This is a genomic window from Pedobacter xixiisoli, assembly GCF_900215335.1.
Lineage (GTDB): Bacteria > Bacteroidota > Bacteroidia > Sphingobacteriales > Sphingobacteriaceae > Pedobacter > Pedobacter xixiisoli.
Genome location: NZ_OCMT01000004.1, coordinates 1 through 57671 on the forward strand (window position 1 = coordinate 1; position 57671 = coordinate 57671).

At 37.8% G+C, this 57671-nt stretch carries 42 protein-coding genes and 2 tRNA genes (1 of these 44 running past the window's edge); 17 read left to right on the top strand and 27 right to left on the bottom strand.

The features are described 5' to 3' along the window. The first annotated feature begins 1016 nt into the window (after positions 1-1016). The 5 genes from htpG (at position 1017) to CRO54_RS16145 (ending at position 6883) form a co-directional block, all read left to right on the top strand. Positions 1017-2900 (top strand): molecular chaperone HtpG, encoded by a 1884-nt coding sequence (gene htpG, locus CRO54_RS16125; RefSeq protein WP_097133124.1) that lies wholly within the window; start codon positions 1017-1019, stop codon positions 2898-2900. A gap of 274 nt (positions 2901-3174) precedes the next feature. Beyond that, positions 3175-4404 (top strand): metallophosphoesterase, encoded by a 1230-nt coding sequence (locus CRO54_RS16130; protein ID WP_097133125.1) that lies wholly within the window; start codon positions 3175-3177, stop codon positions 4402-4404. A gap of 115 nt (positions 4405-4519) precedes the next feature. Then, positions 4520-5236: a DUF4397 domain-containing protein gene (locus tag CRO54_RS16135; protein ID WP_097133126.1), complete on the top strand. Its 717-nt coding sequence runs from the start codon at positions 4520-4522 to the stop codon at positions 5234-5236. Positions 5237-5385: 149 nt separating this feature from the next. Then, entirely contained in the window at positions 5386-6300 is a 915-nt protein-coding gene (locus CRO54_RS16140) for a M28 family peptidase (RefSeq protein ID WP_097133127.1), read from the top strand. Position 6301: 1 nt separating this feature from the next. After that, positions 6302-6883, top strand: a complete 582-nt coding sequence (locus CRO54_RS16145; protein ID WP_097133128.1) for a TlpA family protein disulfide reductase — start codon at positions 6302-6304, stop codon at positions 6881-6883. A gap of 57 nt (positions 6884-6940) precedes the next feature. Here CRO54_RS16145 and aat read toward each other — a convergent pair whose 3' ends face one another. From aat to CRO54_RS16165, 4 genes are all read right to left on the bottom strand, one after another. Next, the gene (gene aat / locus CRO54_RS16150) at positions 6941-7576 is read right to left on the bottom strand and encodes a leucyl/phenylalanyl-tRNA--protein transferase (RefSeq protein ID WP_097133129.1); all 636 of its coding nucleotides are present in this window, start codon (positions 7574-7576) and stop codon (positions 6941-6943) included. 40 nt (positions 7577-7616) lie between these two features. Then, positions 7617-7967: a hypothetical protein gene (locus tag CRO54_RS16155; protein WP_097133130.1), complete on the bottom strand. Its 351-nt coding sequence runs from the start codon at positions 7965-7967 to the stop codon at positions 7617-7619. A gap of 87 nt (positions 7968-8054) precedes the next feature. Continuing rightward, the gene (locus CRO54_RS16160; RefSeq protein ID WP_097133131.1) at positions 8055-8453 is read right to left on the bottom strand and encodes an META domain-containing protein; all 399 of its coding nucleotides are present in this window, start codon (positions 8451-8453) and stop codon (positions 8055-8057) included. A 4-nt stretch (positions 8454-8457) separates the two neighbouring features. Further along, positions 8458-9435, bottom strand: a complete 978-nt coding sequence (locus CRO54_RS16165; RefSeq protein ID WP_097133132.1) for an App1 family protein — start codon at positions 9433-9435, stop codon at positions 8458-8460. 52 nt (positions 9436-9487) lie between these two features. Here CRO54_RS16165 and CRO54_RS16170 point away from each other — a divergent pair, with 52 nt between their 5' ends. Both CRO54_RS16170 and CRO54_RS16175 read left to right on the top strand, forming a co-directional pair. Next, a complete protein-coding gene (locus CRO54_RS16170; protein ID WP_097133133.1) occupies positions 9488-10366 on the top strand; it encodes a diacylglycerol/lipid kinase family protein in 879 nt (292 codons plus the stop codon). Between the two features lie 266 nt (positions 10367-10632). Further along, the gene (locus CRO54_RS16175; RefSeq protein ID WP_097133134.1) at positions 10633-13443 is read left to right on the top strand and encodes a polysaccharide lyase family 8 super-sandwich domain-containing protein; all 2811 of its coding nucleotides are present in this window, start codon (positions 10633-10635) and stop codon (positions 13441-13443) included. Between the two features lie 15 nt (positions 13444-13458). Here the strand turns inward: CRO54_RS16175 and CRO54_RS16180 are convergent, their stop codons facing one another. From CRO54_RS16180 to CRO54_RS16205, 6 genes are all read right to left on the bottom strand, one after another. Further along, positions 13459-13857 carry a hypothetical protein gene (locus CRO54_RS16180; RefSeq protein WP_138765868.1) on the bottom strand — a complete coding sequence of 133 codons (399 nt, stop codon included), beginning with the start codon at positions 13855-13857 and terminating at the stop codon, positions 13459-13461. 2 nt (positions 13858-13859) lie between these two features. Beyond that, positions 13860-14516: a TonB family protein gene (locus CRO54_RS16185; RefSeq protein WP_097133136.1), complete on the bottom strand. Its 657-nt coding sequence runs from the start codon at positions 14514-14516 to the stop codon at positions 13860-13862. A 322-nt stretch (positions 14517-14838) separates the two neighbouring features. Continuing rightward, entirely contained in the window at positions 14839-15474 is a 636-nt protein-coding gene (trhA, locus tag CRO54_RS16190; protein ID WP_097133137.1) for a PAQR family membrane homeostasis protein TrhA, read from the bottom strand. Beyond that, entirely contained in the window at positions 15467-15847 is a 381-nt protein-coding gene (rbfA, locus tag CRO54_RS16195; protein ID WP_097133767.1) for a 30S ribosome-binding factor RbfA, read from the bottom strand. The genes trhA and rbfA overlap by 8 nt, the downstream gene beginning before the upstream one ends. 100 nt (positions 15848-15947) lie before the next feature. After that, positions 15948-17147: a GTPase HflX gene (gene hflX, locus CRO54_RS16200; protein WP_097133138.1), complete on the bottom strand. Its 1200-nt coding sequence runs from the start codon at positions 17145-17147 to the stop codon at positions 15948-15950. Between the two features lie 179 nt (positions 17148-17326). Further along, a complete protein-coding gene (locus CRO54_RS16205) occupies positions 17327-17749 on the bottom strand; it encodes a hypothetical protein (protein ID WP_097133139.1) in 423 nt (140 codons plus the stop codon). Between the two features lie 157 nt (positions 17750-17906). On the opposite strand from CRO54_RS16205, the gene CRO54_RS16210 reads away from it, so the two are divergent. Then, positions 17907-20195, top strand: coding sequence for a Tex family protein (locus CRO54_RS16210; RefSeq protein WP_097133140.1), 2289 nt, complete (start codon positions 17907-17909; stop codon positions 20193-20195). Positions 20196-20392: 197 nt separating this feature from the next. On the opposite strand, the gene CRO54_RS16215 is transcribed toward CRO54_RS16210, so the two are convergent. From CRO54_RS16215 to CRO54_RS16225, 3 genes are read right to left on the bottom strand one after another with little or no spacing between them, the layout of a single operon-like run. Next, complete coding sequence (locus CRO54_RS16215; RefSeq protein WP_097133141.1) at positions 20393-21127, bottom strand: glycosyltransferase family 32 protein; 735 nt, start codon at positions 21125-21127, stop codon at positions 20393-20395. A 32-nt stretch (positions 21128-21159) separates the two neighbouring features. After that, positions 21160-21891 (bottom strand): glycosyltransferase family 32 protein, encoded by a 732-nt coding sequence (locus CRO54_RS16220; RefSeq protein WP_097133142.1) that lies wholly within the window; start codon positions 21889-21891, stop codon positions 21160-21162. After that, entirely contained in the window at positions 21888-23444 is a 1557-nt protein-coding gene (locus CRO54_RS16225; protein WP_097133143.1) for a lipopolysaccharide biosynthesis protein, read from the bottom strand. The genes CRO54_RS16220 and CRO54_RS16225 overlap by 4 nt, the downstream gene beginning before the upstream one ends. Before the next feature lie 39 nt (positions 23445-23483). Between CRO54_RS16225 and CRO54_RS16230 the strand changes: the two genes are divergently transcribed. The 3 genes from CRO54_RS16230 to CRO54_RS16240 all read left to right on the top strand — a co-directional run bounded on the left by CRO54_RS16230 (position 23484) and on the right by CRO54_RS16240 (position 33226). Further along, positions 23484-24290 carry a glycosyltransferase family 2 protein gene (locus tag CRO54_RS16230; RefSeq protein ID WP_097133144.1) on the top strand — a complete coding sequence of 269 codons (807 nt, stop codon included), beginning with the start codon at positions 23484-23486 and terminating at the stop codon, positions 24288-24290. Positions 24291-24406: 116 nt separating this feature from the next. Continuing rightward, positions 24407-29224, top strand: coding sequence for a type I polyketide synthase (locus CRO54_RS16235; RefSeq protein ID WP_097133145.1), 4818 nt, complete (start codon positions 24407-24409; stop codon positions 29222-29224). After that, positions 29225-33226, top strand: coding sequence for a non-ribosomal peptide synthetase (locus CRO54_RS16240; protein WP_097133146.1), 4002 nt, complete (start codon positions 29225-29227; stop codon positions 33224-33226). A 211-nt stretch (positions 33227-33437) separates the two neighbouring features. Here CRO54_RS16240 and CRO54_RS16245 read toward each other — a convergent pair whose 3' ends face one another. From CRO54_RS16245 to CRO54_RS16290, 10 genes are all read right to left on the bottom strand, one after another. Beyond that, complete coding sequence (locus CRO54_RS16245) at positions 33438-34352, bottom strand: glycosyltransferase family 2 protein (protein ID WP_097133147.1); 915 nt, start codon at positions 34350-34352, stop codon at positions 33438-33440. A gap of 14 nt (positions 34353-34366) precedes the next feature. Continuing rightward, the gene (locus CRO54_RS16250) at positions 34367-35695 is read right to left on the bottom strand and encodes a lipopolysaccharide biosynthesis protein (protein WP_097133148.1); all 1329 of its coding nucleotides are present in this window, start codon (positions 35693-35695) and stop codon (positions 34367-34369) included. 12 nt (positions 35696-35707) lie between these two features. Beyond that, positions 35708-36907 (bottom strand): glycosyltransferase, encoded by a 1200-nt coding sequence (locus CRO54_RS16255; RefSeq protein WP_097133149.1) that lies wholly within the window; start codon positions 36905-36907, stop codon positions 35708-35710. 104 nt (positions 36908-37011) lie between these two features. After that, positions 37012-38211, bottom strand: a complete 1200-nt coding sequence (locus tag CRO54_RS16260) for a glycosyltransferase family 2 protein (protein ID WP_171047965.1) — start codon at positions 38209-38211, stop codon at positions 37012-37014. Then, positions 38195-39652: an O-antigen ligase family protein gene (locus tag CRO54_RS16265; RefSeq protein WP_138765867.1), complete on the bottom strand. Its 1458-nt coding sequence runs from the start codon at positions 39650-39652 to the stop codon at positions 38195-38197. The genes CRO54_RS16260 and CRO54_RS16265 overlap by 17 nt, the downstream gene beginning before the upstream one ends. Positions 39653-39660: 8 nt before the next feature. Next, entirely contained in the window at positions 39661-41817 is a 2157-nt protein-coding gene (locus CRO54_RS16270; protein WP_097133152.1) for a GumC family protein, read from the bottom strand. 7 nt (positions 41818-41824) lie between these two features. After that, the gene (locus CRO54_RS16275; RefSeq protein ID WP_097133153.1) at positions 41825-42505 is read right to left on the bottom strand and encodes a TolC family protein; all 681 of its coding nucleotides are present in this window, start codon (positions 42503-42505) and stop codon (positions 41825-41827) included. 10 nt (positions 42506-42515) lie between these two features. After that, positions 42516-43595 (bottom strand): sugar transferase, encoded by a 1080-nt coding sequence (locus CRO54_RS16280; RefSeq protein ID WP_097133154.1) that lies wholly within the window; start codon positions 43593-43595, stop codon positions 42516-42518. Positions 43596-43599: 4 nt separating this feature from the next. Continuing rightward, positions 43600-43995 (bottom strand): response regulator, encoded by a 396-nt coding sequence (locus tag CRO54_RS16285; RefSeq protein WP_097133155.1) that lies wholly within the window; start codon positions 43993-43995, stop codon positions 43600-43602. An 89-nt stretch (positions 43996-44084) separates the two neighbouring features. After that, positions 44085-44561 (bottom strand): Lrp/AsnC ligand binding domain-containing protein, encoded by a 477-nt coding sequence (locus CRO54_RS16290; protein ID WP_097133156.1) that lies wholly within the window; start codon positions 44559-44561, stop codon positions 44085-44087. Between the two features lie 215 nt (positions 44562-44776). Here CRO54_RS16290 and CRO54_RS21245 point away from each other — a divergent pair. Further along, positions 44777-44886 (top strand) — tRNA-Asp (locus CRO54_RS21245). A 76-nt stretch (positions 44887-44962) separates the two neighbouring features. Further along, positions 44963-45107, top strand: a tRNA-Asp gene (locus tag CRO54_RS21250). Between the two features lie 371 nt (positions 45108-45478). Here the strand turns inward: CRO54_RS21250 and CRO54_RS16295 are convergent. From CRO54_RS16295 to CRO54_RS16305, 3 genes are all read right to left on the bottom strand, one after another. Next, positions 45479-46789, bottom strand: a complete 1311-nt coding sequence (locus tag CRO54_RS16295) for an amidohydrolase family protein (RefSeq protein WP_097133157.1) — start codon at positions 46787-46789, stop codon at positions 45479-45481. After that, a complete protein-coding gene (locus CRO54_RS16300) occupies positions 46782-49811 on the bottom strand; it encodes an amidohydrolase family protein (RefSeq protein ID WP_097133158.1) in 3030 nt (1009 codons plus the stop codon). Before CRO54_RS16300 ends, CRO54_RS16295 begins: the two co-directional genes overlap by 8 nt. A gap of 205 nt (positions 49812-50016) precedes the next feature. After that, complete coding sequence (locus CRO54_RS16305; RefSeq protein WP_244904295.1) at positions 50017-53190, bottom strand: TonB-dependent receptor; 3174 nt, start codon at positions 53188-53190, stop codon at positions 50017-50019. Positions 53191-53602: 412 nt separating this feature from the next. On the opposite strand from CRO54_RS16305, the gene CRO54_RS16310 reads away from it, so the two are divergent. The 4 genes from CRO54_RS16310 to trpC all read left to right on the top strand — a co-directional run bounded on the left by CRO54_RS16310 (position 53603) and on the right by trpC (position 57359). Then, complete coding sequence (locus tag CRO54_RS16310) at positions 53603-54052, top strand: cytochrome B (protein WP_097133160.1); 450 nt, start codon at positions 53603-53605, stop codon at positions 54050-54052. Positions 54053-54399: 347 nt separating this feature from the next. Beyond that, positions 54400-55803, top strand: coding sequence for an anthranilate synthase component I family protein (locus CRO54_RS16315; RefSeq protein ID WP_097133161.1), 1404 nt, complete (start codon positions 54400-54402; stop codon positions 55801-55803). A gap of 74 nt (positions 55804-55877) precedes the next feature. Beyond that, positions 55878-56480, top strand: a complete 603-nt coding sequence (locus tag CRO54_RS16320; RefSeq protein WP_097133162.1) for an anthranilate synthase component II — start codon at positions 55878-55880, stop codon at positions 56478-56480. Positions 56481-56576: 96 nt separating this feature from the next. Next, a complete protein-coding gene (gene trpC / locus CRO54_RS16325; protein ID WP_097133163.1) occupies positions 56577-57359 on the top strand; it encodes an indole-3-glycerol phosphate synthase TrpC in 783 nt (260 codons plus the stop codon). Positions 57360-57529: 170 nt separating this feature from the next. Here trpC and CRO54_RS16330 read toward each other — a convergent pair whose 3' ends face one another. Continuing rightward, positions 57530-57671, bottom strand: partial view of a gluconate 2-dehydrogenase subunit 3 family protein gene (locus CRO54_RS16330; RefSeq protein WP_097133164.1) — the end only. Its footprint extends 518 nt past the window's final position; 142 of the gene's 660 nt are visible here — the last part of the coding sequence; its start codon lies off the right edge, out of view; its stop codon occupies positions 57530-57532.

Genomic DNA, 57671 nt, shown 5'->3' on the forward strand with positions numbered 1-57671 from the left:
AGTTTGTTATCGCTTTTCAGGCGTCCCCTCTTCCTCCGAAGCGGAGTGCAAAGGTAGAAAAAATTATCCCCCGTGCAATACCAAAGGCGTGTTTTATTGCACATAAAAGCACAACCATCTGGAATACAGACACAAAAAATGCACACACCTCCCCTATGCACGTATACATTTATATAATGGGCTCCCCAACAGGGCTCCCAGTACAGTATAACACACGGCTTGCAGGCAGGGTATAGCAGTTATACTATATATATACGTGTTGCCATTTTAACACGGAGAAGCAAAGGTCGCAAAGAAGCATCGCTCTGCCGGCATTTAGACCAATCATACCTTATAAATGATACTACGGCATTATACGGACGCCCAAAAAACACTAGGAAAACGTGGAAAGCAGCATCGAACTATTATTAAGAATAATGTGAATTCGGTTTAAGCAGTATACTATATGTAGTTTACATTTAAACGTTTTTTTAGCTCGCGGCCGCTGGGCTCCTACTTTTTGACCGCAAAAAGTAGCAAAAAACTCTCGGTTGCTTATTTTCCTTTCAAAGAAGGTGGTTTGGCTTATTTTTGCAATCCGAAAAACAAGAGACCGAAAATTAGCTGAACGGAGATTTGAGGGGCTATCGCTATATCGAGTTAGCAGTAGTTCCTCCGTTAAATAAAACCGATGGAAATGGAAGACTATTAAAGGTGTAATTCTCCCAACCTTAATATATATATGTAAGCGGTTTGCAGGCACTGAGCTCGCCACTAGTGGTGCCGCAGTAAAATAAACCCGATGGAAATGGAAAGCCCGCAAGCGAGGTACGAGTGCGGACTTGAAATAAACAGCGGGGCTATCGGAACCGAAGAACTTGAATGACTGCTTTTCAAATACAACAAATTTCATTAAGCTAAACAGACTCAGCGAGAGAGGAGCTAAACTACAGCGCTATATCCTGCCACTTTGACCTATATTTTACTTTGGAACAAGCATTGATAAACAACGGTATAAGCAAAAATTAGTTTAAGATATGACAACAGAAAAAGGAAGTATTTCCATACACACAGAAAACATTTTCCCAATCATCAAGAAATTCCTGTATTCGGACAATGAGATTTTCTTAAGGGAATTAGTTTCTAATGCGGTTGACGCGGTGCAAAAGATTAAACGCTTAGGCGCTCTTGGTCAATTTAAGGGCGAGGTTGGCGAGCCTTTGGTGGAAGTAAAGTTAGATGAAAAAGCAAAAACCATCACTATTAGCGATAATGGCTTGGGGATGACTGCTGAAGAAATCAAAAAATACATTAACCAAGTGGCTTTCTCTGGCGCCAGCGAGTTTGTAGAGAAATTTAAGGATGCAAAAGATGCTAACGAAATTATCGGTAAATTCGGTTTAGGTTTCTACTCTGCGTTTATGGTGGCTGATTTGGTAGAAATCAACACTTTATCGTACCAAGAAGGTGCTGAGCCTGCAAAATGGACTTGCGATGGCAGTACTTCTTTCGAAATTTCGGAAGGTTCGAGAACTACTCGTGGTACAGATATCGTTTTACATGTTAATACAGAAAGTGAAGAGTTTTTAAGCGAGCACAAACTACAAGAGATTTTAGATAAATACGCTAAATTTTTACCTGTGCCAATTAAATTTGGCACTAAAACAGACAGCGTAGAAGATGGAGTTGACGAAGAAGGAAAAGCTAAATATACATCGGTTGAGGTTGATAACATTGTAAATACGACCAACCCAATCTGGACGAAAGCGCCTGCAGATTTGTCAGATGCTGATTACTTGGATTTTTACAAGCAACTATATCCATTCTCTGACGATCCTTTGTTCTGGATCCACTTGAATGTTGATTATCCTTTTAACCTAACGGGAGTTTTATATTTCCCTAAAGTGAAAGAAGATTTCGATATGCAGCGCAACAAAATCAAGTTGTTCTCTCGTCAGGTGTTTATTACTGATGAAGTGAAGGACATTGTTCCTGAATTCTTGATGTTGTTGCATGGTGTAATTGACAGTCCGGATATTCCTTTGAACGTTTCAAGAAGTTTCTTGCAAGCCGATGGTAACGTGAAGAAAATCAACAACTATATCACTAAAAAAGTAGCTGATAAGTTAAGCGAACTATTTAAAGCAGACCGTAAAGGTTTTGAAGAAAAATGGGGTGATATTGGCTTGTTCGTGAAATATGGTATGATTAGCGAGGAGAAATTCTACGATAAAGCGAAAGATTTTGCCTTGTTAACCAACACCAAAAAAGAAGCTTTCACTTTTGAAGAGTACAAAGAGAAAGTAAGTGCCGCACAAACAGATAAAAACGGTAACGTAGTTTATTTATATGCTACTGATTTAGATAAGCAAGATGGTTTTATCCAAGCTGCAGAGAAAAAAGGTTACGATGTATTAGTGATGAACTCTGCAATTGACAGTCATTTTGTGAGCAGCTTAGAGCAGAAGTTGGAGAAAACATTATTGAAGCGTGTGGATGCTTCGGTGGCGAACCAACTGATTGAGAAAGACGAGACGTTGGAGTCGGTATTGAGCGAAGAGCAATCTACGACGGTTAAAGGCATTTTCGAAAAAGCGATTACCAAACCAGGTTACACTGTAGAGGTTGTTGGCTTAAATCCAGATGATGCGCCTGTAACGATTACTATGGATGAGTTTATGCGTAGAATGAAAGACATGGCAAAAATGGGTGGCGGAATGAGTTTCTATGGCAATATGCCTGACAGTTACAAAGTGGCGATCAACGGAAACCATAAATTGGTAAGCAAAATTTTAGCTGCTGGCGAAGAAGAGCAAAGCAAATTTGCCAAGCAGGCGGTTGATTTAGCACTACTTTCGCAAGGTATGTTAACTGGTGCAGAATTAACTGCATTCGTAAGCCGCAGCGTTGAGTTGATTTAACCCCCTAAACGGCGCAGCCCTCAAGCACGCCAATAAGACAAATTGTGCTTAATCCCCTAAAAGGGACGTTTAAGTATTATCGTCATTGCGAGGCACGAAGCAATCTTACAACTTTAGCTATTATTTAACCGCTTTAGGATTGCTTCGGACCTCGCAATTTTTATTTTAACGATATGCTTTTTTAGTTTACCACCTTAGACACCTAAGAACACTTTAGGAATTGATAAAAACTTAAATGAGCTAAGATGTCTTAGGTGGTTCAAATTTTAGAAACATGAAAAGAAAACTTCCATTTGTACCGATTTTAATATTTGCATTAGTGTTCCTGCTAATTAATGGATATGCATTAAGTGCACTAGCTCCACTAATATCAGTGACACTGCTTCCATGGTTATGGATTTTTCCGATCGCACTTATAGCAGGATTTTCGTTTAGCTTAGCAAGGCTTAGCGTAGATGGGCAAACGAATTTATTTAAAATAAGTGCACATGCGCTGTTGGTTTATTTTGTTTCGTTATTGGTTTTCGTATTAACTGAAGTACTCACAGATGCCTACAGATTACTAATTGGAGTAATTAACTATTTTTCAGAAAGCAATTTCGTTTACCCCGAAAGGCCATTAATTGGAGTTTATTTAGGTATTTCATTAGTATTAGTAATCGTTATTGCTTTTGTTTACGGGATTTTTAGAGGAAAATACGCCTATCGGGTGATTAAGCACACCTTATATTTTGATGATTTACCAGATGCTTTTGATGGTTTTAAGCTAGCTCAAATTTCTGATGTTCATGCAGGCAGCTTAACTAATCCTAAAGCGGTACAAAAAGGAATTGATTTGATTAATCGCCAACGGGCGGATTTATTTGTTTTTACTGGAGATTTGGTGAATAACAAAGCCGAAGAGGTAAAACCTTATATCAATCATTTCTCACAAATTAAAGCTCCATTTGGTCAGTTCTCTGTTTTAGGCAACCATGATTATGGCGATTATGTGAAGTGGGAAAGCGATGCGGCAAAAAGAGAAAACTTACAACAGTTGAAGAATTATCACGCTGAAATTGGATTTAAGCTATTATTAGACGAGCATGTGAGGCTAGAAAAAAATGGCCATAAAATTACTTTAGCGGGAATAGAAAATTGGGGTTTAGGCTTTGGCGAACGTGGCGATTTAGAGAAAGCCTTACGAGGCACTACAAAAGATGAATTTAAAATCCTGCTATCTCACGACCCAAGTCATTGGGAGGCACAAGTGAAAAACCATGCTTCAAAGATACATCTTACCTTAGCTGGACACACTCACGGAATGCAGTTTGGTATTGAAGCTTTTGGCTTAAAATGGAGCCCTGTACAATTCCGCTACAAACATTGGGCTGGCGTTAAAAAAGAGAACAACAGATTTTTGAACGTAAATAGAGGCTTTGGCTTTATTGGTTTTTCTGGAAGAGTAGGCATTTGGCCAGAAATTACTTTGATCGAGCTGCGAAAAACCAAAGCAAACAACTAAAAATCAAGCAAAAGAGAAAAACATTTAAAAAATTGTAGCGTTCTTATGATTGTCTGCGTATGGATGATGTGAGTTAATGGCAAGGTGCCGCATTATTTAATATTTTTATATCATCATGAGATTTTTTTTAAAACACAAAGCTATCGCTGCTGCGTTAACGTTCTCTTTGCTTTCGTTAGGTCTGGTTTCTTGTTCTAAAATGGACAGCAACTACGAACCTATCCAAGTTTCTGGATTAAACATCATTCAGGCATCGCCTACTACAGAACTATTAGATGTGTATGTAGACAATTCTAGGGCAAACGGCAGCGAATTCGAATTTGGCAGTAAAATTGGTTATTTAAGCGCTTTCTCTGGAAACAGGGCTTTTAATGTCACTAAAAGAGGAACTTCAAATTCATTAAAAAGTTTGCAGCATACACTTAAACCACAAGCTGGCTATTCACTTTTCGTGGCAAATACCTTCGCTAATATCGAATTTTTGATGTTAGAAGATAATTTAGAGAAACCTGCCACAGGAAAAGCAAAAATCCGTTTTGTAAACCTAAGCCCTGATGGAGGTACTTTAAGCTTAAATGTAAACGGTGCCGCTACAGACCTCGTTTTAAACAAAGCTTTTAAAGAATATAGTACCTTTGAAGCTGTAGATGCTGCTGAAAGCGTAACGCTTAACATTAAAAATAGTAGTGGAGCAACTGAAAGCAGCATTACCGCTGTTAAATTAGAAGATGGTAAAATTTATACCGTTTATGCCAAAGGTTTAAAAGCCAACACAGACGACACTAGACTTTCTGCAAAGATTTTTGTTCACAGCACAGGTAACGTAAACTAATACTCCCCCACACACAAATACAATTTCGTCGCCATTGCGTTCGGAGAAAACCAAACTGTCTAAGCAACAGGTTTCTTCAATCGCAATGGCGATTTTTTTATGTATTATACCTATCTTAACTATTTATTGCACTAATTAAATTCTCCGATATGTTAAGGATTTTATTCATTTCATTTATAGTTTTATCTGGTTACAATAGTTTCGCTAATGCGGATACAATTGCGATAAAAAAGCATCTTAAAAATATTACCAAGACCGCATCTTATCGAAACTATGAAAATCTAAAGCAATTAAATGCTATCGCCAACTATATCAAATCTGATTTTTCGAAATATAGTAGCAACGTTTCGTTCCAAGAATATAAGGTTGATGGAAAAATATACAAAAATGTAATTTGCTCATTTGGGCCAGAAAAAGGCCAACGTATCATTATCGGAGCACATTACGATGTATGCGGCGACCAAGAAGGCGCAGATGACAATGCCAGTGGTGTAGTTGGATTGTTAGAATTGGCACAACAGCTAAAAGGTCAAAAACTCAATAAGCGTATCGATTTGATTGCTTACACCTTAGAAGAGCCTCCCTACTTTAGAACCGAACACATGGGCAGTTATATTCATGCCAAGCATTTAAAAGATAATAAAATTGATGTTTTGGGGATGATTTCGATAGAAATGATTGGTTACTTTAGCGATAAAGCAAACAGTCAAGAATACCCTTTAGCAGCAATGGCAAAAGTGTACGGCAACAAAGGCGATTACATTACTTTAGTTAGTACCCAAGAAAAAGGAAAATTCGTAAAGGAGTTTAGCGACCATTTCAAACAGTCAAAATCTATAAAAACAGAAGAGTTTAATGCTCCCGCATCATTACCAGGAATAGATTTCTCTGATCATTTAAATTATTGGAATTTCGGGTACAGTGCAATGATGATTACCGATACCTCGTTCTATAGAAATAAGAATTACCATAAAAAAACAGATAAAATGGAAACTTTGGATATCGCCCGAATGGCAAAGGTAATTGATGGTATTTACTTAGCTTTGCTAAAGTTGACGAAATAGAATGGATAAAAAGAACATCAAGAAGTATATCTCTAACGGAATTTTCATACTTGTTTTAGCCTTATTTGTTTTTGTACCTTCGGCTAAAGCTTTGTTGTTGCAAGGTTTGATGCAGGTAGGTTTATTCAATCCAGATGTTAAAACTGAAAAAAACTTAACTAACCCTACCGCCGACTTAAAGTTTAAAGATCAAAACGGAAAGGTTGTTACATTAAATGAGCTGAAAGGAAAAGTTGTTTTCCTTAACTTTTGGGCTACTTGGTGCCCGCCCTGTTTAGCGGAAATGCCATCAATCAATAAATTATACGAAAAGCACAAGGATAATAAAGATGTCGTTTTTATTCTTCTAGATGCCGACAGCAATTTCGAGAAAGCTAACGGATACATGAATGCGAGAAAATATACCATGCCGGTTTATCAAATGGCAAGTAATGTTCCCGAACAAATTTTTGCGGGTTCGCTACCAACCACTATAGTTTTCGATAAGCAAGGTAGGTTATCTTTCAAACATGAGGGCGCTGCCAACTATAATAGCAAGAAATTTGTGGAGTTTATAGAGAAGTTGAGAGTGAGCGTTCAATAGTTCATTAATCATCCGTTTATTTTCGACTGAATATTGAAATTTGGTTATTGGGATTAATTACTGGTCATTAAGAAACTTCATATATGTTTCTCTGTCTATCAGCTCTGCACCTAAACTCAACAGATGGTCGTTAGGTAATTGACAATCTATCAATTCAAAATCTGTTTGTTGACAAAGAAATATTAACACAACTTTAGAGGCATTACTTACCAAACTGAACATACTTTCGCCACAAAACACTTTGTTAATAGCGATACCATACAGTCCACCTACCAAATTCCCATCTTTCCAAACTTCCACACTGTGCGCCCAGCCTAACTGATGCAAATTGATATATGCTTCTTGCATTTCATTGGTAATCCATGTTCCTGGCTGGTCTTTACGTGGGGTTTTAGCACAATTTGCAATCACTTTTAGGAAAGCCTGATTAGCTGTTACTTTAAATCCACCATTTTTCAGGATTTGTTTCATGCTTTTGCTCACCTTAATCCTATCGGGATAAATTACGCAACGTTCATGAGGCGAATACCAGCAAATGGGATCATCGTCGCTAAACCAAGGAAAAATACCATGTTGATAAGCAAGAATTAATCTTTCAGCGCTTAAGTCGCCACCAATGGCAAGTAAGCCATCTTCATCAGCTAGTTCAGGGTTTGGAAATACGATTTCATCTTCAGGCAACCTAAAAACCATGTCCAAAAATACAGAACATATCCATTAGGTTGCCATGAAATTAATTTTTTCGCTTAAGAACGTAGTACTTAGTTACATCATTGCCTGTAGCAACTGAGTGAGCCTGAAATAATTCGTAACCATTCGATCTCATTGTATTGAGAAATTCAATAGCAGAGTTGAACTCCAAATTTTTACCCTTTACATCCTTAACAATTGCAGCATGCCTATCATAAAGTACTTTTTGTCCGTACTCTAACCAAATTAGCATTTTATCTCCCTGCCTAAAGGCATGAAACTCAATATATTCTTGCTTTAAATCTGAGAGGTTAATGCCATTAACCGTTTGAGCAGATACTTTGCCGATAGCAAAAAAGGCAATCATCGTTGCCAATAGGAAAATTCTTTTCATTTTTTTAGGTTTTTTGTGTGTATCAGCAAGATAACACTAATAATTCCATTAGTAATAAAAAGAATGTAACGAAAATGGTGTTGTGTGTTACTCCGCTTTTTTGAAAACCATCAGCAAAGTTTCGTTTTGATATAGATAAAGTCTATTGCCAGAAACCCTGCCTGCAGTGACTTTTTCTAAATCAGCGTAATATTGATTTTCGGCTTTACCCACAGCTTCACAATACATTTTAGTACCGAAGATTTTGCTGAACTCTATGGCATTACCATTAATAACTGCGTTGCCACCGTAAGTATTACAAAAAGATTTTCCACCAATTTTATTTCCTCCGCTTACATTTAATGTAGCTTTTGCCGATGTAGGCATGGTTTTGTTTGGCCAACGTGTTAACTCCCACTTAGTGTCTTTTTGTTTGATCACGCTAAGGTCTCTGGTGCAAGCTTGTAATGCAATAAATACAAACAGTGCTAAAATTATTCTTTTCATTCTATTAACTAATTAAGCCTATCTTTTTGGAATGAGCAATGGCATCTTCGCTATGCACAAAAAGACAGGTACTGATATTTTTGTCCTCTAATTTATTCAATATTTCTTGCGTAGCGAATAATTTAGATTTTCTTACGTTTCGAATATAAACAGCAATTACGTTTTTGCCATATTTTTCTGCGATTTTATAATAAATTTCTGGGTCCTTTTGTGAATTATCGCCTAAAAACACAAACTTCTGATTTGGGAAGGCATCAATAATTCGCATGATTCGAATGAATTTTCCATCATGACCTGTTTTACCTGTTTTCAGTAAATCTTTCCATCGTTTCAATTGGTTCAATAAAAAAGTACCCTCTGGAAATCCATTAAACCTAAAAGTCTCTACCAAGTAGTCGTACAGATTCCATTCGCTGCTAGACACATAAAAGAACGGATTAGGTTGTTGAGGTGCTGTATGTGCATTTGCAAGTAACTCATAATGATACCTAGTAGACTGAAATGTTTTACGAGTTCGGGGATTTTTGAGTAGTAATTCTTTCAATCTTTTGGCAATGGTTTTAGAATGCGAAACCATTATCGTATCATCTATATCTGAAATAAATGCATACTGTGTAATATGAGGAACGTAAATAGAACCACTGGATTTAGCAATTTCTTCTCCTTCTTCGTTAAAAGCTAGCACATCTACATCATGCCAACCAGCGTCAACATTTTCTTTGGCTTCCCACTCAAACTTAAAGAAGCCATCATAAGCTGCGTTAGTAGTTACCGTTTGTCCATTAAAATTCAATTGTACTTTCGCAAAAGGATAAGGTTTCACCATAAAAAGCCTGAACAGATGCTTCATATTGGCGAAAAAACCATCTTTATAACGCTGTTTTGCTTTTGCTCTGTGTTTAAAAACATGACCATAGACCACTAAATTATGAGTGTGTCCATATCCATGATATACCTTTACCTGAGCTACTTTTTTCGACATATAATATTTAAAACAGAGTACCACAATTGTTGTTTTATATCATATTATTTATATGACCTATAAGAACAGCAAACTACGACTACTATTTGTAGTAAACCAAGGCTCTGGCAGCAAAGATGCAAGTCTTAGCGAGCAGATTATCAATTATTTCAGTGATAGTGAAATTAGTATTGAAATTTTTGAGCTGCCACGCAAATGTAATGTCGAACAAATTAAAAAGGCCATAGGAAAAGCAAAGGCTGATAGGGTAATAGCAGTTGGTGGTGATGGCACTTTGAAATTAGTTGCGGAATGTTTATTAAATACTGAAACTCCCATCGGGATTATTCCTGCTGGCTCTGCCAACGGCATGGCCAAAGAGCTCGGCATTCCCTTAGATCTTGAAGAGGCAATGGAAGTTGCAGCCACTGGCAATCCTCAAAAAATACATACCACATTGGTTAATAATGAATTGTGTATCCATTTATCAGATATCGGCTTTAATGCCTACTTGGTTAAAAAATTTGATGAATTACCCACCAGAGGAATGTTGACCTATGCCAAATCTGCGTGGCATGCCTTTTGGAACCATCGAAAAATGAAGGTGCAGTTTAAAGTTGGCGACCGTGACATCAAGGCTGATGCGGCAATGGTGGTAATTGCCAATGCCACCGAATACGGTACGGGCTTCAATATTAATCCTAATGGAAAACTCAATGATGACGTTTTCGAAATAATTTTAATTAAAGAATATGCGGTGATGGAAATCCTAAAAATATGGATGAGCAAACTGCCGTGGAACCCTAAAAAAATTGAGAGTTTTCAAGCTTCTGAAGTAAAAATCACCACTAAATACAAAGTCCATTTTCAAGTAGATGGCGAATACTTAGGTAAAACCAATAAAGTTGAAGCTAAACTACTTCCTAATTCCATCAATATTATTTTCCCTTAGCGAATTATCGAACAGAGATACAGGAGCTTTCGAAATATAACTTCCCCAAAATCTGAATCGCCTATAACTGTTACAACACCACATTTTACCTCAAAAACAACTTATATTCCTATAAGCTATAGACTTATATCCATTTAAATTGGTGAAGCATTTTCTATTAACTAATTTTGCACTCAATAAGTTACAACTCTTTCTTGTAGAAAGTAAGTTTAAATCTTCCTACCATCTAACCTCACCCCGTTAAGCATCTACCAAAAGACAAGAGGATGAAAAATATATCAATTTCTAAAGTATTATTTTGCCTATCGCTTTTGCCAGGAAATCTAGGTTTTCTTTTTGCCATCGGCAAGGAAGATAGATTATCAAGGAAGATGCAAACGGAAGATGATCGTATTGAATATTCCATTTCTGATATAGCGATTGATAATAGTCGTGATAATCTAGAGAGGGCTAATTGGAACCAACGTCCTACCGCTTCGTTCGATTATGAGGCCGATCGTGTTAAAATAATGGCTGCCGGCAGAAAATTGATTTATTCTGACTCACATCCGGGCTATTCGGCGTCTAGCATCGCAGCTTGGGCTACAACCCGTGTGAATAACCAAAAAGCTGATGGATCGTGGGCTTTAACTTACACTGGTAAAAGTGTAGAATATACTCATGTAGATAATTTAAGAATAATGGCTATAGCCTATTCGCAACCTGGCACAGCAAAATATAATGAAAAAAGACTGTACGATGGGATTGTAAAGGGGCTCGAATATTGGTATGGAGTTAATCCTACACACAGTAATTGGTATTACAATAACATTGCGTATCCTAGTAGAATTGCTGAAACACTACTTGTGATGCGATATGGTCAATTAAAAATTCCTGCAGATCTGGAAGCGAAAATGTTCTATTTATTGGAAACTAAAGCAGGAAGCCCTGCAAATCAAAATGGATCGAATAGGACACAAATCGCTAGGCATTGGATCTATAGGGCTTGTTTAAAAAACGATAAAAACTTGCTGGATCAAGCTATTGAATACACCTTTGACCCTTTAACGCTTACAACAGGATTTGGAATACAGCACGATTATTCATTTCATGCACATGGGCCGCAATTATATATAGGAGGCTATGGAAGAGAATTAGTGGAAGACATAGCGCAAACATTAGTCCTATGCGATGGAACATCCTATCAATTATCGAGTGAAAGATTAAACGTTTATAGTAACTTTTTACGCCAAACCTATCTAAGAGCTATAAGAGGTCGTTATTACTTGTACAATATCTTAGGCAGGAGTATAGCATTTAGAGGTCGCCTAAACCAAGGTAGCCTAGTCAATTTTTTAAAAATCATCAAAATAAAAGACCCTGCTTATGCTACAATTTATGACCAAGCTATCGCGAGAATCAATGAATCGCAACCATCAAGTTATCAATTAGAAAATATCCATACACATTACCATAGATCTGACTATACACTGCATAGCAAGCCAGAATATACATTTGACATAAGAACCGTATCTAAGCGAACCGAAAGAAGCGAAAATGGTAATAACGAAAGCTTACTTGGATATTTTTTGGCTGATGGCGGCACAAATATCGGCGTTACCGGCACCGAATACTACAATATATTCCCTACGTGGAATTGGGCTATGATTCCTGGTACTACAGCACGCAACGGAACTATGGTAAGACCAACACCATGGGGTACTGAAGGGAACCGAGATTTTGTAGGAGGAGTATCTGACACTACCCGAGGTGTGAGCGTTTATGATATGGACAGCAACAATACCCGCGGAAAAAAAGCTTGGTTCTTTTTCGACGATGAAGTTGTTTGTCTAGGCGCAGGTATTAACTCTATTGGGGCAGGAGAAGTAAATACTACCCTGAACCAATGTCTATTACAAGGGGATGTAAATACTTTTTCTCAAGATGGAGTACTGACAACCTACACAAATAACAATGTTGAAACAAGTGCGAACAATTTAAAGTGGGTGCTACACGGAAAAGTGGGCTACGTTATACCCGAAGGCGGAAATAGCGACATTGGCTTAACAGCCTTACCGAGAACTGGAAAATGGAGTGACATTACAAGTAAAGAACCGTCTACTGTTATCACCAATAATGTATTTACCTTATGGCTCAAGCACGGTGTTACACCACAAAATGGCAACTATGCCTATGTGGTAGTACCAAATAAAAATACAGCTGAGGAAATGAACAATTATGTGGTTAAAAACGACATTACTATATTATCAAATACTTCACAAATACAAGCTGTAAGGCACAAAAAACTCAATCTCCATAGCTTCATTTTTCATAGTGCGAATCAAACTTTTGCTAATGACACCATTAGTGTAAATACCGATAAGCCTTGCCTTTTGATGGTACAGCCAATGGCCAATGGAAAAATCAGGTTACACGTTTCCGATCCTACCAAAGCACAAACACAGATTACCATTAAAGCAAAATGGAAGGGAGAAAATATAGCACGAGAAATTACCATCCCATTAATTACAGGTAACGTATATGGCGGGCAAACTGCGATCGGCTATCTCCCAGAATATAATGTGTTACCTTTAAAGCTGTTAAACTTTAATGGAAAGAGAGGAACTAATGGGGTGAACCTCAGTTGGAAAAGCACCAACGAAAAGAACGTTGATTATATAGAAATATGGCGCAAAGAAAAACTAGGTACCGATAAGCTTATCAACAAAGTTAAACCTTATAATAACGAAAGTGGCATCAACAATTACAGTTATACTGATAGAACCGCAACTAATGACGAACAATACTATCAACTGAAAATTGTAGATCTAGATGGTACTTTTAGCACTTCGGATTTTGTTGTTGTTCCAAAAATGGTAAAGGCTGATGATGTATCGGTTTTCCCCAATCCTGCAAATAATTACATTTATATTAAACTCGAGCCAAAGCAACTGATAAGGATTTACAATTCACTAGGTAAACTATGCCAACAGACTTTTGTACACGAGCAAGACGCTGTTGATATCAGTAAACTTCCAAATGGCATTTATTACCTGAGAACCGAAGAAAAATCGACAAAGTTTATTGTGAATAGATAATGTAGTTTATAGCTTTTAGCCCTCTTGTTTGGCAGCTATGTTAGCTCTAATGGTCAAGTAAAGCCTTATAAACTCGGCTGCAAAACAGACCTTTAATAAAACAGGGAACCATTTATCGTCGTAATTACTTAGTGCTTCCGGAAGCAAAGTGATAAATCCTAACGTAAAAACCCACAAATAAAGCCTAAAAGGGAACTGAATATAATAACTAATAAAACCCAACTTCTTTCCGAAGAACAAACCATAAGCTCCAAACAAAACCAACGCATACATAGGGAACATTAAAACACCCTGAATTTTATCTGAAAGCAATGTAAATTTAGAGAAATTTTGGAAGACAGACCATAATTGCATGGTCATAAACACCAAAGAAAGTAAATCTAGAAAAACAAAAGATCGAAGAAGTATACGCATGTTTATTTACAATATTTGGCAAGCAGCTTATCCGCTTTTGTTGAGCCCATATATTTCACAAACTTAAAATCTTCGCAAGCGCTTTCCAAATCGCCCTGACTTATTTTTTTTTCTGCAATTCTTAATTTTCTGGCAATAAAGTCTTCATCTACTCCCATCTCCTTTTTTAGATCAATGATTTTTTCTTCTTCAATAAAGTTTTCAGTTCCCTCCGCTATGTTTCTGTAAAAATTAGCAATCTTGCTGAGCGATGCCATATCATCATTGTATTGTTTAATGGCTAAGCCTACGCTTCCGGGATTTATCTGCTCGCAACCATAATCCTGCAAAGAAAATTTCATAGGTGTCCTAATTAGAAAGGTAGTATCATAGCCAGCTGGAATAATCCATTTTCCACTAGTTAATTTAATTAGGCGAAGTGCTTCAGCGTCTAAATCCGCACCAATTCCTTTAGTTACGGCAGCGTAAGTTATCTTTCCCTCTTTATTTACCTTAAAAGCAACCTCCATATTTCCCTGAATACAGTTTTCGAGGGCATACATTGGGTAAATGGTATTCGCTTTCACAAAAGATTCCAAGCCGTTTTTAATGCTCGGGCGTTGTTGTGCATTTACCTGCAAAGAGATGGTCAGCAATAAAACTAAAATCAATCGGCTCATTATTAAATTTACAAATTATTTAAGAAAGCTTAAAGCCCCTATTGGCATTGTTACTTACACGCAGAACGTTAAATTGTTTTTAGAAAAGCAGTTACAGCAGCATTGTTGTACCGAAAGTCCCGTTTTACGCTTTACTGCGTGCTCGCTCCAACCGGGCTTATTAAACTTACTGCATTAGTTCTATTGTTTCCTCTCTGGCTACGCCATCTCTCCCAAAAATTTAAATTGCTTAATATACTTTACTACTCTCTCCCTTTGGGAGAGATGCCCATAGGGCAGAGAGGGTTTATATAAGTCGTAGCAAAACCTTTGATAAGGTATATCACCCCTTAAAAACGTAAACATAGTTGTATAAGAAATGAGATAGTGCCCCAAAGTTCACGAACAGATGCCATAACTCGTGACTGTGCAAATATTTATACAATGGTTTATCCTTTGCGTAGTAGTAAGTGCCACCGATATAAAAAACACCGCCAAAAAACAACCAAAACAAGCCTGCTACAGGCACGCTTTCGATCATCTTTGCCAGAAATGGGATAATCAAACATCCCATTGCAATGTATAATCCAGTAGAAAGATTTCCCTTTTTTAACTTGTTGAAGATTTTGAGCAAGCAGCCCAAAATAGCAATTAGCCAAACCAGTCCGAAAAGTAACCAACGCAGCCAACCATCAAAAATGATTAGTGCAGTTGGTGTGAACGAACCTGCAATCATTAGATAGATACAGCAGTGGTCAAACTTTTGCCAAAATCTAATGCCGTATTCTGTTTTGGGCACACTGTGATAAATAGCACTAACGCTAAAAAGAAGTAAAATCCCTCCTCCGTAAACCAAAGCCGCTACGTTCTCAAAAACCGTTGTTGATTTTTCCAGCAGTAGATGTAATCCGGGTACTGCTAAAACTGCAGGCAAGAAGTGTGTAATGAAATTTCCGGGCTCCCGGATGTATTTACTCATTTTCTGGCAAATCCGTATCCTTACGTTCTTTAGCTATTTTGTCGAAAATTTGGTCCATTCTTTCTACGTATTCATTGGTATCATCAACAAAGAAAGATAATGTAGGCACCACCCTAGCCTGATGGCGAATACGCGAACCTAATTTATACCTAATTTCTCCAGCATGCGAATTAACCGTAGCTACAGATAAATTCGTATTGTTTGTATTTAAGAAACTAAGGTACACTTTTGCTACTGCCAAATCTGGCGATACACGAACCTTAGTAATTGTTACCAATGTATTTGGCAAGTAAGCCGCACCTTCTCTTTGAAAAATTGAGGCCAATTCTTCCTGTAATAATCCTGCAAACTTCTTTTGTCTGTTACTTTCCATAAATTTATTTCCTTTCGTCATTGCGAGGTACAAAGCAAGCTAACAACTAAAAACTTATCGCTTTAAGATTGCTTCGTACCTCGCAATGACGGTTTAATATCTAATATAACAATTTATCATACGGATAGCGTGTAGTGTGAATATCTTTCACTCTGTCGTACAACAATGTCCTAAATTCTTCTAAATTTTCTTTTTGTGTAGCTGAAATAAAAATAGCGGGAGCATTATGATGCGCCATCCATGTTTTTTTGAAATCTGCTAAAGTTAATGGTTCCCGTTGCTCATCTACATCTAATAATTTATCTTGCTCAGGCACTACATAGGCGTCAATTTTATTGAATACCATGATCGTTTCTTTATCCCTTGCACCTAAATCTTTCAAAGTTTCGTTAACGGTATTTATTTGGTCTTCAAAATTTGGATGTGAAACATCAACCACATGCACCAAAATATCTGCTTCACGAACTTCATCTAAGGTAGATTTAAAACATTCTACTAAATGGTGAGGAAGTTTGCGAATAAAACCAACCGTGTCCGACAATAGAAAAGGTAAATTCTCTATCACGACTTTTCTTACCGTAGTATCCAACGTTGCGAACAACTTGTTCTCAGCAAAAACATCCGATTTAGAAAGCATGTTCATAATGGTTGATTTACCTACGTTAGTATAACCTACCAAAGCCACACGAATTAACTGTCCTCGGTTTTTACGTTGGGTTTCGTTTTGCCTGTCAATCAGTTTTAAGCGGTCTTTCAACAAAGTGATTTTTTCTAAAATCATCCTTCTATCGCTTTCAATCTGGCTCTCACCTGGTCCACGCATTCCAATACCACCTTTCTGACGCTCTAAGTGGGTCCACAAACGTGTTAAACGAGGCAACAAGTATTGTAATTGTGCCAATTCTACCTGAGTTTTCGCTTGCGCAGTTTGTGCCCTTCCAGCAAAAATATCTAAGATGAGGTTACTTCTGTCTAATATTTTTACCTGTAACTCTCTTTCTATATTACGCAGTTGCGATGGCGAAAGCTCGTCATCAAATACTACGATATCTATCTCTTCCGCTTTTACATAAGCTTGGATTTCCTCCAACTTACCTGTACCTACAAAGGTAGCACGGTCTGGCTTTTGCATGCGCTGCGTGAAAGTTTTTTCTACCACGCCACCTGCTGTATTTACCAAAAAGGCCAGCTCATCCAAATACTCTCTGGTTTGCTCGGTCTTTTCACCTGGCAAAGCCACTCCCACTAAAATCGCCCGTTCTTGTTTGGGCGCTGTATCATAAAATTTTTGTTTTCCCATTAATTACTACAAAGATACGAATGGATTTACGAATTATGGCTTTAGATTTACGATTTGATTTACATAACCCAATATCACTCAAAACATCTAATTAGAGTTTGCGAATTACAAGTTACAAAATAACAAGGGTTCCACTTCACCATGAAATGGAACCCTTGTTTATCAAATATGGTTAACTGTTATTGCTTAGTTCCCTCAAAATGGAAAATAACATCACTAGCTGCAGTCTGTTTAGTAATTAAAGTGATGGTCTTCTGTGAATTGTCGTATAACAAGGTACCATTAGGGTCTTGTGCCGTAGCATTATCAGTTGTTGGTATTGCTTGTATAACCATAATCTTAGCTGTAACTCCAGAGTAAACCTCTCCTGATTTAGGTGCAATTTTCACTCTATTTCCACTTTCTTTGGTAACAATAATAGTAGCATCAAAATATTGTGTTGAAAAATTGTCTATTGTGCCTTTATATGTTCCTACAACTCTAGCGGCAGCTGCTTCATCAGCGTTTCCAGAACTGTTATCATCATCTTTTGAGCAAGAGAAGAAAGCGGTTAATACAACTAAACAAAACGAAAGAGCTAATAATTTTTTAAATTTTTGCATGATTAAATAATTTAGGTTACAACTATAATGAGTAACCGCAAAATCAAACTCTATGCCAACATGGTCACATTTCCTTTACATCTTGCCCAATTTAAAATTCAAAAGCTCGTTATAATCTTATTTAATTAGGTTAATTTTAGCCTCTTTAATAATGACTATGAATAACCACCTGCAACATATCTCAACAGCGTTAAACATCAATAGCAAGCAAGTTAACGCAACGCTTACCCTCTTAGATGAAGGCGCCACTGTACCTTTTATCTCTCGTTATCGAAAAGAATTAACAGGCAGTTTAGACGAAGTGCAGATTGCTGCAATTAGAGATTTAGCACAGCAATTAAAAGAGCTAGATAAACGTAGGGAAGCGATTTTAAAATCATTAACAGAATTAGGCAAACTTACTCCAGAACTCGAAAAGCAGCTAAATACCGCACAAACACTGACTATTTTAGAGGACATCTATCTCCCATATAAGCCAAAACGAAAAACTAGGGCATCTATAGCCAGAGAAAAAGGCCTAGAGCCTTTAGCATTAAGAATTTTGGCGCAAAGCAGAATTGATGTAGAGCAAGAAGCTAGCACTTACATCAACGAAGAAAAAGGTGTAGCAAATACGGAAGATGCATTAGCAGGTGCAAGGGATATCATTGCCGAAATAATTAACGAAGACGCCGAAGCCAGGGCAAAGATGCGCAAGTACTTTGAGCAAAAAGCAACTTATAAAACTGTTTTGGCAAAAGGAAAAGAGGTTGAGGCTATTAAATATAAAGACTATTTTGAATGGGAAGAAAGTGCTAAAAATGCACCTTCGCACCGTGTGTTGGCAATGCTGCGTGGCGAGGAAGAAGGCCTGTTAAAGCTAGATGTACTTCCGCCAGATGAAGATGCCATTCAAATTTTAGACAATCAATTCATCACAGGAAATAACAGCGCCAGCAAACAAGTAGAATTAGCTATTTACGATGGCTACAAACGCTTGCTTCGCCCGGCAATGGAAACTGAGTTAAGGGCAGCGATTAAACAAAAAGCAGACGAAGAAGCTATTCGGGTTTTTGCGGCTAATGCACGTCAGCTACTAATGGCGGCCCCACTAGGACAAAAGAATGTAATGGCTATTGACCCTGGTTTTAGAACCGGATGTAAAGTGGTTTGTTTAGATAGACAAGGCGCATTACTTGAAAACACCACTATCTATCCACATACCGGACAAGGGAACATCAAAGATGCAGAATGGAAGGTGAAGCAACTTTGCGAAAAATATGAAATTGAAGCCATTTCTATCGGCAACGGTACTGCAGGAAGAGAAACAGAAACTTTTATCCGTGGACTTAAAATAGCTGACACGACCATTGTAATGGTGAACGAAAGTGGAGCTTCTATCTATTCGGCATCGCCTTTGGCAAGAGAGGAATTTCCAGACCATGATGTAACTGTACGTGGTGCCATTTCGATTGGACGCAGGCTTATGGACCCTTTGGCAGAATTGGTAAAGATAGACCCTAAATCTATTGGTGTAGGACAATACCAGCACGATGTAGACCAAACTAAATTACAACACAGTTTAGACGACACAGTAATGAGCTGCGTAAATGCTGTTGGTGTAGAATTAAATACGGCCTCCAAGCAATTATTGTCGTATGTTTCTGGTTTGGGCGATAGCTTGGCACAGAATATTGTGACCTATCGTAACAAAAATGGAGCTTTTAAAAACAGAGAGAGCCTCAAAAAAGTTCCTCGTTTGGGAGATAAGGCTTTTGAACAGGCGGCCGGTTTCTTGCGTATTCGCGATGCGGTGCAACCTTTAGATAGCAGTGGTGTACACCCAGAGCGTTACGAACTAGTAAGCAAAATGGCTAAAGACTTGGGCGTTTCTGTAGCACAGCTGATAAAAGAGACGGAGCTGCAAAAACAAATTAACCTGCAAAAGTATGTGAGTGCCGAAGTTGGGTTACCTACACTTCAAGATATTTTGAAGGAATTGGCTAAACCAGGTCGCGATCCCCGTGAACAATTTGAAGCGTTTAGTTTTGCCGATGGCGTAAATAGCATCGCAGATTTAAGAAAAGGGATGAAGCTGAAGGGAATTGTTACCAACATCACCAATTTTGGTGCTTTTGTAGATATCGGTGTGCATCAAGATGGTTTAGTACATACAAGTCAGTTGGCAAACCGTTTTGTGGCCAACCCTAACGAAGTAGTAAAAGTAAGTCAAGTAGTGCAGGTTACGGTTACAGATATTGATGTAGAGCGTAAAAGGATTTCTTTATCGATGAAGGAGGAAGGTGTTGCTAAGAGTAAAGAACAAGGAGCAAAGGGCAAAGACGAAACGCAGAAACGTAATGAGCAACCTCGTAAACAGTTCAATCAAAATCAACCAAAAAAAGAAAAAGAAGTTGATGGCGATTTGCAAGCTAAATTAGCAAAGCTGAAAGGAATGTTTAAATAATTAGAAGGCAACCTCTCTCTAACTCTCTCCTTTAAAAGGAGAGAGAACAGGAAGCATAATTATTAATATACAGCTTGAATAATGAATGTTCCTTTCAAAAATGCTTTTCTCACCCTTTTGGGGAGAACCGAATGGTAGCGAGCTCATTGAGCTTCAAATACAATAAAATATCAATAGATGCCAAAGGCAAAGAGGGGCTATCTTTTCTTGCCTGTAATCTTTCTATACCTCCTAGACCAATTTTGCGCAGTTCTTTTTCCCAGAATCAAATTCGCCATTTTACCTAAAAAGGTATAGTTATGGTCAATCCAAGAACCAGCAAAGTGGTGTATACAATAGGTATTTGGAGTGATGTTCATTTTTAATGTCTTCCAACTTTTTGGATAGAAATATTCGCTAGGATAAATGGTACAATAACCTTCTATTTTTTGAAAAGTATTATTAGGCAGTACTCCTTTTTCCCTTCCCAAAGAAGCCGTCATCATTTCGGTAATAGGGTTAACATCTAAACTTCCATCCGTTTTATAAAAGCTTTTGGTGTGGTATAAAGAAAATAAATTACTTATCCATTCACCGTTTTTAACGCTACCAATTACCCCTGCAGAAACAAGCTGATCTTCAAAACCAGTGAAAGCGATATCATCCAAGAACTTATCTGGAAAAGGCTTAATAAATTCTACATCGGTATCTAAATATAGGCCACCAAATTCCTTTAATACATATAAACGGCAAACGTCTGAAACAAAGGCAAACTTTCTTTCTTTATAGGCATCTGCTGCATATTGATAACTAACGAAATCAAAATTATCTTCATTCCATAACTTGATTTCGTATTCGGGAAGATATTTTTTCCAAGACTCTAGGCATTTCAAAGCTAAATCCGGCATCTGCCCTCGTCCAAACCAACAATAATGAATAATCTTAGGTATCATAAAAATTCTTTACTCTTAATAGGATGATGTTGTTAAATCTTTTTCTTGTTACGATATTTCTCAGACCAAGCATTCGCAATTCTCTTGCCTAACAAAAAATTAGCCAGCTTGCCTATCAAGCTTTGCTTTTTATGTAACCAAGAACCCGCAAAATGGTGTATGCAATAAGTGTTAGGCGTTTGTTTTATTTTTAAAGTTTTCCAACTTTTTGGACAAAAATAATCGCTCGGATAGATGGTACAGTAGCCATCTAACTTTTGAAAAGTATTGTTGATGCTCACACTTTTCCTAGTCTTCATAAACTCGGTGATGATTTCCGTATTCGGATTCACATCGTGACTACCATCTTTCAGATAAAAACTGCGGTTATCGTAATAAGGCAACAAATCGTTAATCCATTTTCCATCCTTTTCGCTCCCCATAATAGCCGACGACAATAGCAAATTGTCCTCAAAACCGGTAAAAGCTTCTTGGCTTAGCATTTCTTCGCTTAAGGGCCGCAAAAATTCTACGTCGGTATCTAGGTAAATTCCACCCATATTTTTCAGGGCATATAAACGGCAAACATCGGCTACAAAAGCAAATTTTCTCTCCTTATAGGCTTCCGAAGAAAATCGATACATGTTTACATCGAAATTATCTTCATTCCACTCTACAATCTCATACTCTGGCAAATGCGTTTTCCAAGACTCTAAACATTTGAGCGCTAACTCTGGCATCGTCCCTCTACCAAACCAACAATAATGTATAATCTTAGCTATCATATGTTAACTTTTTGTCTAATTTTTCTGAAAATATCCCCCCTTGTGGTTTTATCGAAATTGATAAACAAGGTGACTACCAATAACATTGCGCCAATGATAAAGGAGTTGATGAGAAACGTTAACCAGCTATCTAAGGCAAATAAATTAAGTTGTTTCCAACCGTAACACAAAGCAATTAATAAAGTGAACCCAGCAAGGCCTCTTATAATTTTTTTAAAGAAATACCACCTACTTTCTTGTAAGCAATAGGCTGCATATAAAGGTGTAAAAGTTAAATGGCTAAGCACGCCACTCACTAAGGCTCCAACAGGAATAGAGTATACGCCCAAAGAACTGTATTTACAAAGTATAATAACTAAAACAAAGTTGAAGAACGAAATGAAAATACCCCAAAATGATGCAATACGTAGTTTATTGGTAATAACGAAAACATGGTAAACCGTCTCAACAGTGCCATGTACGATAAAAGGAACCAAAGTAATTACTGATAAAATATGTAGTGCTTGCGCATCTTGCGTAGGTAGCCAAAGTCTAAAAAAAACTTCGCCATAAACAAAAAACACGGATAATGGCAGCAACACCACTACGAAGATAGCTTTAAACGAAAGGTCTAAAGTTTTTTTCAGCTTCGTCATATCACTATTGGCATAAGCCTTCAGCATTTCGGGCAAAAATATGGGTACAATTATGCCTAAAAGGATGTAAATAGCATTTGGAATAAACTTAGTTAAGGATAGAAACCCCATTCCAGATGCACCGAAAAAATGATTGGCAATTAACAAATCAAGCTGCGTGTTAATTACATTTGCCATTGCCATAATCGAATTCCATACACCAGAACCCACAATGATAAAAAGTGCACTTTTAGAGAAAAAAGACCAATCTATTCTTATTTCTGGAAGTAATTTTTTGGTAAGTCTGTAATTGGCAACCAACATATAAAGCGCCGTGGCTGCTGTAGTAACTCCCAAGAAATAAATACGTGGCGTAAAGAAATAGAACAGCAAAATAATCGCTCCTAATTTCAGCACGTTAGAAATGATATTGATGAATGCCAGTTTATCGAACCTATTGAGTGCAAAAGCCGTTACCTGAAAAACCGCAGACGATACATTGATTACTAAACTAAAGAAGATGAAGATGAACAATAACCTCACGTCATAAATGAGGTTGCTCGGAATATCTAGAATTTTGTCTATAAACAGGCAGAATAGAGCACTTACTATAGCAAAGCCCAACGAAATAAGGATATTTCCGAAAAGAACAGAGTTGAAATACGTGTTTGCTTCTTTAATATCCTTCTTTTCTAAACTGATGGTGATGTACCTACTAGACATTGAATTTAATGCCGTTGTGATAATCCCCGCATACATCACGAAGTTATTTGATAACGGGAAGAAACCGTAAGCCTCTTTCCCTAAATGCTCTACAATGTATGGCGTTAGAAAAAAAGAAATACCAACTCCCGATAGCGCACTAAAGAAGTTAGAAACCAAATTAACTACAAAACGTCTCTTATCCATAAATAACAACACTAAAGTAAATGTTTTCATTCGATTTATGTTTAAAACCCAAACCGTTTCTTACATTTTATGCGTATTTTGGTAAAGATTAAATCTTTTACGTTTAATTTTAACGAAAAACCAAAATTGAATCCGTTAGTATCTATAATTACCCCTTGCTATAATTCGGCAGACTTTGTAAGGCTTACCATCAATTCGGTATTAGAACAAACCTACACCAACTGGGAGTTGATTGTTATCGATGACAAATCTAAAGATGATACCTGCAAGGTTATTGAAGCATATACGCAACAACATAGCAACATCCGGCTAATTAAGTTAGCGCAAAATGGAGGCGTTGCAAACGCCAGAAATATAGGATTGGAAGAAGCCAAAGGCAAATACATTGCTTTTTTAGATAGCGACGATATTTGGCTGAAAGAAAAACTAGCCAAACAAGTAACTGATATGGAAGAGCAATCGCTGCCCATGACCTTTTGTGCTTACAACAGGATTGATGAAGCGGGGGCAATTATCTCAAGAAAGATTGAAGTTCCAACTAGTGTAAATTACCGACAATTATTATCGCACAATGTGATTATATTTTCAACCTCATTAACTTTAAAAACGGTTATCGGTACTACTAGATTTAAAAAAGTAGGCCACGAAGATTGGATTTTTTGGCTCGATATTTTTAAGAAGCCATTTAGCGGTTATGGCATTAACGAACCTTTGGTTTTATATCGAATAAGGCAGGGTTCTGTTTCATCTAACAAACTAAAAGTAATTGGTTTTACTTGGAAAATATTAAGAGAAAGTGAAAAATTGGGCTTTTTTGAATCGGTGTATCACTTTACAAAATATGCCTTTGCTACGGTTTGGAAGAGGTTAAGGTAAAAACATTTAACCATTAATTGACTTAAAATCCATCTATTATTTTCAACTTCGCAGAACCTTACACAACAATAAGTTGTTAATTTTCACAAACACCTGTTGTTTTATTCTATCTTAAAATGTACAGAACACCTACCTCCAAAACAGAGAAAGATATCATCAATATTTGGCAGCAAATGTTATTAGTCGACAAAATCGGTGTCGATGATAATTTCTTTGAAATGGGTGGAAACTCACTTTTAGCTCAAAAAACTGTAGCCCAACTAAAACAACTACACCAAAAAGTTGTGCCCATAAAAGTTATTTATCAAGGTGCAACAGCGGCTAAAATAGCAAGCTTCATAGAAGGCAAACAAACCAAGCCTACTTTAAAATTTGCTAAGCAAGATAGAATAGCCATCAATAAAGATGTTGCCATTATTGGCATGAAGCTACGTTTTCCAGGCGCTGATACTCTTGAAGAATTCTGGGACAATCTTGTGCAAAAAAAGGAAACCGTCACCTTCTTCGAAAAAAACCAACTCGATAACAGCCTCTCTCCACATTTAACCAACGACAAAGATTACGTTGCGGCGAGAGGAATTATCAATGATGCAGAAAATTTCGATGCGAGCTTTTTTGGCATCAGCAATGCAATGGCAGAATTGATGGATCCACAACACCGTGTGTTCATGGAACTGTCGCGAGATTTATTAGAGAGCACAGGTTATCTCCCTGCCAAATACGACGGAATAATTGGAATATATGCAGGTTGTGGGAACAATACCTACTTCCTTAACAACGTGTTAGCTCACCCTGAAAAAATAAATGCTGTTGGCAGTTTCAACGTAAATACCGTATCCGACAAAGATTACATTGCCTCCCGAACCGCCTTCCAACTTAATTTGAAAGGCCCAGCAGTTGGCATATTTTCGGCTTGTTCTACATCACTTTTAGCTATTGCCGACGCCACCGAAAGTATCCGCAACAACCATTGTGATGTAGCCATTGCAGGTGGTGTAAGCATTACTTCGCCAATTAACAGCGGGCATTTATACCAAGAAGGGGCTATGCTGAGCAAAGATGGTCACTGTGCTCCTTTTGATGCAAATTCAACAGGAACCACTTTTAGTGATGGAGCTGGGGCAATTTTGTTAAAATCTTTGGATAAAGCCATTGCAGATGGTGATTTCATCTACGGTGTTATTAAAGGAATTGGCGTCAACAATGACGGTGGTGGCAAAGGTAGTTTCACTGCTCCAAGTGCCGAAGGGCAAGCCAACACTATTGCGATGGCTATTCACGATGCCAATATAAATCCGTCGGAGATTTCTTACATCGAAGCACACGGTACAGCTACGCCAATTGGCGACCCTATAGAATTTGAAGGATTGAGCTTGGCTTTTGGCGAACAGACGAAAACGCAATATTGTGCAATTGGCTCTGTAAAAAGCAATTTCGGGCATTTAACGCATGCCGCAGGTATCGCTGGAATTATCAAAACAGCTTTGGCCTTAACGCACAAGCAAATCCCGGCTTCTATCAACTTTAAAACACAAAACCCGCAGATTAACTTTACGGAAAGCCCTTTCTTTGTTAATAAAGAACTAACCAAGTGGACAAATGAAAGAAAGATTGCTGGAGTAAGCTCTTTTGGAGTAGGCGGAACCAATGTTCATTTAATTCTAGAAGCCTACGAACTGGAAGAACAAAAAGTTGAAACCAATCAACCTGTATTAGTAGCTTGGTCGGCAAAAACAAAAGAAAGCAACAGAGTATATGCTGAAAAGTTAAGCCAATTTGCATTAAATAAAGATATTCAAACACCAGCAATTGCAGCTACGCTTCGTCATACTCGTGAAGACTTTGCCTATCGTAGTTTCGTTATTGTAAACGATAATCAGCAACTAGTTTCACAATTAACGGTGCAACGTGAAAGTAGCCAAGAACTGTTAGAGACGAAAAAAGACATCACTTTTCTTTTTCCTGGACAAGGTGCGCAATATGCCCAAATGGGTAAAGCACTTTACCAGCATTATCCAATTTTTAAAGCTGCGCTTGATGAATGCACAATACTGATTGAGCAACAACTTGGCGAGAACTTTATAGATTTACTATTTGCTGATGAACAAAACTCTAAGCTTCAGCAAACGCAATATACGCAGCCCGCACTTTTCGCCATTTCTTACTCGCTCGCTAAACTTTTAGAGGATTTTGGTATTAAGCCAACTTCTTATATAGGGCATAGTATTGGCGAGTTTGTTGCGGCTCACTTTGCAGGTATTTTTAGCTTAAAAGATGTTATTAAGCTTATCGTTCAACGAGCAAGAATTGTGAGTGAACTACCAAATGGTTCTATGCTGAGTGTAAAAACAACGCTCGCCGATATTGTTGATTTAGTTCCACCATCACTTTCAATTGCGGCTGTAAATGCGAAGCAGTCTATTGTAGTAGCAGGACCTACCAATGAAATAGAACAATTTGCTGCCGAACTCGGTGAAAAAGGAATTGCTTCGAAAACATTAAAAACCAGTCATGCTTTTCATTCTGCAATGATGGAAGATGCACTTGAACCTTTTGCGAAAGCACTGGATGGAATTGAATTACACGTTCCAAAAATCCCAATACTTTCTACCGTAACTGGGCAGTGGTTAAAAGATTCGGAAGCATTAGATGTTAATTATTGGGTTAATCATCTACGTAAAACGGTAAACTTCAGCGGGGCAATAGAAAATCTGATTAGTACAGAAAACACTCTATTACTCGAAGTTGGCTCGGGTGCGGCATTAAGCGCTTTTGCCAAACAAAATGGCGCCACTACAGCATTATCGGGTTTAAAAAACCCTAAAAATGAAGAAGAGGAACTCCATAATTTCTTAAATATATTAGGGCAGCTGTGGCTGAATGGAAAGGATATCGAATGGAATAAGCTATATCCAAATACTACTAAAAAAGTATTATCGCTACCAAATTATGCCTACCAAAAGAAAAGATTTTGGTTAACGCCAAAAGTTCAAACATTACCTTTAACAGCAAACAACTTATTACAAGTTCCTGAAGTGCAAATTGACACTTCATTTTCAGAGGAACCATCTTTACTTAACAGGATAAAAGAAATTTTAGAGCGAGCATCAGGAATTGAACTAGCGCAAGCCAATCCCGATTACAACTTTGTAGAACTTGGTTTAGATTCGCTATTGCTTACCCAAGTTGCCATCAATCTTAAAAAAGAGTTTGATGTACCAATTACTTTTAGGCAACTCAACACCGACATCAACTCTTTAAATTTACTTAGTGCGTATTTAGAGAAAAATCAGCCGCAGCAAGAGCATGTAGCTTTAGGACAAGCGGTTTCCTTTAACAGCACACCGAGAAACCTTGTCTTAGAGTTAAGCGATGAAGAAACAAAAGAACTTAAAAAACCTTTCGGCGCAACTCCTAAAATAGAGAAATCGGTTACTAAGCTGCATACCGAGCAGCAGGCTTTTATCGATGGCTTCATTAAAAAATACGTTGAGAAAACCAAAGCGAGCAAGCAGTTTACGCAGGAAAATAGAGCGCACATGGCAGACCCTCGGGTGGTTTCTGGCTTTAAACCTGCTACCAAAGAAATCATCTACCCAATAGTCATTTCTAAATCTAAAGGAGCCAAACTGTGGGATTTGGATAATAATGAATACGTAGATGCACTTAATGGATTTGGCTCGAACTTATTAGGTAACCAACCCGAGATTTTAACCAATGCCATTAAAGCTCAAATAGACAAAGGCTACGAAATTGGCCCACAGCATGAGTTAGCTGGAGAAGTTACTCGCTTGCTTTGCGAATTCACCAATTTTGACAGGGCAGCTTTATGTAACACGGGTTCTGAGGCAGTTTTGGGAGCCATGCGAATTGCCAGAACCACCAGTGGTAAATCAATTATCGTTTCTTTTTCTGGTTCGTATCACGGCATCAACGATGAAGTTCTTATTAGAGGAACAAAAAAACTGAAGAGTTTCCCTGCCGCATCGGGTATTATGCCAGAAGCGGTGCAAAATATGTTGGTTTTAGAATATGGCAGCGACGAAAGTTTGGAAATCATCCGCCAGCGCAGCCATGAAATTGCAGCGGTTTTGGTAGAGCCTGTTCAAAGTCGCAGGCCAGAATTTCAGCCTGTAGAGTATCTCAAAAAACTAAGAAAACTTACCGAAGAGCAAGAGGTCATTCTGATTTTCGACGAGGTAATCACTGGATTTAGGTCGCACCCGGGTGGAGCACAGGCACTATTTGGCGTAAAAGCGGATTTAGGAACTTACGGAAAAGTAATTGGCGGTGGCTTACCTGTAGGCGCAATTGCAGGTCACAGAAAATACATGGATGCTTTGGATGGCGGTTTTTGGCAGTTCGGCGACGATTCGATGCCAGAAATTGGCGTGACCTACTTTGCAGGAACTTTTGTGCGCCACCCTATGGCATTGGCAGCGGCAAAGGCATCCTTACTACATTTTAAAGCAGAAGGTCCCGCATTACAAGAAAAATTAAATGAACACACCAAGTACCTGGCTCAACAAATGAACCAAATTTGCAACCGCTACAGCATCCCTGTTTTTGTTGCGCATTTTAGCTCATTATGGAAAATAAAATTCAAGGAAGATTATACGTATTATGAACTGATTTTCGCTTTAATGCGAGAAAAAGGTGTTCATATTTTAGATGGATTTCCTTGCTTTTTAACTACTGCGCATCTGCAAAAAGATATAGACTTTATCATCACAACATTTGAAGCATGTGTGGCAGAGTTGGTTTCGGTTAAGCTCATCCCTCAACACAGAAACCAATTCGATTTACATTTTTTATCTAGTGAAAACCCGCCAGTAAATGGTGCAAAATTAGGTTTAGACGAAGATGGAAATGCTGCATGGTTTATTGCCGATGATAAAGAACCCGAGAATTATTTAAAAATTGAGTTGAATTAAATGTCTACCGACTACCTGTATAAATCAGTAAATCATCATCCATTTACGGCAAACGAAATTTCGAAAGTGGTGCCAAGTACCGAAGCACAAAAAGAAATTTATGTAGCGGTACAGCTTGGTGATGCGCCTGCAAGTTTGGCTTATAACGAGTCGATTACCTTAGCATTTAACCAGCCAATTAGCGCTGATAAATTAGAGAAGGCATTTCATTTCCTTATTAAAAGACACGAAGCGTTGCGGTCGATAATAAGTAAAAATGGCGAGCAGGTCATTATTTTCGAAGACATTCCTTTTCAATTAGATAAAGTAGAAACGTCAGCCGAAGAATATCATCAGACACTGAAAAAGATAGCTTTAAATGAAGTAAATACAGTTTTCAATCTCAATAGCGGACCATTATTTAGAACAACTTTAGTTGAAAACGGTCAAGAAAATTCGAGTTTAGTAATTACTGGCCATCACATTGTTTTCGATGGTTGGTCTATCGGCGTATTGCTTCAGGAACTTTCTGCTATCTACACTTTTTTGTCACAAAATGAAGCTCCAATTTTAGCCGAAACCACTCAAATTAGTGATTATGCGAAGGAAGAATTTATTTATCGTGACAGCGATGCATACCAAAGCAATAAGCAATTTTGGGTCAATCAGTTTAAGGAACATACAGCTTTCGATTTTCCCATTGACCACGAACGACCAGCTATAAAAACTTACGATGCGAAAAGGTTAGACTTTGAAATTACGCAGCAATTAAGTGCCAATGTAAAGTCGATGGGTGCAAAAGCTGGTGTAAGTTTCGTGAGTTCGCTTCTAGTTGCTTTCGAAGTTTTATTAGCGAAAATATCTGGCAATAAGCAAATCGTTCTGGGACTTCCAACTGCCGGGCAATCGGCAACAAGTCACTTCAATTTAGTTGGCCATTGTGTGAACATGCTGCCATTGAAAAGCCATATTAAACATGATCTAGCGTTTGATGACTATCTTAAAACACGAAATCAAGAAATTTTAGAGGCTTACGAATACCAAAGATTCACTTTTGGTTCGCTTGTTAAAGAGTTGCCTTTACAACGCGACCAATCTAGAACTCCGTTAATCCCAATTTCGTTTAATGTAGATTTAGGTTATGATAACGGTGTGAACTTCAACAACAATCCACATCAACTTTATTCAAACCCTCGTAGTCACGAAATTTTCGAGATTTTCTTGAATATCAGCGGTAGCGAAAAAGAACTTAACGTAGAATGGAGCTATAATACAAACCTTTTTAAAGAAAGTACGATTGAAAAATACCATCAGGCATATGTTTCTTTATTAGAAAAATTAACGCTAGCACCAAAAACTGTAATTAGAAATATCCTCAAAGGAGATTATACAGCGCCTCTGAAGGAAAATCAACTTAATCAAACCTCTGCAGCTTACCCAACAAATAAACCGCTTGGAAATTTCATCAGTGAAACTGCAAAAAAATATCCTACCCGGATTGCGGTTTCTACAACAGCACAAAAAATTACCTACGCTGAATTAGAACAAAAATCTAATCAGTTTGCGGCAAAATTAATGCTAGAAGGTGTTGAAATTGGGCAAAAAGTTGGCTTAGCGGTAGACCGTTCTGTTGCTATGGTAATTGCATTAACGGGAATTTTGAAGTGCGGTGCTGCCTATCTTCCGTTCGACCCCACCTATCCAGCAGAACGTATTAAATATATGCTAGATGACGGGGAAGCCGATTATTTGATTATTTCTGAAGCCTACCGAAATCAACTGCAAACCCCTGCGAAAGTGCTTACTCTTGAACAAATCATCAATTCATTGGATGAGTTAGACGAGCACACTGCGCTTCCAAGCTTTAATACCGACGAACTACTTTATATCTTACATACATCAGGTTCAACGGGCAAGCCAAAGGGCGTACAAATTACCCATCGCAATGTGGTAAATCTGTTGTTAAGTGTACAAGATAAATTCGGCATCAAGCCGGATGATAAAATGCTCTCGGTTACAACTATCTCTTTTGATATTGCCGAAGTGGAGATATTCTTACCACTAATTACCGGTGCGGAAGTGATGATTGCTAGTAAGGAAGAAGTACGCGATGCAGAACAATTATTAAACCTGCTTGATACGCAAAACATCACCTTTATGCAGGCAACTCCTTCAGGATGGCAAATGCTGCTTGACGCTGGATGGGAGAAAAAGCACAACCTTACTATTTTATGTGGTGGTGAGCCAATGAGCCACCATTTAGCACAAAATTTACTGCGACGTTGCGAAGCACTTTGGAATGTTTATGGCCCAACGGAAACCACTATTTATTCTACCATAAACCAAATACAGGCTGACGATGAAATCATCAGTATCGGTAGGCCTTTAAACAACACACAAATTTATTTCCTAGATGAATATTTAAACGAAGTTGAAGACGGGGAAATAGGTGAAATTTACATTGCTGGAGATGGGGTATCGAAAGGTTATATCAACAAACCAGCACTTACCGCCGAACGATATTTATCAAATCCCTTTACCAATTCAAGCTCTTCAGATACACAATCGATCATGTATCGCACCGGAGATTTGGGTAAGTTATTACCTAACGGGAAAATACAATGTTTGGGTCGCATAGACCATCAAATTAAAATTAGAGGTTACCGCATCGAGCTGGAAGAGATAGAGCAAAATCTCCTCAAGCAACCGAACATACAGAAGGCGGTAGTTGCTGCTGTAGAACTACAAGCTGGTAACCAACAATTGGTGGCTTACATCATTCCGCAAAATTATAGTGCTGAAAACTCATACAAGGAAGAAATAGTGCAGTGGAAAGCAGCCTTAAAAGATGCATTACCCGCATTTATGGTTCCTGCTTTCTTTTATACGTTAGCCACTTTTCCGCTTACACCAAACGGTAAAATAGATCGAAATACGCTTGCCAAAAACATAAAATCAGTAACACCAGCAACTCCGGTGTTTGTATCAGCAAATACCGAAGCAGAAAAGGAAATTCTAGCCATCTGGCAAAAAGTGTTGAACAAAGACGACATCAGTACCACTGATAATTTCTTTGAACTTGGCGGGCATTCTTTACTGGCGGTACAAGTGATGCAGCAAATAGGTAGTAAAATGAAAGTAAAGCTACCGTTGGCGTCGTTGTTCCAATACCCCAGTATACAGAAATTAGCTGAATTGGCTACCGCTAAACGAGAAGACATCCAGTGGAACTCTTTAGTTAAAATTAGACCTGAGGGCAGTAAAACACCCGTATATTTTATTCATGGTTCGGGATTAAACGTGCTCATGTTCTACCCAATGATCAAGTACATGGATGCAGAACAGCCTGTGTATGGCTTGCAGGCACAAGGTTTAGATGGCAACCTACCAAGCTTTACTTCGATTGAAGAAGTAGCCAAAATGTACGTAGATGAGGTAATTGCAGATAGACCCAATGGACCTTATGCCTTTATCGGCTATTCGCTAGGTGGCATTATTGGACTAGAAATGGCAAAGCAATTGCAAGAAATGGGCAAAGAGGTTAAGTTTTTCGGAGTAGTAGACACTTACATCGGTAACAGAAACTTCCTTAAATCTCGTACCACTACTTTAGTAGAGAAAGTTTTTAGGCAACCGAAAAAGCTACTTTTCTTTGGAGGACAATTTCTACAAAATCCACAAAAAACAGTTAACTATCAGGTTAATCACATTAAAAACTTAGGCAACAAGATTTTTAGCCCAACAGCAACTGCGGCACAAGTTTCGCTCGAAGATAAAATAAATGACATTTACATGGAGGCTTACATGAGATATGATTTACAGCCTTACGATGGCATTATCCATTTGTTTAAAGTGAAAGAACGTATCTATTTTGTAGATGAACCTAAATATCTGGGTTGGAAACCTTATGCACCAAAGGGATTAAAGATTACTTACATTAACGGAGATCATGCAACTTTCTTAACAGCCCCCAACGACAAATCTTCGGCAGAGATAATACAGAGGGAGTTAGATAAAGCTTAGGATTTATAATCAGGAGTGTTCGAAACAAATTTATCGAAAGTCCGAAGGACTGACATTTTTATAGAAACAAGAGTTGAGATAATTATAAACCACGAAGTGGTGACATTATTTTATTTTAATAAGCAGAGTGTTTCGAACACTCATGATTTATAATACCTTAAATAGTATGCCATAGCGAGCTTCGCAAAGCAGTCCTAAAGCTAAATGCAAATCAGGAGACCTTTATCCCTAATTTCTTACTATTACGCTGATGGGTATAATTCCAAAACAGACCTTTTAGCGCCCACTTTGCCAATACCGACTGCCCGTTGATTAAGAAAATTAATACCGATTTAGGAACTGCAACAAGAGAGAAATAAACAGCAAAGAATAGCGTGTTTAGCCAGCCCGTATTTTTTCGAATGAATAACAAACGGTTACGAGTATTGAAATAAATTTTTATCGGGCTTGCCTTCCCCACACTTATCGATTCTTTGTGATAAACATGGGTTTTACCGGTAAACCAAATCTGCTTGCCGATACGCATAAACTTCTCGCACCAATCCAGCTCTTCGTAATAAAGAAAATAGGTTTCGTCCATTAAACCAGCTTTTTGCAAATCCGTTTTACGACACATTACCGCCGCCCCATGGCAATAACCCGTTTGGTAAGTCTTGTCATTATACTGACCTACATTTTTATCAAACTGCCCAACATATTCGTTACGAGCTAAAAGATAATTCATAGGTGTAAAACCAGCATATTGTACCACATCCTTTTGCTCAAAATACAGCAATAAAGGAGATAAAAGACCAATATTTTCGTTGGTTTCCATTTCTGCAATCATAGTCTCAACACAGCCTGCTGGAATTTCTGTATCGTTATTCAACAAGAAAATGTAATCGCCTTTGGCTTGTTTAATTCCTAAGTTATTGCCACCAGCAAAGCCTAAATTCTCTTTTGATTGGATATACTTGATGTTACCAAAATAAGGCTGAAACATCAACTCCATATTCTTATCTGCTCCATTATCTACAATAACTATTTCAACCTGTTCAGGTGTATAAGCGTTTGCTATAGACTTCAGCAAATCGATGGTGACGTTAGGTTGATGGAAGTTGACGGTAATAATTGAAGTTAATGCCATGGAATTAAATATAGCTATTTTTTGCTTCTAAACTCGGTTATTGTTTGTTTAAGGTCTCTCCAGCCATTCATATACAAGTGTAAAAACCCAAATCTGTGGTAGCTTTGCAATGCAGCGTAACCCATCACAATTGCAATCAATACTGGGAAAATAGCAGCCACTACAATGCCGTAAATACTACCAAAGTAGTACACAGCTGCCACATCGGCTACTAGGTTCACAATTAGCATCACCAATATTTTATAGAAGTTCATTTTCGCTTGTCTAATTACATCCAGCGTTAGCGCCATAAATCGATCTGTGGGGTACAGCAAAGCAATAATGATAAATCCTCTAAGTACGTTTGCCGCTTCGGTGCCTACAAATTTTCCACCTCCAATTAATGCAATTGGAATATCGGCCAAAACGACTACACCTATAATTATAGGAACCATCCCTATGGTAAGCAAAGCGATAAATCTGCTCATGATATCGATGACCTTTTTCGGTTTACCTTCGTTAAAAGCAGTCACCATCATTGGCATTCCAGAGGCAATTAGACTTCTCATCGGAATTTCAATAACCTCAATTAACCTTAAGCCAAGATTGTAAATGGCAACTGCAGAAGGTGCTAAAAAAAGATTGATGACGTAAATATCAATAGTGCGAAAAAGATTGGTGCTTAAAATTGTTCCTACGCTATATTTACCAAAATGATAAAGTTCCTGAATGTTTTCTTTGGTTTGATGACGTATGGAGTTGAACTTAGACCAACCACTTAGCAATACGTATGAGCTACTAATTAAAAGCGAACCAATGTAGGCGTAAACAACATGTTCTATTTGCATTTCGCCAACAAAATAAAAGGTCAATATGCCAGCTATGAAAAAAAACTGATTAATTAAACGTAGTACCAACAATCTATCAAAACGCTCTTCTGCCTGCAAAATGCAAGTAGCCATAAGGTAAGGCAAACTTGCCAAAAAAGCTAGCCCAAACCATTTGGTAAAAAGAGAAAAACCCACATCGTGGATATGTTGAGACAAAAAGTAACCTGGAATGCTGAGCAACAAAAAAAATAAGGTGATAACTGCACCTATATACCAGGCCGAGCCAACTACTTTTAATGCATCAGCTGGATTTCTGCCTACGTAAAAGGTGATAAAAGCGGTGCTTAAAAAACCCGACCGAAAGGTATCCGCCAAGAGATAAGTAGACTGAAAAACAATCCAAACTCCGTTGGCTTCTAAAGACAGCACACGATTCAAAACAGCAAAAATAACCAAGCCAGTTACTGCTGTTAGAATGTTACTTGCTAACGATAAAGTATGCTTGTTATTTAATTGCTTAATTCCGTATGCCACTTCCTTGTAATGCTACTTTTCTACCCTTGCAGTTGCTTTGTAAATCTCTTCCACGTTTTTTTCCCAGGTATGAGTTTGTGCAAAGGCAATACGTTCATTTTCTCGGTCTGTGCTATTCTCGGCCAATGCCTTCTCTGCTAGCGCAACGTATTCTTCTTTGGTTTCTGCAATATAAACATAGCCCTCAAAAACGCTCATGGCTTCGGTTTTGGTAGCCAAAGTTGGTTTACCCATGGCTAAATATTCATCTATTTTACGCGGATAATTACCAATAGTAAGGGGATTAAGCACCTGCGGATTTAAACAAACATCAAAACCTTTAATGTACGCCGGTAAAGTTTCTGGCTTTTGAGGCCCCAAGAAATGAACATTCTTGAGCTGATGAAGTCTACTGGCTTTAAAATCTTCATCTTCTGGACCAACTAAAACTAGGTTCCAATCTGGCTTCTGCTCCGCTAAATGAATCAATATATTTTCATCCAATCGGATACTTAACAACGCACCTACATAACCCAAAATTGGTTTCGGAATTGCAGTCAAACTTTCTGGAACAACGACACTATCATCATTTTTGAAAGTGCTTAAATCGCAGCCTTGCCCTACAGAAAATGAGTTAGGATTATATTTTTTGCAGTAATTAGCCAGGTACACAGAATTAGCCACACACAAATCACTCTTCCTAATCAAATCTGGTTCTATGCTTTTCCCATGTTTACCCCAGTAAGGCGTAGCAATTAAATTATCTCTCGAATAATAAATACTGGTTGCCGGCTTTAAAAGTTCTTTTAAATGATAGCTTCTAAACATATCGCTATCATTAAATAGAATGAAATTCCTAAAATCTAAACGTTGAATGGCCTTTTTAACAGACTTGGCAAATCGCTTGTTGTTGATTTTATTGAGGATGCGGAAAACCAGCGTGGGCTTCACCCAATTGATGGATTCGTTAATCACATCAGGATAAAAAACCCAAAAATTAGGCGCAATTTCTTCCAACCCGTCTTCTTCTCCTTTGATTACACGTACTCGCTTTTTTACACCTTCTGTATCTGCCTGCTGAAATTTAGTGCGACGGTCTAAAGGTGCATTGATGTAAAGCACCCGATTGTGTTTACTAAATTCTAATGCAATATCTTTACAGTTACTTCCGATAGGAGTATCCCATGGCTGTTGCCCAACTACAATAATATCTCTGTTTTCGATAATAGCCATGTTTTAAGATTTATCTTGAACGCGTTTATAAGCACTTACACCCCTCACAAAACCGAGGATACCAAAAACTATTGCGGGAATAAGAAGCAATTCTAAAGGCATAATTATACGTTCTCCTTTTCTACAGGTTTACTACTATGTGGTGTAACCATAAACGATTTTTTAGCCTTGCCAATGCTGGCTAACGCGATAACCATCCCGAACATAGCTCTTGGAATTTGAAACAAGGCCACGTACAATCTTTTATCTGCATAAAATCTTCTTGGTATCGAAATGATTAAGGTGAAGCAAAGGCTGATGAATAAACCAATCCAAAACTCCCTAGTTGGTCCAAAGGGATTAAAAAAAGATTGGACAGCCAATACAAAAAGTAGTGCCAGCAGCAACATTCTAGGTACTAAAAAAGTTTGTAAGGTTTTATTGAAAAACTCGATGTTGCCTTTAAATAGTTGTACAAATCCTTCGAAAGCATATTTCTTTAAAAACTCTACTTGCGAAGCAATCCACCTTGTACGCTGTTTGGTAAATACTTTGGCATTCTCAATCTTTTCATCGTATACGTAAACATCATTTAAATAGGCAATGCTTACTTTGTCTTTGGCAATCATGAAATCGAGCTGTTTGTCTTCTCCTACGGTTTCTCCAATGTTGTTTAATAAATCACGGAAGTAGGTAAATTCAAAAGCCATCCCCGAACCAATTAAGGCTGGTGACAATCCCAAAATCGCATGTCCTTTACGGAACAAATGGTTATTCACTTCTTCGTTGCAAGCATCCAAGAAGGCGAATGAGCTGTCCATATTTTTTGCCACACGATGGGCTTGTACCACTCTTTTACCCTGCTCAAAAGCACCGTTCAAATAACTTAAGCAATCATCGCTCATGATGTTATCCACGTCTAACACCACCGCTATTTCGAAACCTTCTCCTGCTAATTGGTTCATGGCAAACTGCATCGCCTTACCTTTGGTGCTTTTCTCAAAGAAAACCTCAATCACTTTGGCACCCAATTCCTTTAATGTTACCAACGTTTCGGGCTGCAGGCCATCAGCAATAACCACAATTTCAAAATCACCTTGGTACTGATGTTTCAATGCCATTTTAACACTATCTACAATGACTACATTTTCCTGATAAGTAGGAAACAATACGGCGATTTTTCTGTGACGGTTTGCCTCCTTTTTTGATTTACGCAAGGGCAATAAACCAACTAAGCCAAAAAAAGCCAAGTAAAAGCAGTTGAGCACCAAATATATGCCCAATATCCAGAATAGCACATCAATCATATTATAAATCACTTCCATCAGCATCTAATTGTTTTCTAGGAGTATCTAACCAAGGGGCGATAAATACGAACGACCACGACATAAACATAATCACCGACGAGGGGATCGCGTTCATCACCTCGTTGCCGTAACTACAAATAAAGCACCCAACCGTACCCGAGGTTAGGGCAATCATCTTCGTCTTCAGTTTGGGGTCTTTCAACTGCCAAACAATACCACTGCATTTTCCAATAATGTAACAGTTAATGCCAAACCAAATCAGTAAACCAACTACCCCATACATCACCCAAACCTTAACCCAATAACTATCCGGCTGGATATTGGCAATTGGCTTATCTGCATTGTAAGTGGTACCGTTCATGCCGCTCATTCCCAAACCCGCACCAAATGGTTCATCTTTCAGTAAGTAGGCTAGTTTCTTTTGGTTAATGATCCTTACGTTAAAAGAAGCATCTTTGGGGTCTAACGCACTACGCAAACGTCTAACTTGGAAACTTTCATCCCCAATTTTAGTGTATTTAAGTACGCCTAAACCACCTAAAGCGAAGACACTGCCAATAATCAATACTTTAAAGTTTTTACTTAAGAAAAGCGCATAAGCCAATCCCGCTACTAAAGCAAATAAAGCTCCCCTAGTGCCCGATACACCCATTCCATATAAAGTAATGAGTGCAACTGCACCGAAAATAATTCTCTTGGTAAGTGAAAATGGCCCCATCGCTAATACCATTGCCATTACGGCCATAATTGCCTGCGAGGCACCAAACTGTCCAGCATCTGAATAGATAGAAAATACCCGCAGCTTGCCACCTAAAATGTGCGTAACCTTTGCTCCGGTATCTAGCCAGGCCTGTTCGCCAGCACTTAAGCCAACATATAATTGTTTCATGCCATACAATACGGCAATACATGAAAAGAAGAAGATAAAACCAATGAAACGGTTTAAATCAACCATTCGGTTAAATAACAAAAATACGATTGGCGCAGTGAGCAACCAACTTAATGCCGTAAAACGAAGCTCGTTAAACCAACCCGTAAAACTACCACCATAGGGATTTAACACTTGCAACATACTGATGCCGAACCAAATCAGCGACAGCATCACATGCTCGTTCTTTAGCGCCTTCCAATTAAACTTGTTCATGTTTACCAAAAGACTAGCCCAGGTGAGCAGTAAAATGGCATCCATAGCTAAACCAACCGGAATATTTAAGAAAGTTTTAACAACAAAGCCCAGTACAAAACAATAGGCAAAATAGACTATAAAAGCAACACGGGGATTAGTAAACGAAGCTATTAAAAATGCGCCAGCACCAGCAGCAGCCAACACCAACATTGGCCCCAAAAAACCATAGCGTGCTGTAGAACCAGCCACCAAAACAGAAAGGCTTAACGCTACCAAAACAAATAGTATCGTTTTCTTATGATCGGCAATATGTAGCTGCAGATTCCTAAGCATAAAACTACTTACTTGCGTTTAACACCGTTGATGAGCCAACCGATAAATTTACTGTCGTTCTTTAAAAATTTGATGGCTTCTTTATCTCCGTCGCTTAACGAATTACCAGCCATAAAGGTGGCTACATATTTTTCGGTAAACAGAATCCATTCTTTCACATCAGACACACTATTTACGGCATCTAAATAGACGATGATTAAATCGAATTCGTCTTTAAGGCTATTAAAAATCTGGGTAACTCCAGAACTATCTTTATTCTCTAGAAGCGAATCTCCATCTAAATCTTTATTTAAAAAGGTAATGAGATTATTCTTCTGAAGCGTAAGTGTACTCAGCACTGTTTTTAACGATTGATGGGTAGGAATGTTCCACTTCTGAATTTCTTGTGCCATTTCAGCATTTCCAATCAAAAGAATCTGCTTATCCAATCTTGCAAAGCTATAAGCCAAACTTACTGCAGAAAAAACAGAAAAGTTTTCTGGATGCAACCTTGTTAATCCCAACACCTTATGTTTGCCTACAGACAAAGCTTCATCAATCTCGAAACGAACCTCACGAAGCAGATTTTTATAAGTAAGCATTTCCTTGCTACGTTCGCCATTTTTCCAGATATCATCTATATCTCTATTTTCTGGCTTAATGTAGTTGAGCTCGCCAATTACTTTTTCTTTAGTAGCGGCAACAAGTTGTTTTTTATTATTGATAGAATGGTCTAGTACATGGATAACAAAAAGTAAACAGAAACAAATGGCAAAACTTGCAATGGCACTTAAAGCCATAAATAAAAGCTTTTTAGATGGTTCTGCGGTGGTTGGCACACCTTCTTGCTCCAATTGTAATCTCAAACCAATGTTTTTATCGAGGTTAGTTTGATTATATCGATTCAATAAATCCAAGTATTCTTTGGTAGCCACATCGGCATCACGCTCAAATTTTTGCACACCAGCGTCAAATGGCACCATACCAGAGAACTTTGCATTCAATTTTGCCAATTCTCTGTCAATATCTTGGATACTTCCCCTCGTTTTTTCTAAGTCGATACCAATTGAAATTCGGTTTTGAACCAAAGTTTGCTTAGCAACCGTAGGGTCGGCAACATACTGATCATTAGACCTTACCAACTGCGCAGTGAGCAACTGTTGCAATGAGTCTACTTTTTTCTTTGCAGAAGGCTTAAAACCTCCATCAATATACTCTTCATTTGCTGCTTGCACCCTGTTTCTAAGTACAATAACCGCTTGATTATCTGCCGAAACATCAGCCCCTAAATACTTATCTAAAGCAGGGTTATTCAACTTGTTGTTTACATTGTTCAGCGCCGACTGTAGCGATTGCAAATCGATAATAGCTTGAGATTTCTTGTTCTCGTAATCAATAATCTGCTGATAAACAATAGCTGATTGCTTATCCAAATTCAGCACCTCATTTTTAATCTTGTATTCTTTAAGTTGCTGGTTTTTATTGTTCATTACCGAATCTTTCTTTTGCAAGAGAGAATCTAAAACTAGGATGGACTGGTTTTTATTACTAATTAAATCGAAACTGTAGTTATTGATAAAATCTTTAGAAAGCGTATTTACCACAAATACAGACATTAATGTATTTTCTGAAGTAAACTCTACCGTAATAAAATCACTGTTATCTTCGTGGCTAATGGCAGTTTTCTTGCTTAAAGAAGCCGCATCATAACCCATCGATTTCACTAGGTTGTAATACTTCACATCATCATAATTATCAAATGGAGTAAGTACCTTTTTTTTAGCAATACGATCTTCAAATCCGTAAATAGCAGCCTGCCTTTGCTCCGCAGTTAAAGCGTTTATATCATCGCTTTGCACCTGAAAAGCTTTTTTAGGATCTTTTAGATCGTGTAATATCAAACGGTAAGAAAGAATACTCATGTTTTTTGGCATGGTCATGATATCCATGATGTTGGTAAACTGCTGGTTAATTTTGATCAAAAGATCTGGACCAGAATAAGAAGGTACGTCTGGCGCTACTTGCCTGGAAGGATCTAATAAACCCGTAGATAGTTTTGCCTGCGACTTATATTGTTTAGGAAGATTTTTAACAAACAGAAAAGTAACAAAGAGCGTTATTGCCGGAATAGCGATAATGAGCCATTTATATTTGGCAATAAGATTTAAAAACTCTTTAATATTCATACCCTTCTTATTTCACCTCCTCCATTTTTTTGCCAAGCAAAGCTTCTAACGAGCTTTTAGCTTTTAGCATATTTACTTCTGCCAACAATTTTTCTGAACTTGCTGTAGAAGTAAGTGATTTTGCCTTGGTATACACATCTAGAGAAACCTCACCTTTTTCAAATTTATAACGAAGCCCATCACTGGCTGCTTTGTTATCAATATAGGCTTGATTTTTTACTTTAAGATCGTTAAACCATTGCAAATACTCAAAATACCTTTCCTTAACATCTATTTCCAATAAAATATCATACTCCTTTGTTAAATAAGAAGCCGAATTGTATTCTTCTCTAGCTTGTTTTACTAAAGATGGCGTACGAAAAAATAAACCCAAATTTAGATTTACGCCAAATTGAAATCCATTAATGGAGTAAGGATTATTAACATCCAGAATAGTTCCATTACTTGGGCGGTAAAAATAAGATGCGTTTAAAGACTCTAAATATCCCGCTTTAGCAGTTCCAATTTTCGCTTTAGCACTTAGCTCACTAGCCTTATACATTTTCCTTTTCGGATAGTATTCTTTAGCTAAATCTACGTACTTCTGTAGCAAAGGCGGATTAATTTGGCTTGCAATATCTTCTTGCGCATGAATTTGCACATTAGCTGCTAAGAGTAGCAATAAGATAAAAAGCCTTTTTATTGTCATAGATTATATATTATACCTTCTCTTTTTGGAGAAGTACAGGGACTGTCATCAAAATAATTTTCAAATCTAACCAAATTGAAAACTTCTTGTTGTAGAAATTATCCAATTTTTTACGCTCTCGATCAGACATGTCACTTTTTCCTCGCTTAATAATTTGCCAAAGGCCAGTAATTCCAGCAGGACCCAAAAACCTCATCGACCACTCGTTAGTGGTTAATTGCTCTGCTTCGTACAAAGGCAAAGGTCTATTACCTACAATAGACATGTCGCCTTTTATAACGTTAAATAATTGAGGAAGTTCATCAATACTCGAATTTCTTAGAAAATTACCCAGCTTGGTAACACGAGGATCATCTTTCATTTTAAAGAATGCAGAATCTCCGTACTGATTGGCTGTAGTAGCTTTAAGGTTTTCTACTTCCTTGTCTGCGTTTACTCGCATCGATCTAAACTTGTAAAAATCGAATATCTTATAACCAGTGCCTACTCGCTTACTTGTATAAAATATAGGTCCTTTAGAATCTAATTTTATAAGAATAGCAATGATAATCAGCAATGGACTTAAAACGATAAATGCACTGATGGAAATAGCCAAATCCAAGAATCGCTTGGCAAATGGCGCTTTATATTGCTTTAAGGGAGCTTCTGGTAAATCTTTTAATTGTTCGTTAAGGATTTTATATGCCGATAAAAATTGAAGCCTTAGTTTCACATCAGCAAAAGCAATCTCTGGCGAATAACAATCGGCCACACGAGCTGCAAAAGCTGCTGCAGAAATAGCTGGATCTTTCTCGGTTAATAAAAAGATAACCACCAAATTTCTACTTAACCAATTCTTCTTTAACCTTTCTACCAAACCTAAAGCCTCATTAAATTCATTTGGCTGTACTTCTACCAAAATACTTACATCAAGCTCGTAAACCGATAGTTTGGTTACCGTTTCGAATAAGTTGGCAAAACTACTAGCTTTTCTAACCGTTCCTCCATCACCAAATGCAGTCGCAATATCAGCATCATATTTGTTAGCATAATAAATAATATTAACCCTAGATTGAGGCATGCCAAATGAGGTATTTTCTTGTACTTCCATCGTTCTAGCTTAACAGGTTCTGAATGGTCTCTTTCAACTTCGCAGGATTAAATGGCTTCGGCATCAATAAATCAAAATTGTATGGAAGTTTCTGCACTAAATCATCTAATGAGTAGGCAGCAGAGAGCAATATAATAGGAATATCACGATAGTAGCCACTAGTTTTTAAACTTCTCACAAAATCAAGCCCATCTACATAAGGCATTTCCAAATCTGAGATGATCAGATCGGGCATATTCCCCTCGTCCATCCAGCTAATAGCTTCTAAACCGTTGTTATGAATTACTAAATTGTAATCTTTCTTTAAAATAAACTCTAAAAGCTTGAGTACGGTAATCTCGTCATCAACCAACAAAATCAGTTTTTTATCTAGACTTGTTTTAAAATTTGGAGACGGCATATTTAAGGTAAATTTTCAATAAAAACTTAGAATGAACTAAGCTATTAATAAAAAATCAATTTTTACTCCTTTTTGTGATATTACGAAGCTTAAATCAACTCAATTTGCCTTTTGATACTCTCTTCTAGAGAAATTAGGGTTTCCGTTCGCTGAATACCTTTAACCGCTTGTATTTCTTCGTTAAGTACATGACGGAGATGATCGGTATCTCTACAGGTAATTTTTGCGAACATACTGTAAGCGCCAGTTGTGTAATGTAACTCTACCACTTCTTTTATTTTGCTCAATTGATCAACAGCATCTTTATAAAGAGATCCTTTTTCCAGATAAATACCTAGGAAAGCGGTAATATCATAGCCTGCTTTTCTTGGATCGATAATTAAATGTGAACCTCGGATGATACCCATGTCCGCCAATTTTTTCATTCTTACGTGTACTGTACCGCCAGAAACAATCAGTTCCTTTGCTATTTCAGTATACGGTTTGGTAGCATCGTGCATCAGTTGGGTCAGTATCTGAATGTCGAGGTTATCAATTTCTAAATTTTGAGATTCCTTTTTAAGCATAAATTACATTTTTGTTAAGTATTTATAAATATAAATGAAAATATAATAAAAATAAAATTAAATCATTAAAATATTTGCAACAAACTATTTAATTGTTCTATATTTGTTTCAAGCAAACGCCAGAGGGCATAAGCGATTTACAGTTACCAACAAATCATTCGCAGTTTTGACAGCTGCCAATTGGAAACTGAAAACTTGAAATTATAAAACTAAAATGTAGGGTGGTGAAATTGGCAGACACACCTCCTTGTCTCGGTGGTAGAGGAAATGGGAAATCCGGCAACGGCACAACCACTCTATGAAGGTTCGACTCCTTCCCCTACAGCAATTTGCAGTTAACAGTTTTTAGTTAGCAGTTACCCAACTGAAAACCGAAAATTGGAAACTGAAAATTAAAACAATGTTGGGTGGTGAAATTGGCAGACACACCTCCTTGTCTCGGTGGTGGGGATCATGGGACAAACGCAGTTTATGGGTTGACCACAAATTAATTTTTGAACTGTAGCTAACTACCCCTTGAAGGTTCGACTCCTTCCCCAACAGCCATTTTTATAAATAATAAGTTAGTTAAGGAAGCGGTTCTGGATTGAATCGCTTTTTTTTATTTTCATTATTTTTTCAAAGATCAAACTTTGCGTTTCATTATTGCTCGAAATATGTTAAACACCTCGTCATGGCGAGGCACGAAGCAATCTTAAAGCGAGTGTAATTATCTAAAGATTGCTTCGTGCCTCGCAATGACGAGAAGCATATACAAACGCAGGGTCAAATGTACGAAATAATCATTTATATATTTTTTTAAGGAAAACTCTGATAATATTTCAAAACATATCAAAGTATAAAATCATTTTAACAAAAAAGGCGGGTGATCACACCCGCCTTTAAATTATGTTGGCAAGAACGCCAACGTATAACAATTACTTAATCGTATACTTATCACTAAACTTCTTATCCAATTGCTTGTGCAAGTTATCCAAATTGATGTCTCTACCTTGAATAAAAGCTTTCTCGATTTTATTGGTTTTCATATCTAAAGCATCACCAGTAGAAATGAATAGGGTAGCGTCTTTACCAACTTCTAAACTTCCTGTAGTTTTATCGATACCTAGAATTTTAGCCGTATTAAGGGTGATGGTTTGCAAAGCTTTTTCTTTATCCAGACCCCAGGTTGCTACCGTACCCGCCATGAAAGGCAAGTTACGTTGCTGCCAAAAATCATTGATACTCACCGCAACCGTCACACCTGCATTATACAAGATAGCTGCATTTTTGTACGGCATGTTCACGTCATCATCTATATTGCTAGGCAATGAGTGTGGTTGATTGACAATTACAGGAACATTGTTCTGCTTTAAAAAATCGGTAATTAAATAAGCCTCGCCACCTCCAATAATTATTGGCGTAATACCGAATTTCTTCGCAAAACTTACCGCAGCCACTATTTCCTTCTGTGTATTAGCCGCGATATACAACTTTTGTTCGCCTTTAAACAATTTTGCCATTGCTGCCATACGTGTATTGGTTTCAGCAGGCTTGGCGCCTTCGTTATAAGCTTTTGCTTCTGCGAAGAAACTGTTCAATTCTAGAATTGCAGCTTGTGTACGCTCTGCCATTGCTTCGGCAGAGAAGCCTGGTCTAAAGCCAGCAAAACCACCTCTAAAACGAGGAGCTGCCGGCCAAGTCACATGCATACCATCATCCGTTTTAACGGCTGCATCTTCCCAGTTCCAAGCATCTAACTGAACAATAGACGAACTACCAGAAATAGCACCACCACTCGGTCTAATTTGAGCCATCAAAACACCATTACTACGTAACGTAGCTGGCACTTTAGAATCAGTATTGTAAGCCACTAAAGACCTGATATGCGGATTTAAGTTCCCAATCTCCTGAAAGTCTAAAGTTGCTTTAATTGACTCATACTCAACCAAACCTAAGGTATTTACCGGAGCGATAAACCCTGGATAAACGTGCTTACCATTTACGTTAATCATTTCGCCATCGTTAGTAGCGAACTTTACTGTAGTAGCATCTCCAACACCTGTAATTTTTCCTTTTTCGAATACTACGTAGCCATTATTGATGACTTGTCCATTGCCTGTATGTACTACTCCGCCAAGCAAAATCACTTTCTTTGCTTGAGCCTTGGCAGGAGAAATATTCGCTTGACCAAAAGCTGACGCACTTGCTGCAAGTGCTAAAAACAAGGTTAAAATTTTCTTATTCATGGTGGTGTCCTCCTTCTTCTGTTTGAATTGCTTCGAAGCCATTAGAGAAATCGCTTGCCGTTTCGCAATTGTATAATGTTGGAGTGGTGCCCATTGGACGCTGAGTTCTACCTCCCTTGTTTTTACTGTCTAACATTTTTTGAACTAATCTAGCTCTTTCTGCTTGTTGTTGTTTCAATTTTTGAGCATCCTTTTCAATATCCCAGTATAAAACACCATCGACGAAAGTCTTTTCTGCTTTTGCATAAATTGAAAGCGGGTTATCAGACCAAACTACTACGTCTGCATCTTTACCTACTTTTAAACTGCCTACTTTATTGTCGATGTGAAGCATTTTAGCAGGATTTAACGATACAAATTTGAAAGCATCTTCTTCAGAAACGCCACCGTACAATACCGCTTTACCAGCTTCCTGATTTAAACGACGAGCCATTTCAGCATCATCTGAGTTAAATGCAGTAGTGATACCTACGTTGTGCATGATTTTCCCATTGTAAGGAATCGCTTCTGCCACCTCGAATTTATATGCCCACCAATCTGAGAAAGTAGAGGCTGCAATGCCATGAGCTTTCATTTTATCAGCCACTTTATAACCTTCTAAAATGTGTGTAAAGGTGTTGATTTTGAATCCTAAGCTATCAGCCACATGAATTAACATATTGATTTCAGACTGTACGTAAGAGTGACAAGTAATGAAACGTTTATTGTTCAGAATTTCTACCAAAGCATCTAATTCTAAATCTCTACGTACATTGTTGCCTTTTACTTTTAAAGCAGTTTCGTAATCTTTAGCACGAGTAAAAGCATCCACAAAAGTTTGCTCTACACCCATACGAGTTACTGGGAAACGCTGACCAGAACCGAAGTTACTTTGTTTCACATTCTCTCCTAAAGCGAACTTGATAAACGGATCTGCACCAGCAAACTTCAATTCTTCTGGCAATTTACCCCAACGTAATTTAATCAATTGAGACTGGCCACCGATTGGATTTGCCGATCCGTGTAGAATTTGTGAAGTAGTTACGCCACCCGCCAACTGACGATAAATATTGACGTCTTCAGAGTTGATGATATCGCCAATGCGAACTTCGGAAGAAACTGATTGTGCACCTTCGTTAATACCGCCAGTACCCGCAATGTGCGAGTGCTCATCAATTACACCTGGTGTTACGTGCTTGCCCGTTGCATCAATTACTTTTGCCGAACCTGCAGCTAAGTTTTTACCTACGGCTTTGATTTTTCCGCCTTCTAAAAGTACGTCAGCATTTTGCAAGATGCCGTCTTTTTCGTTAGTCCAAACCGTAGCGTTTTTTAACAATACATTTTCTGCCTTTGGCAATACTTCGTTACCAAAAGATTGGAAAGGATAGACTAAAGGTGCATTTGCCGCAATAGCCGGTTTTGGCTCTTCTTTTTTAGGAGCTTCTTTTCCAGCTTCTTTAAAAGTTGCTGTCCATTTGCCTTCAGTTCCATCGCTTAAAGCAGATTCGCCTTTCATTGCAATAGGTGATTCAGCAGATATATAACCTGTTAAACGAACATCACCTTTTGGATTTTTCTTCAAGTTGAAGCTCAAAGTAACCCAATCGCCATTACGGCCTAAAGTTGCCATGGTTTTCACACTATCGGCACCAGTTCTTTCAATCGAAGCAGCAGCTGGTCCAGTGATTTTCAAAGTTAATGCTCCAACACCATCAACGTTCAAATTGTAAATACCTTTCAAGTCGCTTACATCCATTTTGTTAACGATGTAGCGTTTACCTTGTACCCAGTTTTCGTGGATGATATTGGTGCTTTTGAATAAGTTATCTGAAGTAATTAGGAAGTTAGCCAATTTACCTTTCTCGATAGAACCTACTTTATCGCTAATGCCTAAAAGTTTAGCAGGCACTTCGGTTACAGAAAGTAAAGCTTGTTTCTCTGTTAAGCCACTTTCTATCGCGGTGCGGATATTTGCCCAAAACTCACGAGTGTTATCTAAACCAAAAGCAGTTAAAGCGAAGTTAATTCCCGCTTTCTCTAAAATACCTGGGTTTGAAGACGCCATTTCCCAAGCTTTCATTTGCGCTAAAGTTACATTTCTAGCTTCTGCTGGGTCTTCTACATCATAAGCTTTTGGATAAGCAATTGGAACAATTAAACTGGCTCCTGTTGCTTTCACCGCATCTATACGCTGGTACTCATCGCCACCAGCCTTAATGATATATTGCTTACCAAATTCTTTACCAATTTTATCAGCACGAAGGATGTTCTGCCAACCATCAGCTTCAAAAATTTGAGGTAAGTTTTGTTGTTTATTAAATTCATCCAACGAGATGTTGTATTCTTCTTTTTGGTTTTTATACCAAGCTGCATCTAAATAAGTTTGGCGCAATAATGCAATAGAACCCATTAATGAAGTTGGATAATCGTTAGTTGAACTTCCTTTGCTGAACGAATAGTTCGCCGCAGTTTGGTCTTTCAACATCACTTTGTGCTCAAACTCGTCGTTTAAGGTAACTGCAGCCGAAGTGCCACGAGCAATACCATCGCGATTGATCACGTTTACACTACCGAAACCAGCTTTGCGTAAATCATCAGCTTTTTTGGTGTCGATAGAAAAGATAGTCTTCACTTCCATCTCTGGTCTGATAGCTGCGTTCCAGTTGTAAGCACCTTTCTTTTGCGAAGTGAAAATAGATTGACGTTGACCGCCGAAACCACGTTGAGCGGCGGCTTCTACGGTAATGCCATAGCTGGTAAAAGCATCAACCAATGAAGGATAGATGTATTTTCCTTTTAAATCAATGACTACATATCCTTTTGGAATTGCAGTACCAGTACCCACAGATTGGATGACTTGGTTTTTAATTAGCAATACGCCATTGCTAATAGTTTGGTTAGCGTTTACCACAATAGTTGCATTGGTAAAGGCATATTGCCCCGACCGCACATCATAAGAACCATTTACAGGATAGGTTTGCTGTGCAAATGCAAATACAGTAGAAAATACCAACGCTAACGCTAGTAAAATTTTCTTCATGTTAGTTAAAGTTTAGAATTAATGGCTTAAAGCTATTTATAATTCTAATGCTTTTAAATACTTAACATATTTTTTACGTGGAAAAACACTTCGGGTTTACTGTTATAACAACCATAGAGAAAATTAGCAGCAATTATGCTACTGTTTTCACTAAAAAAGCCACACTGAAAGGTGTGGCTTTATAAAATAAATTGTTTATCGCCGATTAGAAACCGTAACGCAAACCAATTTGTGCTTGCCAAGGATTGCCTGAAGGATTAAGTACTCCAGAGTTATTTACACGATAATTAAATGATCTGGTGTTTTGGTAGAAACTTGGAATAGCAGGCGTAGTTACATTACCGGCATTATCCCTTACCGCTGGCTTACCATTTAAAGCATATAGTGATTGACTTCCGAAGGTTTCTGTTACACCCCATTTCTTATTCAGTAAGTTGGCAAAGTTGAAAATATCACCCGAAATCTCTACGCTTTGCTTTCTAGCTTTACCAAATTTGAATTGATAAGCCAACCTTACATCTACCGTTCCAAAGAACCTGTTGATTCCACCATTACGTTCAGCCATTCTTCCTTCGTATTTCAAGATATAATCTTTTAAACTTTGGTCAGCCAAAGGATTGTCAAGCAAAGTCTGTAGGCCAGTGCGAACATTAGCTGGCACATTAGGATTATTTCTGTCGAAGATGTAAGCTAAGTCATTAGTACCTGCAACAAAATCGCCATTGCTATTCACTCCCGAAAGCAAGCTGTAACGCGTACCTCCGATACCAGAATAACGTACCCCTACTTTAACACCCCAAAGTGTAGGCAAAGTACCATAAACTACTACCTTATGCCTGAACTGACCATTTGAATAGCTCATTCTACTCAAATCACGTGGATCATCAACCACAGGTAATGATAATGTTGCTGAGTTCGCCACGTTACCGTTGAAAGAAGTGTTGTCTTTTGCGTCGTTCCAAGTATAACTTGCCGAAATCTCACCATCTCTAAAATATCTCCAATTTCCATCAACCACTACCGCAAACTGGTTTACCTTACCTTTGCTGTTCAACTCTAATACACGACCAAACTGATTACTCAAACGACCTGTTTTCCAGTCAGGAATACCATCTTCAGGAATCGAAGGTACAAATACACCTCTACCACCCTCGTCAGGTAAGGTAAGACCTGGAGTAGCAATCATATTCCTATCCACATACATATAGTTGTTACGTGCAAAAGTGGCATAACCGGTAATTCCAACACGCAAATTATCATTGATCAACTTATTATAAGATAGGTTGGCTTTATACACCACTGGCATTTTAGCATCCTCCGCATAGGTATTGATCATTGGCACCTGAGATCCTGGTAACGTAGGAGCTAGCGCTGTACCATTTCTATAACCAATAAAATCAGGCATTGGTACATTTGCTCCAGTAACATCTACAGTAGCAAAATGCTTACCATCAAAAGAAAGGTTATTGATGGTAACGTAGTTATTTACGTCAGAACCAAAGATACCCGCTCCGAAACGTAAGTAATCCGTATGTTTTTCATTCACATCCCAGTTAAACTGGATACGAGGCTGCACCAAAAACTGCTTCAATTCATGATCCGTTCTTACCCCAATCGCATTATATAACTCTTGGTTAAGTGGAGATTTTGGATATTTACTATAATCGATACGCAAACCTCCTGTAAACTCTAAACCTTTGGCCAATTTAGTTTGCATCTGTCCATAAATCGCCGTATTCCAAATACCTGCCCTTACGCTAGGATCATCCATTAAAGGCACCTCACGGTAATACAATGATGGTCTCAAGTTATCGAAATTTTGCATCGACGTTCCGACACTGTTGGTCTGATACTCAAAACGACCATTTACCTCACTACCATATAAAGATAGTGCATTGGTGTACATCAAATCTAATCCGAAAGTATATTTTACTTTATCAGTATTGTAATAGAAATTATCTACCAACTGAATTACATTATTTGTAAAACCTTCCTGCGCAAAACGATGACCTCCAATTTGAATCGCTGTAGACCCTGTTAATCCATTAGATGTTATATTTCTTACGATAGCTCTAGGGATAGCACCAGGTAATTGGTTACCTTGCGCACTCTCTTGGAAAGTGTATAAATGTTGCACTTTCAATTCGTTAGTCACTTTACTGCTAATGGTAGAACGAAGTGTAGCCAATAAGCTATTATCTACGTTTTTATCATTACCATAACTTTCTAAAAAGTTGATAGCAGTATTATCACCTAAACCTAATGGATTTCTATCATTCGTGTAGTTATCCCTTACGGTTAACAAATGTTTATCATTGATTTGCCAATCTAAACGAATAAAACCAGCATCTGTGCCACGTTTTTTATCGAAAGTACCGAACTGCGGTGTGTTAGCTACGCCATATTTCGCTCTTGCTACACTTAAAAACTGATTTAAGGTAGCATTAGTAATATTGTACCTTGCTGCATCAGCGTCTGTTTGCACATCAGCAATAATTAACGGACGAGCATCTTTTTGATGATCCCATCCCACAAAATAGTGTAATTTATCTTTGATGATCGGACCGCCTAAAGTAAAACCATATTGGTAAGTAGAGAAATCATTTGTTCTCTTGTTACCTCTGATATCATTAGGGCTAGCTAACCAATCTGCACGACCGTAACCAAAAGCACTACCTGAAATTTCGTTAGTACCAGATTTAGTTACTGCACTAACGGTACCGCCACCTGCACGACCTAAAGTAACATCGTATTGGTTGGTTACTACTTTAAATTCCCTTACCGATTCAATTGAGATAGAATACGGTGCACCACTTCTGCTGGTTGTACTACCTGCCGAAGTTGGGTTTTTTGCGGTCATACCATCAATAGTGAAGTTGGTAGAAGAACCTAATTGACCAGAAATCCCACCATTTCCTGCTAATGGAGAAAGATCTGTTAAGCTTGAGAAGTTACGTCCGTTAATCGGCAATTGGTTCATGGTTTTAGAAGAAATCTCGGTGGAAGCTCCAAACTGCTCTGATTTATTTCTTAAACCGTTACCGTTAATTTGCACCGCTTGTAAGGTTTGTGCAGCTGTCTGCATATTTACGTTTGCTCTTACTGCATCGCCTTGGTTTAGCATATAACCAGAAAGCGTTTGCTCACCAAAACCTAAAAAGTTCACTTTTACTGTGTATGGGCCACCTAAAGGCAATTCTTTAAAAGTGTAATCGCCCTGATTATTGGTACCAATCTTACTGGTAAAACCTGTTGATTCGTTTCGGATCTGAACTGACGCACCCGGAATAGGTTTTTTCTCTTCGTCGGTTACCTTGCCTGAAATAGACGCTTGCGTAGTTTGGGCATTAGCGTTAGCAAAACCCAAGAGCAAAAGCATCAGCATTGATAATTTAAATAAAGCTCGTTGCATGTAAATTCCTTTAATTGTTTACATGCAAAATTGCTTGGAGTAGATTAACTCAAATACTTACAAAAATTAACTATTTATGAAATTAAAAGCAAAAGTTTAAGTTTATGTAAACAAATACAACAAAAAGAAAACATTAATTCGCTTAAAAAAACATCTATTTAATTGAAAAAACATCCTTAAAAGCCTAAAAAACACTTTTAAAGCTAATTCGAGAGAAAAACTTCAGTATTACAAAAATTTAACTATCAATTAAGACAAATGAAACATAACGTAATTAACTTCCATTATAACTTAAAACGATTATAAATAACCTCATAAATTTTCGCCTGATACAATCGCACAATTAATTTCATATTTTTGAAAATTAAAAAAACAAGACATGAACTTATACGGAATACTAAAGAGTGCGCACTCAGGTTGGCGCTACATTGTTCTAATTTTATTAGTGGTTGCAATTATCCAAGCATTAGCCGGATGGTTAGGTAAAAAAGGATACACTGAAGGCAACAGAAAACTAAACGTGTTCACTTTAATTAGTGCACACATCCAATTACTGATTGGCTTAGTGTTATATTTCTTAAGTCCAATGACTAAAGGACCTACTAGCGAGCCATTGTTCCGCTATTGGAAAATGGAACACATTGCTATTATGATTGTAGCTGTTGTATTAATTACTGTTGGAAATTCGAAATCTAAAAAGATTAAAGATGCTGTAGCTAAACACAAAGCAATAGCTATTTTCTTCGGCATTGCGTTAATATTAATTATCGGTTCCATCTTTATGATGGTGAAAAACGACCCATCAAGAACATTGTTTGGCATTTCTTAATTAACTATTTGATAATAATTTTAGGTTTAGCAGAGAAAATTTTCTAAAAAATTTTGATTATTTAACATTTTCTATAAATTTGCTTTACAATGATTAACAAAATGAACACTTGGCAATGGCGTAGTAACTCGAAAGAAAGTTTCGTCAATGGCTTGTGCAAAATATAGTTTATCAATTTAAACCTAAACTTAAACCACATTTAAACCCGACGGAACCACACGTCGGGTTTTTTGTTTTGGATAGCTTCGTAATTGCGAGGGATGAAGCGCTCTAAAACGAATACTAAAAAGATACCCTCTCGAATATTCGGGATAAACAGTTCCTCGTAATGACAATAAAACATAGAAATGAGTACCTATAAAATAAATACCTACAGCAAAAAAAGATTAGCAGACACCACCACACCTGTTAGCATTTATTTGCGCTTAAGAGATGTTTTCACCAACACTATACTACTTGAGAGTTCGGATTACCACAGTCGTGAAAATGCAACCAGTTACGTTTGTGCAGAACCTGTAGCAGGAATTATCCTTAAAAACGGAGAACTAAGCATCAATTACCCCGATGGAAAAACTTTGGTAAAAACTGATTTCAACCTATCCGAAGAAATTACTGCTTTCAAAGGAAAGTTTGAACGCGTTTCTTCTCCAGATTCGAAGCACATTTCTAGCGGTTTATTTGGTTACTTTACTTGGAACACGATTCAATACTTTGAAGATATCCAATTTTCATCGGCTACGCCCGAAGAAGATAAAATTCCAGAAATGCAGTACCATATTTATAGGTACATTATTGCTATCGACCACTTCAAAAATGAAATCACGCTGTTTAAAAATACTTTCAACGATGATGACGGTGATGATTTGAGTAAAATGGAATACATTATACAGAACAAAAACTTCCCAGAATATGGTTTTAGCACCAATGGCGAAGAAAGTTCAAACTTAACCAATCAAGATTTTATTGACTTGGTGGAGAAGTTAAAGAAGCACATTTACCGTGGTGATGTTTTCCAGATTGTACCCTCAAGAGCCTTTACGCAGGGGTTTTTAGGAGACGAGTTCAACGTTTATCGGTGCTTACGCTCCATTAACCCGTCACCTTATTTATTTTATTTCGATTACGGTAGTTTTAAACTTTTCGGTTCTTCGCCCGAAGCACAGATTACCATTAAAAACGAAACTGCTAATATCTTTCCAATTGCAGGTACATTTAAACGTAGCGGTAACGATGAAGAAGATGCAAAAATTGCCAAAGCTTTAGAAAACGACCCCAAAGAAAGTGCCGAACATGTGATGCTGGTTGATTTAGCGAGGAACGATTTAAGTCGCCATTGTAACCAAGTAGAAGTGAAGTCATTTAAAGAAGTGCAGTACTATTCGCATTTAATCCATTTGGTTTCTAAAGTAAGCGGGCAATTGCAAGATAAGGGCAGTTCTTTCAAGGTAGTCGCAGATACTTATCCGGCTGGAACATTGAGCGGTGCACCAAAATATAGGGCCATGCAGTTAATTGATGAAAATGAAAACCTAGGCCGTAATTTTTACGCGGGTGCAATTGGCTATATGGGCTTTAACGATGATTTTAACCATGCCATCATGATTAGAACTTTCATGAGCAAGAATAACAAACTGCATTATAGAGCTGGTGCTGGTATTGTAGCAGATTCTGTTGCCGAAACAGAATTAAATGAAGTGAATAACAAAATTGCTGCATTGCGTAAGGCGATTGAAATGGCAGTTGAGATATAGAAATAACCACAAAGACACAAATTACACAAAGAAAAACTTGGTGTTCTGAGTGCCTTTGTGGTAAAATTAAAAATATGAGTAACGAAAATATTTCTCCTAATGGGGATAAAGAAGTGGTTTTAGTAATAGACAACTACGATAGTTTTACCTACAATTTAGTGCATCTAATTAACGAGTTAGGCTATGAAACTGAGGTTTGGAGAAACGATAAATTTGAACTGGCCGATGTAGTGAAATATGATAAGATCTTGCTTTCTCCTGGACCAGGTATACCAGAAGAAGCTGGCTTATTATTGGATGTGATTAAAGCCTATGCATCAACAAAAAGCATCTTGGGTGTTTGTTTAGGACAGCAGGCCATTGCAGAAGCCTTTGGCGGCAGCTTATTAAATTTAGGCAGACCAATGCACGGCATCGCTACACCAGTAACCAAAACCATTGAGGATGAATTACTTTTCAGAGGCATTACAGCACCTTTTGAAGTAGGCCGTTACCACAGTTGGGTAGTAGACCCGGCAAATCTACCTGATGTTTTGGAGGTAACTTCGATAGATACAGACGGACAGATCATGTCGGTAAGACATAAGGAGTTGGATGTTTGTGGCGTGCAGTTCCATCCAGAAAGTGTGCTAACACCGGAAGGAAAACAAATGATGAAAAACTGGTTAACTCTTTAACTTTATTATCATTACGAGGAACGCAAAGCAGCTACCCAGTAAATCTGTTAAATAGATTGCTTCGTCATTCTTCCTCGCAATGACGACCATGTATATATGAACATACTAGACAAAATCGTTCTACGAAAAAAAGAAGAAGTTGCAATTGCTAAACAACAAGTAAGTGTAAAAGACTTAGAAAGCCATCCTACTTTCGGCAGAACTCCTTATCGTTTTAAGGATTTTCTTTTATCCGATGATAGAACTGGCATCATTGCCGAGTTCAAAAAACAGTCGCCATCTAAAGGTGTAATTAATGGCGAAGCCGATGTAAAAGCAATTACGCAAGCCTATAATTTGGCTGGCGCTTCGGCACTTTCCGTATTGACTGACACTGATTTTTTTGGTGGCAAAAAAGAGGATTTATTGCAAGCCCGCAGCGTAAATGAGATCCCTATTTTAAGGAAAGATTTTATGATTGATGAATATCAAATCTTTGAAGCTAAAGCTTGGGGAGCTGATATTATTTTACTGATTGCAGCCATTTTGACACCGCAGCAAATTGTAGATTATGGTAAATTGGCGCAAAGCTTAGGCTTAAATGTACTGTTAGAAGTTCATGACTTGGTAGAATTGGAAAGAAGCATTTGTCCGCACTTGGATGCTATTGGCGTAAACAATAGAAACTTGGGAGATTTTACGGTGAACATTCAAACTTCATTTGATTTGGTGGATAGAATTCCAAATGAGTTTTTAAAGATTTCGGAAAGTGCAATCAGTAACCCACAAACGATTAAAGATTTGAAGGAAGTAGGTTTTCAAGGCTTCCTGATTGGCGAAAATTTTATGAAAACTGAAAACCCAGGTTTAGCGATGAAGGAATTTGTTGGGGAGTTGTAACACCGATAATACAACCGTCATTTCGAGCGAAACAAAGTGAAGTCGAGAAATCTTTGAATAGCGATTAGTTCACTCCAAAGATTTCTCCGTTCCGCTATGCTCCAGTCGAAATGACGGCAAGAATAGCCCAGTCCCTCATACCTGACTACTGATACCTGCCCCCTTAATTCCTAACGATCAAACTTTACACACTCTTTCAACTGCTTTTTAGTGTAAGCTAAGTTATACTGCTTCAACACATCATCAGGTACACCGTTCCACTGATTTGGACTGTTACCAGCATAACCAATATCAGCGACGCCAATTTCTGAG

Bases quoted from the DNA above. Each gene is read 5' to 3' on its own strand.
- CRO54_RS16160 (WP_097133131.1), bottom strand. From the start codon at position 8,453: ATGAAAAGAATAATTTTAGCACTGTTTGTATTTATTGCATTACAAGCT.
- aat (WP_097133129.1), bottom strand. From the start codon at position 7,576: ATGGTTTTTAGGTTGCCTGAAGATGAAATCGTATTTCCAAACCCTGAA.
- CRO54_RS16260 (WP_171047965.1), bottom strand. From the start codon at position 38,211: ATGGAAGTGATTTATAATATGATTGATGTGCTATTCTGGATATTGGGC.
- CRO54_RS16290 (WP_097133156.1), bottom strand. From the start codon at position 44,561: ATGCTTAAAAAGGAATCTCAAAATTTAGAAATTGATAACCTCGACATT.
- CRO54_RS16310 (WP_097133160.1), top strand. From the start codon at position 53,603: ATGAACTTATACGGAATACTAAAGAGTGCGCACTCAGGTTGGCGCTAC.
- CRO54_RS16225 (WP_097133143.1), bottom strand. From the start codon at position 23,444: ATGAAAACATTTACTTTAGTGTTGTTATTTATGGATAAGAGACGTTTT.
- CRO54_RS16275 (WP_097133153.1), bottom strand. From the start codon at position 42,505: ATGACAATAAAAAGGCTTTTTATCTTATTGCTACTCTTAGCAGCTAAT.
- CRO54_RS16145 (WP_097133128.1), top strand. From the start codon at position 6,302: ATGGATAAAAAGAACATCAAGAAGTATATCTCTAACGGAATTTTCATA.
- trhA (WP_097133137.1), bottom strand. From the start codon at position 15,474: ATGAGTAAATACATCCGGGAGCCCGGAAATTTCATTACACACTTCTTG.
- CRO54_RS16230 (WP_097133144.1), top strand. From the start codon at position 23,484: ATGCGTATTTTGGTAAAGATTAAATCTTTTACGTTTAATTTTAACGAA.
- CRO54_RS16175 (WP_097133134.1), top strand. From the start codon at position 10,633: ATGAAAAATATATCAATTTCTAAAGTATTATTTTGCCTATCGCTTTTG.
- CRO54_RS16320 (WP_097133162.1), top strand. From the start codon at position 55,878: ATGAGTAACGAAAATATTTCTCCTAATGGGGATAAAGAAGTGGTTTTA.
- CRO54_RS16305 (WP_244904295.1), bottom strand. From the start codon at position 53,190: ATGCTTTTGCTCTTGGGTTTTGCTAACGCTAATGCCCAAACTACGCAA.
- CRO54_RS16315 (WP_097133161.1), top strand. From the start codon at position 54,400: ATGAGTACCTATAAAATAAATACCTACAGCAAAAAAAGATTAGCAGAC.
- CRO54_RS16255 (WP_097133149.1), bottom strand. From the start codon at position 36,907: ATGGCTATTATCGAAAACAGAGATATTATTGTAGTTGGGCAACAGCCA.
- htpG (WP_097133124.1), top strand. From the start codon at position 1,017: ATGACAACAGAAAAAGGAAGTATTTCCATACACACAGAAAACATTTTC.
- CRO54_RS16240 (WP_097133146.1), top strand. From the start codon at position 29,225: ATGTCTACCGACTACCTGTATAAATCAGTAAATCATCATCCATTTACG.
- CRO54_RS16220 (WP_097133142.1), bottom strand. From the start codon at position 21,891: ATGATAGCTAAGATTATACATTATTGTTGGTTTGGTAGAGGGACGATG.
- trpC (WP_097133163.1), top strand. From the start codon at position 56,577: ATGAACATACTAGACAAAATCGTTCTACGAAAAAAAGAAGAAGTTGCA.
- CRO54_RS16140 (WP_097133127.1), top strand. From the start codon at position 5,386: ATGTTAAGGATTTTATTCATTTCATTTATAGTTTTATCTGGTTACAAT.
- CRO54_RS16265 (WP_138765867.1), bottom strand. From the start codon at position 39,652: ATGCTTAGGAATCTGCAGCTACATATTGCCGATCATAAGAAAACGATA.
- hflX (WP_097133138.1), bottom strand. From the start codon at position 17,147: ATGGGAAAACAAAAATTTTATGATACAGCGCCCAAACAAGAACGGGCG.
- CRO54_RS16300 (WP_097133158.1), bottom strand. From the start codon at position 49,811: ATGAAGAAAATTTTACTAGCGTTAGCGTTGGTATTTTCTACTGTATTT.
- CRO54_RS16135 (WP_097133126.1), top strand. From the start codon at position 4,520: ATGAGATTTTTTTTAAAACACAAAGCTATCGCTGCTGCGTTAACGTTC.
- CRO54_RS16210 (WP_097133140.1), top strand. From the start codon at position 17,907: ATGAATAACCACCTGCAACATATCTCAACAGCGTTAAACATCAATAGC.
- CRO54_RS16295 (WP_097133157.1), bottom strand. From the start codon at position 46,789: ATGAATAAGAAAATTTTAACCTTGTTTTTAGCACTTGCAGCAAGTGCG.
- CRO54_RS16170 (WP_097133133.1), top strand. From the start codon at position 9,488: ATGACCTATAAGAACAGCAAACTACGACTACTATTTGTAGTAAACCAA.
- CRO54_RS16285 (WP_097133155.1), bottom strand. From the start codon at position 43,995: ATGCCGTCTCCAAATTTTAAAACAAGTCTAGATAAAAAACTGATTTTG.
- CRO54_RS16165 (WP_097133132.1), bottom strand. From the start codon at position 9,435: ATGTCGAAAAAAGTAGCTCAGGTAAAGGTATATCATGGATATGGACAC.
- CRO54_RS16215 (WP_097133141.1), bottom strand. From the start codon at position 21,127: ATGATACCTAAGATTATTCATTATTGTTGGTTTGGACGAGGGCAGATG.
- CRO54_RS16270 (WP_097133152.1), bottom strand. From the start codon at position 41,817: ATGAATATTAAAGAGTTTTTAAATCTTATTGCCAAATATAAATGGCTC.
- CRO54_RS16180 (WP_138765868.1), bottom strand. From the start codon at position 13,857: ATGCGTATACTTCTTCGATCTTTTGTTTTTCTAGATTTACTTTCTTTG.
- CRO54_RS16235 (WP_097133145.1), top strand. From the start codon at position 24,407: ATGTACAGAACACCTACCTCCAAAACAGAGAAAGATATCATCAATATT.
- CRO54_RS16245 (WP_097133147.1), bottom strand. From the start codon at position 34,352: ATGGCATTAACTTCAATTATTACCGTCAACTTCCATCAACCTAACGTC.
- CRO54_RS16155 (WP_097133130.1), bottom strand. From the start codon at position 7,967: ATGAAAAGAATTTTCCTATTGGCAACGATGATTGCCTTTTTTGCTATC.
- CRO54_RS16280 (WP_097133154.1), bottom strand. From the start codon at position 43,595: ATGGAAGTACAAGAAAATACCTCATTTGGCATGCCTCAATCTAGGGTT.
- rbfA (WP_097133767.1), bottom strand. From the start codon at position 15,847: ATGGAAAGTAACAGACAAAAGAAGTTTGCAGGATTATTACAGGAAGAA.
- CRO54_RS16185 (WP_097133136.1), bottom strand. From the start codon at position 14,516: ATGAGCCGATTGATTTTAGTTTTATTGCTGACCATCTCTTTGCAGGTA.
- CRO54_RS16130 (WP_097133125.1), top strand. From the start codon at position 3,175: ATGAAAAGAAAACTTCCATTTGTACCGATTTTAATATTTGCATTAGTG.
- CRO54_RS16205 (WP_097133139.1), bottom strand. From the start codon at position 17,749: ATGCAAAAATTTAAAAAATTATTAGCTCTTTCGTTTTGTTTAGTTGTA.